Source organism: Arthrobacter sp. alpha11c (assembly GCF_054149985.1).
Genome location: NZ_CP196747.1, coordinates 1,087,598 through 1,144,972, shown reverse-complemented (window position 1 = coordinate 1,144,972; position 57,375 = coordinate 1,087,598). Strand labels below are relative to the sequence as shown.

Sequence of the window (57,375 nt, the reverse complement as noted above, 5' to 3'; positions counted from 1 at the left end):
AAGGGTTGCGCGCATCGCCCCGGGATCAATAATGTCCGTGTCGGGCAACCAGCCAAGGGCCATCAGCATTGACGGATGGTCTTTGCGCAGCAGGTAAGGCGGAGTCGCCAAGGCAGCGTACGTTCCGTCGGGCATCAACCGGGGCTGATGCATGCGGCGAGCGATAAGGTCCCAGTCCTCGCGCACCGGTAGGTTCAGCCGTCGCCGCCATTCATTCGCAACGTTCAGCGCCCACGACCAGTAGGCGAGCTCGAAGGTTGGATCTGTGTTTGTAGCCCGGTCAACCAGGTAGCTTTCCTGGGCAGGGATCAGCGGCGGTGGCAGGATAAAGGCTCCGTCATGCTCTTCAACGAAGTCGGCCATGAAGTCCGCTGTCGCTTCAACAAGCCTGTAATGCTCCTCGAGGAATCCTTGTTCGCGGCCCTCGCTGTAGAGAAGTTCGAGCAGGTGGATCAAATGTGGCTGCTGCCATATAAGGAACACGCCAATATGACTGGGCGATTCCCGCGCTGACGGGTCTGTTTGCTTCGGCCAACGGGCACCCTTGTATCCTTGGCGGCTGGCTGTTTCCTGGGCAGCCGGGAGGGCGGTGTGGTACCAGCCGAGGCTACGTTCAAGGAGTGCGCCGCGCCCCCACAACGGGAAGTGGGCACCATGCCACCAATGCATTTCGAGGTGGAACTTCCCGCACCAGGTGTTGTAAGTCAACCCTGTTTCTGCAGGCGGCGTCCCTCCGGCGCTATTCACCGCGAGGAGGTATTGGGACAACACAACCCGGCGTTCAAGCTCCGTGGCGCCTGCGTCTATGCTTCCGTCGAAGCTTACGGCGGCACCGCTCAGCCAGTAGTCCTCCCATGCAGAAGCGGCGGCGGTACTGACTGCCTCAAAAGTGTGCGGAGAGTCAGTCGGTTGAGGCCCCGGAACGGGCTGTAGGGTAACGACGACTTCGAGTTCGTCTTCCGTGGTAACTGCCATCACGCGGGTCCCGCCGTCGAGCAGGCATAGCGTACCTGTTGTCTCCACTCGGACTTCGTAGGTTGTGGATTCCACAACTCTGCGGGCCAGCCATCCCCCGGGTGATGTCTCTTCCCAATGCACGCTCTCAGCCAGCGGGAGTTCGAACGGGGCCAAGTCATCGCGCTGGGGGTCGAAAATCCAGGACACTGCCAGTCCGCTTCGCAGCAGTCCTGATCTGATTCTCGTGGCGAAACATTGGGCGGAGGGATGCGCCGTGGTGGTTACTTCGACAGGTATGCCTTGGAGCTGATAACCGGCACGCACTGTGCCGGACCACAAGTCGAGTTCAGTTTGTGCGCCCTCCAGTTCGTTCGGATGGCCTATCCGGGGACCTGCCTCGGTTGCATCCAGCGCGAGGCGGCCCAGATGCATCCTTCTGGGGTTGAAGGCGAACCAGGCACTTGCCCTCAATTCGTCAGGAATCGGATCGGCGCCGCGTTGCAGCCCCATTCGGTCCAGGTAGGGTACCGGACCCCTGGCGGTTTGGTGCGTGGTGGCGGCATCTTCCAGGGAAAATTCCTGTTCGGTTCGAGTGCTGTACCAGCCCCAGCTCGATTGAGTGCGAAGGGGGATTTGGAAGTCGTCCACGTTAAAGGGCCGTACCTGCTGTTCAGGCAAACCCCTACTGCCGTCGTCGGCAATCCGCAGTGGATCGGGACGGAGTTCGTGAAACGCCGGAAAAGTCTGCAGCCCGGAAATGTCCACAGTCATCGCAACGTCGCCGTTGCCCACGCTCAGCGTGTTGGTAGCGTGCGCCTGTGTGAGGACGGGATTATGACGGCAGACAGTGCTGCGCCGGTTGATTTTCATGCGCGTACCCCACGCAGGCCGTCACACGACATCTGGCTAGGGCCTGTCACTTTAAGCGGTTGGCGGTGTTTGGGCATCTTTGCCTCCTCGACGCTTTGACCCGAATTCTGAGTCAACTATAATTTCTGTTTAGAGGATAGCGTTAAGCTTTGAAACGAATCAACAGTTTTTTGAAAGGACTTGAAATGGCGGAAAAGCGGGGGGAGTACGCAAAGTCGAACAAGCGCCGTGAAGCGCTCAGTGCGGCGGCACTCAGTCTGGTGCAGGCCAAAGGGCACCGGAACGTTACGGTTTCGGAGGTCGCAAATATGGCCGGGGCGAGCGAGCCGACGGTCTTCTATCATTTCCCCACCAAGGAAAGTCTGTGGATCTCTGCCTTGAAGCAGTTTGACGACGAGAACATCCGCAGCGTTGGTCATGAGGCCGGAGCTATCGCTGATATGGGCCATCGCGCGGAAGTAGGCGTTCGCCGCCCCCACATACCGCTTCTTTATGCGGAAATGGCGGGCGCCGCCGTCGACCGGGAAAACCCCGCGAACCCCTATTTTCAAGAGCGAATGGCCCGATCCTTGCAGGTCATCGAGACCGACATTCAACGTCTGCAGGACATCGGAAAGGTGCCGGCTGATGTAGTTGCCCACGTTGCCGCCCGCGTTCTCCTCGCGTGCTGGGAAGGTTTGCAATTCCAGTGGCAGCACGGACCTGAGTTCGACATTCGAGCCCATTTGGAATGGAACATCCGGGCAGTCCTGGGTCCTGACGCACTGACCCCGCCATGATGGGTTCCGGTATCGGCGGGGGCAGCACGTCAATTGGCCTGATTGGTAGAACCGGGCTCAGTGCACCAGGGCATCCACCAAGCGGTCCACGGCTGTGACAGTGATCGTGGCCGTTTGGTTCGCGCCTTTCACGGTGACGGTGATTTCACCTGCTCCGGTGGGGCGCACGATTGCCAGCGCCCTTCCCTCGTAGGTGTTGCCGACGCCGGAGCGGAAGGAGTCCTGTGACTGTGGGTTCCCATTACCGACCCCCTGCAACACGCCGTCGCCCTCCACTACAACAGAGAAGGGCTCCGCTCCCTGCCTGAAGACACGGCCCGCATCGTCTTCCAGGGATATCTCGACGAACGCGAGGTCGCCGTCGGAGGCGTCGATGGTGGTCCGATCGGTTCGAACCCGGAGGGTGGGCAAGCCCTCCGGAGTCGTGAGGCTCCATCTTGCCTCCGATCCGTCGGCATTTCTGGCAATAGCCGTTACCTCGCCAGCGGCGAATTCGGTTTCGAAGATCGCCTTGAACCCGTTCGCGGGGCCTGTCGGGCGGACTCCTGCACTCTTGCCGTTGATCTGCAGTTCCACCTCAGGCGCTGCGCTGTAAACCTCGATGCGCATCGGTGTTCCCTCGGCAGCATCCCAATCCCATGTTGCAACTGCGTCGCTGAAAGACCATTGAGTGGGGCGTGCCTCCCGCGTGAAATTTTCGGGGGGATGCACAGCGATGTAGGGCTCGGCCCTGAGACCGAACACAATTTCACGGAAGTAGGAAACAGGCCGGCGATGTCCGGTAACGTCGATGTCCCCGCACCACGCGGTCCGCCAAGGGAATGGTGCACCGAAGGACTGTGGTCCTTCGTCAGCGTAGTTGACGCGTCCTAGTACCGGCCTCACCCAGGTAGTCCCATCCTGTCCAGGTGAAGTCGCCGATGAGATGTGAGTTCTGTTCAATGGCCACCCAGTTCTCACTGATCTTTGCGGGGAAAGTCTCGGTCCCCACGATGAGGCGGTTCGGGAACAGCTTACGGTCCAGCTCGTACCTGCTCTCTCCATAGTTGAGTCCGGCAACGTCGACTACCGCAAAAGACTCCTCAGTGCTGTTGGTGACCAGGTCCGACGTCGCGATGTCCTTCATCAAATCGCCCATCTGATTCATGGCTGAGTTGACGCCGCCTTCCATGTTCCTTCCCGCCTCGGCGAGGCGGTGGATGACGGAGACCATCGGATTCATGCCGTTCGTTGTGAAGCGGGTGGGATCCAACTGACGGATTTTCTCCGCGATTCGCCTGCCCCACACGGCGCCCAGGGAGTTTCCGGTCTCGGGAATTTCATTCCCGATCGAATACATGATGACGCTGGGGTGGTTGGCGTCTTTGAGCACCATCGCTTCGACGTCGCGCTCCCACCAGTCAGCGAAGCGTAATGAATAGTCAAAGGATGATTTGGACTCGGTCCAAACGTCGAAGGCCTCATCGATGACAAGTAGCCCTAGACGGTCGCAAGCGTCGAGCATTGCGGGGCTAAGAGGGTTATGGCTACTGCGGATGGCGTTGAATCCGGCCTTCTTGAGCAGCTCGACGCGGCGTTCTTCTGCCCTGCGGATGGTGGCTGCGCCGAGGGGTCCATTGTCATGGTGAATGCACGCGCCCCGCAGTTTAACGGTCCGTCCGTTCAGGCGCAGGCCGTGCGCGGTATCCAGCTGCAGAGTGCGGAAGCCAAACGCGGTGGTGGAAAGCTCAAGCTCATCGCCGCCGTCGAAGACGCGGGTCACCGCTGTGTAAAGGTTCGGATCATTGACGTCCCACAGCTGTGGGTTCTTGATGGTCAGACGCTGGCGCAGCACCGCGGGCTCAGCCGGAAGGACAGTTACGGGGGCCTCAGTTTGCGCCACCAACGCCTGTTCCTGGTCAAGGATGTCAACGCGAACCCGAACTGTTCGCGGTCGGGCCCCGGAGTTGCGCAGCGTCGTCGCTATGGCTGCGACGCCGAGGTCAGCATCAAGGTCAGGGGTCGTGATCTGGACGCCCGCGTAGTCGAGATGCACGTCGCCGGCGACAGTGAGCCAGACATCACGGTAAATGCCCACACCGCTGTACCAGCGGGAGTCCTCGTGCGCGCGTGCCTCAACCCGGATGACGTTCCGTTCCCCATGGCGAAGGTGCGGGGTCATGTCTACGCGGAAGCCGGAATAGCCGTAAGGGCGTTGGGCCACAAAGTCATCATTTACAAAAACCATCGCGTCGCGATAGACGCCTTCAAAGTCGACTGCGACGTGTTGGCCGCTCCACTCCGATGGCACATCGAACTCCTTCGAGTACGCGAAGGCACCCCCGGGGACGTAACCGGTATTCGACCCGTTATCGCTGGGAATCCGTGCCGATCCCACGAGCGCGTCGTGGGGTAGGCAGATTGATTCCGGTGGCGCCTGGCCCGGGCGCAACTCGGAGAAGAAGCCAATTTTCGGACGAACGGACCACCCACTATTGAAGGAAACGCGTGTGGGTTGCCTGTATTCCGTGAGGTCCTTCGTCATAATCTCTTCCTGTCGGTCTTGTCTGTTCCATGGACGGGCTTCCCACAGTTGCGCGTGCAACAGCCGCTGCCGAGACCGGAATACGTCAATGCCGGGCAGTGCAAAATGACCTTTGCTGGGGGAGGCGGAAGTACTGACTCTCCGCTCTGGGCATGGGCAGAGCCTGAGATCTGGCGACCCGCCCATGGTCTCGTTGCTTCAGTTGCACGTTGGTGATTTGGGCAGCAGCTACGCGAACTGGGAAGCTTGAATTGAATAGTAACCGCCATGGTAACTATTGGCAAGGCTCGACAGGCCTAAGCTGACGTCCCGTCGTCTTCGTAGTCGCTGACGCCGGCCAGGTCGCGTCCGGCGATGTATCCGAAGGTGAGCGCGGGGCCGAGATTGATGCCCCCGGCAGGGTAGTGACCGCCCATGACCGAGGCTTGGTCGTTGCCAGCCACGTAGAGCCCGTCGATGGGCCGCCCCGAGTTGTCCAGGGCACGCGCGCGTGGATCGGTGGCAAGGCCTGCGAAGGTGCCGAAGGAGCCGGGGAGAACCTTGACGGCGTAGAACGGACCCTTTTCCAGTGGCCTGAGCGACGGGTTGGGTGTGTTCTTCGGGTCGCCGCCGTATCGGTTGAATTCGGTGGTTCCCCTGCCAAAGTCGGGGTCGACCCCGTTGCGGGCGTTTTCGTTGAAGTCCGCCACGGTTTGTGCCAATGCTGTTGGATTAATGCCGCAAGCGGTGGCCAGTTCTTCGATCGTGTCGCCCTTTTTCAGGTAGCCGGATCGGAGGTAGGGGAACAGTGGGACGGGCAGGGGTTTGGCCATTCCCAGCGGGAACTTGCGGACGTAGGCGGCGTCGGCGATTTGCCAGGCTTCGACGGGTTCGCCGTCAGGTGTTGCTTTGAGCATTCCTTCGACGTAGTCGTAGTAGCCGTTTGCTTCGTTGACGAATCGTTTGCCGTTGCGGAGCACACCGATGCTGCCGGGTTTGGCCCGGTCCATGATGTGGGGGAATGTTCCTGTGCGGCCGTTGCGGTAGGGAACCAGGGAGACCGGGCACCAGGCGGTGGGTGATTCCACGTGGGTGTCGAAGCTGGCCCCGATGGCCTGGGCCATCGTTATGCCGTCTCCGGTGGTTTCCTTGGGGGCCAGGGTCCAGTGTTCATTGCCAGTGGGGGTTTTGGGGAATAGTTCAGCCCGGCGTGCCACGTCGTTGGGGAAGCCGCCCGTGGCGAGCACGACGCCGCGCGAAGCGTTGATGGTGTAGCTTCCGTCAGGTGAATGTACGACGGCGCCGCTCACCTTTCCTGCCTCGTCGGTGAGGAGGTGATTGGCCGGGGTGGAGACGCGGATGTCAACACCAAGATCGTCAGCTGACTTCAACAGCCTGGCGGTGAGGGCGGTGCCGTTGACGAGTTGCATGTTGCGACGATGGATGAGCAGATCCAGAACATGCCGTCCCACCCGCCATGTTGCATGGAGCAGGCCTTGGATGTTGCCCTGGGATGCGGAGAGGAATTTAGTGAGATCAGGTCCGGCCATGATGCCCATACCCAGGAATGAGGTTTCGTAGAGCTGGTGGCGCGCCTTTGCCCGTAGCTCCGGCTTGATGTTGCGTGCATTGAGGGGTTTGGGGCCGACAGAGCGGTTTCCGGTGCCCGCGCCAGGGGTCTGGCCATAGATGTCTTTGATCTTGGCCCCGGGGACGAATTGGAGGCTGGTCTTGTTATGGAAGAACCCGACCATGTGGGGAACTGCTTCAAGGAAGGCCTCGATTCTTTCCGCATCGTAGTTCTTGCCGATGCGGTGGCGCAGGTAGGTACGGAAGAGTTCCCGGTCCTCGTTGATTCCGGCTGCTTTGGCCAAGGGGTTACCTGGGGTCCAGGCCCAGCCGCCGGACCAGGACGTGGCACCTCCACAGACGTCCGCTTTTTCCACGACGATGACTTTCAGCCCGTGGTAGGCCGCTGTGACCGCTGCCGAAAGGCCGCCTGCGCCCGATCCGATGACGAGGACGTCGCAGTCGAACGTGGTGCCGGAGGTTGCGCTTGATTCGATGGTTTTGGTGGTCTTCACTCGGTTCTGGCCTTCAATGTTGTTTGTTGGTCTCGTGTACGGGCTGGAGGCAGGTGCGCGGCGGCACGCACCTGCCTCCTGTCTGTTGCTGGGGGATGGGTACTGTTTTGGGTTTAGCGGTGTTCTTTGTTGGCCCACTTATAGGACCAAAGGCTTGATACCAGTGCTATGAGGCATAGGCCTGCAAGGAGTGCTGCTGCCGGGACCCAGCTTCCGCTGCTTGCCATCAGGGCGGTCGCGATCAGGGGAATGAAACCACCGACGGCGCCAGCCAGTGCGTACGCAAATCCTGCGCCGCTGTAGCGGATCCGGACGTCGAACATGTCGGTGAACCACGTTTGCTGGACGCAGGTGGAGATGTTGTGTCCGAGGTTGATCAACGCGACAAAGCCAAGGATCATCGGGATCAGCTCGCCGCTTTCAAGTGCCGCGAAGAACGGGGCTGCTGCAAGTGCTGCGGCCAGTGGGCCGATGATGTAGAACCACTTCCGGCCGAACTTATCGGCGAGTCGGCCCCAGAGGGCAAGCAAGGGAATGGCCAGGACCATGGCGACCATGGAAGCGGTCAAAACGGTTGAGGACGGGGTGTCTGTGAAGTTCTTGACATAGGCAAGCGAGAACGTGAAGCCCATGTAGAAAGTGCTTTGGTCCACCATTCTCATGCCGATCACTGCCAGGATCTTTTTGGGGCTTGTCCTCAAGGCTTCGGCCAAGGGTGCCTGGGCGGCTTTGTGTTCTTCCTTGACGGCGGCAAACTCCGCTGATTCCGGCACGCCTGCCCTGATCCAGAGGCCGACGAGGGCGAAGAGGATGCTGATCACGAATGGCAGGCGCCAACCCCAGGCAAGGAACTGTTCAGGGGTGGTCATGGCGGTGACCAGGGAGAACGCCGCGGTGCCGAGCAGCAAGCCGACGAATGAGCCGATCTGGACGCCGGTGGCCAGGAAGTTCCGCTTACCTGCGGGTGCGTTTTCCACCGCCATCAGGGCGGCTCCGCCCCATTCCCCGCCGACAGCCATACCTTGGATGGCCCGCAGGGTCACCAGCAGGATGGGCGCCGCGACACCGATTGCAGCGTAACTGGGGAGCAACCCGATGGCCGTGCTGGCCAGGCCCATCATGATGACGGTGATGAAGAGCATGGTGCGGCGGCCGTACTTGTCGCCGAAGTGGCCGAAGATGGCCCCGCCCAGCGGGCGGAACAGGAATCCGACGGCGAAGGAACCCATGGATGCCAGCAGGCCGGCAACTTGGTTGTCGGACGGGAAGAACAGGGGACCGAAGACAACGGCAGCGGCTGTGCCATAGAGAAAGAAGTCGTACCAGTCAACGACTGCGCCGACTGTGCTCGCCAGTGCTGCACGGCGGCCGGCCTTGGCGCTGATCGTTACCGGGGGATGGGTGGGAGTGCTCATGGCGGCAGTGCTCCCTGTGCTGGGGGTTTGGGGACTCGTCATTGCGGTTCACCGCAACCTTTCTGTAGCTCGGCTGCACCTTTGCTGGCGAGCGGGATGAGTGCTTTAATGACTACGTAGTCATTTAGTGATTTTGATCATACGCGCATCGTTGGATCGCGGTCAAACACCCATTGAGCAGGACGGAAGTTATGAACAGAACCATTGGTCTGGCCCACTTGTCAGCGTTGCATCTGAGCCCTCCCGAACTGGTCCAGGCTGCTGCCAACGCCGGCTTCACCTCTGTCGGCATCCGCGTTTACCCGGCGACAAAGGGCGAATCGACCTACCCCATGGCGGTTGGCTCCACCATGTTTGTACAGACGCTTGATCGTCTCGCAGGGACGGGAGTGGTGGTGCGTGATGTGGAGGTATTCACGCTCAACGGGAATCGTGGACGCGCCGAATGGGAGCCCGTGCTTGAAGCGGGAGCTGCTCTGGGTGCGAGTGTTCTGAACGTGATTGGAAGTGATCCGGATGGGGGCCGCCTAAGGGACAGCCTTGCGGCGCTGGTCGAAGATGCCCGCGCGTTCGGGATCAGGCCCTCCGTTGAGCCGATCTCCTACCAGCCCCTGGCAACCGTGCCTGCGGGCGGGATTGCTTGTCCAGCAGACGGGATGCGGAATCATGCTCGATGTTCTTCACTTCGTGCGTGCCGGCGGTCGGATTGCGGAACTGGTGGATCTGCCTGCAGGGGCAGTGACTGTTATCCAGCTGTGTGACGGCCCAGCCGACACCCCGGACTTGCCGGTCCCGCGTGCCATGCCCTTGGGACAGGGCGTCAACGGATCGCCCCGGCAGATCGAATCCCGGTCAAAGAGGCTAGCGCCAGGGGAGGGTGTCTTCCCCCTTGGGGAGATTCTGGACCTTTTCCCGGACACGCCGATCAGCGTCGAAGTCCCTGACGTCCTGGCCGTCGAGGTGCATGGCACAGACGCCCACCTGCAACACATCTATGCGGCAGCCGCAGGGCTGACCCGATCCTCCCTGAAAACAGAAGCGAAGTGAACACCATGAGCGAACTCACCCACGTAAAAACAACCCGAACGGCCACCACGGAGACCTATTGGCCCGGTCGCTTTCAGGACCAGGTGATCCTGGTGACCGGCGCCGCCGGCGGACTCGGCTCGGACACTGCGGACCGCCTTGCACGCGAAGGTGCCACAGTTGTATGCACGGATGTCAATGCCGGCGGACGGGGCGATGGCAGCAGTCCATCGAACTGCATGGCCCTGAATGTCACCCAACGGCAGGACTGGGACCACACCGTGCAGGCTATTCTGCAGCGGTACGGCAGGATCGACGGGGCGCTCTTTGCCCACGGCATCCAGGGACCGGAGGTTCCCGTGACGGAGATGCCGGTCGAGGGATGGGCCAGGACCCTCAGCGTGAATCTGGACGGCTGCCTCCACGGCTTGGCCAGCGTCCTGCCGGTCCTCACCAAGCAGGCCTACGGCAGGATTGCCATCCTGTCATCTATTTCCGCGCGTGAAGGGAATCCGCACCAGGCGGCCTACTCTGCGTCCAAGGCTGGCCTTGTTGCACTGGTGAAAACGGCAGCGAAAGAGGTGGCCCCTTATGGTGTTACGGTCAATTCCATCGCTCCGTCCATGATGAAGACCCGGCTCCTTCAGGACCTGAGCCCGGAACGAAACGCCCAGCTCCTTGCCAAGGTTCCGATGGGAAGAGTCGGACTACCGGAGGAATTCTCGGCTTTGGCCTCATGGCTGCTATCCGCCGAGGCCAGCTATATGACAGGCCAGACACTGGACCTCAGCGGCGGCCGCAACACCGCCTAGGCCGGCGGGCCCGTCGTTGCCCGTACCTGCAAATGGACCGGAAACACGGACTTCATCGTTTCGCTGGGAGGCTCGCCTTCGATCCTCCCAGCAAGACGGTCCACTGCCAGATACGACATCTCCGGGATCGGCTGATGCACCGTGGTGAGGTTGATGAATGCCCACCCCGCCGGCCCGGAATCATCGAACCCCACCACCGAAAGCTGCTGCGGAACACTGATCCCCAGTTTCGCAGCCGCGTCCAACACGGCAAAAGCCAAAGCATCCGTCACGCAATAAAGCGCCGTCGGTCGGTCCTGGGTATCCAGCAACTCCAAGGCTGCCCGGACCCCATCTTCATGTGTAAGCCGCAGATGGCGCACCCAGTCCTCACGAACGTGAAGCCCACGCCGTTCCATGGCCGCCCGGAACCCGTCCCCACGGTCCCGGCCATTGGACCGGTCCCGCAGGGTGGTCAGGACACCGATGCTCTTGTGCCCCAGGCCTTCAAGATGGGCAACAACAATCTCGCCGGCGCGTCGGTCATCGGCAAGGACTGCCTCGACCTCAACAGTCGTATCGTCACGACTGAGCAACACCACGGGTGTCCCGCGCTCCAACACCCTGCGGACGGCGGCTGAAGATTCCCTCGCCGAAACAAAAATCATCCCGTCCACCGTTGCACTGTCCAGGACATCAACTGCCTCAGGATCAGGTGAAATGTCCGGATCCCGGATGAGAACCATCCGATACCCGCGCTCAAGAAGCCGGTTCTGCAACGACTCCACAATGACCGGATAAATAGGGCTGGTCAGGTCAGCAACAACCACACCGACGGCGTGTGTCCGCCGCGTCACCATCATCCGGGCAGCGGCATCGGGCACGTACCCAAGCTCCCTCGCCACCGAAAGAATCCGCGCTTTCGTAGCTGGGGCAACGGATGGATGGCCCCGAAGGGCGCGGGACACTGTCGACTGCGACAATCCCAAATGACGGGCCACGTCAACGCTGGTTACCATTCCACCATCGTATTTCACCAGATCAGCTCGGGTCCCGATGCTATTGAACGTGCGTCTGGCTCTTCTGAGCGGATGGGCTGTCTTGCTGGTGCCGTGGGTCAGCGGTTTCCTGACTGAATTTCTCGCGGGTTTCGGGTGCGAGGAGTGCGGACACCACAGTGATGATGCCAATGATGCTGAAGTACAGGATCACCCATCCTGGTTCACCATTCCCGGCGTTCAGAAGGGCGACGGCGACCAGCGGCGCGACGCCACCGGCGAGCACAGAGCCGAACTGATAGCCCATGGAGGCTCCGCTGTAGCGCAATTTAGTAGAGAACAGTTCTGCAAAGAAAGCTGCCTGTGGCCCATACATGGAGTTGTGGAAAACAGCGAGGCCGATGATGATGGCGAGGGTTGCCAACAACGCACTGCCTGTGTCGGTCATGACGAAGTACAACGGGAAGAACAGGAGTCCTCCGATGGCGCCGAAAAGGTAGACGGGCTTGCGGCCGATTTTGTCGGAAAGGATGGCCCAGAGTGGGACGGCGATAATGCCAATCGCGGAGGCGATAAGCACCGACATCGTTCCTTGGTTGGCGCGGTCGGTCCCAAGGGTCTTCATGATGTAGACCACGGAGAACGTGGTGTAGAGGTAATAGGCGGAGTTTTCTGCCAAACGCATTCCGACGACGAGCCAAATGCCCTTGGCCTCCTTCTGCAGTGCCTCACCCAAGGGTTTCTGCGAGGTCTGCTTGGCCGCGACGAGTTCTTTGAAGTCGTCGGAGTCCTCGAGCTTAGAGCGGACGATCATGCCGGTAACGATCAGGAGGACACTGAGCAGGAACGGTATGCGCCACGCCCAGGCGTCGAAAACGTCGGCTGGCACTAAGGCTTTTACGGCAAGGACGCTGGAATTGGCGAGCAGCATTCCGGCGGGAACGCCCATCTGGGTGAAGCTCCCGAACAAACCACTTCGGCCCGCAGGCGCGTGCTCGATGGAAATAACTGCCGCCCCCGCCCATTCTGCTCCTGCCCCGAAACCTTGCAGCAGGCGCAACATCGTGAGCAGGACGGGAGCCCAGAATCCGATCTGAGCGTAGGTCGGTAAGAGTCCCATGGCCAGGGTCGCGACCCCCATGATCAGGAGGGAGAGAACGAGCATGGGTTTCCGGCCGATCTTATCTCCGAAGTGACCGGCGAACATGCCTCCGAAGGGACGGGCCACGAAACCCACCGCGTAGGTGACAAAGGCAAGAAGGAGACCGGTGGCTGGGTCTTGTTCAGGAAAATACAGTCTGCTGAAGACGCCGGTCGCGGCAAGGATGCCAAAAATGTAGTAGTCATACCATTCGATGGTTGTGCCGACGAAGCTGGCGAGTGGCACACGCCAAGGGGTCTTTGTGCTGATGGATGTGCTGGGAAGTGTCATGGGATCTTCTTTCAACTTGGTACAAGGGAGTTGGCGGGGGAGTTGTTCAGGCGAAGGGGTTGGACAGTCCGATGTAGACGGTCTCAAGGAATTCCTCGATCCCTTCGGCTCCGCCTTCACGGCCGAGGCCTGACTGCTTGACGCCGCCGAACGGTGCAGCGGGGTTGGAGATGATGCCCGAGTTCACACCGAGCATGCCGGTCTCGAGTTGTTCGGATAGGCGAAGGACCCGGCTGATGTCCCGGGTGAACACGTAGGAGATCAACCCGTATGGGGTCGCGTTGGCCAGGCTGATTGCCTCTTGTTCGTCGTGGAAAGGAACAACCGGGGCGACCGGTCCGAAGATCTCCTCTGACAGAGCACGCGCCTCGGGCGGCACATCGGTAAGGACGGTGGGTTCGTAAAAAGTAGCCGGGTCCTGGCAGCATCCTTCCACCGGTGAACACGCGTGCCCCCTTACTGACAGCGTCATCGACTAGGTCTGCGACTTTTTGGCGGCTGTGCTCGTCAATGAGCGGTCCGATCTGAACTCCGGCCTCCGTCCCGCGACCGAGGGTCATTCCCGACATCCGGGAGGCCAGACGCTTCGCGAACACATCGGCAAGGCTGTGGTGAACGTAGAATCGGTTGGCCGACGTGCAGGCCTGTCCGCCGTTCCGGAGCTTGGCTGCGATGGCACCTTCAATTGCAGCGTCGACGTCTGCGTCGGCGAACACCAGGAACGGTGCGTTTCCACCAAGTTCCATCGAGGTTCGAAGCACGGTCCCCGCTGCCGCTTGCAGAAGGCGGACCCCGACTTCCGTGGAACCGGTAAACGAGAGTTTCCGCAACCGGGGATCTGCGATGAGGGGACCCGTCACAGCTCCCGCCGAGGATGTGGGCACCACGTTGAGCACACCTGCTGGCAATCCTGCCTCGTGCATGACCTGCGCGAAGAGGAGCGTCGTCAGCGGTGTCAGGGCAGGTGGCTTGATCACCATGGTGCAGCCGGCGGCGATTGCAGGAGCGACTTTCCGAGTCGCCATCGCCAAGGGAAAGTTCCACGGAGTGATGAACAAGCAGGGGCCGACCGGTCGTTTCGTCACCAGGAGGCGCGAATTCCCGTCCGGCGATGGGGAATACCGGCCCGAGATGTGGGCTGCTTCTTCACTGAACCAGCGGAGGAACTCTGCGCCGTAGGCGACCTCGCCGCGGGCTTCAGTAAGGGACTTGCCCATCTCCATTGTCATCAAGAGAGCGAAGTCCTCGGCGCGGGCAGTGACGGCTTCGAAGCCGGCTCGGAGGATTTCGGCGCGGGTGCGCGCGGGGGTGCTGGCCCAGGCAGATTGCGCTGCCGCAGCCGCGTCGAGTGCTGCCAATCCGTCCACAGGGGATCCATCGGCGACGGTGGTGAGGACTTTCCCGGTGGCAGGGTCTTCAACATCGAAGCGTTGCCCGTTCGCGGCGTCGTGCCACTTTCCGGCAATGAAGACCCCGGTTGGCAAGGAGTCCAGCAGGGAGACTTCCGAAGCCGGGGTCATCGGGGATCTGCTTCCGTTGCGTCAAATGTGATGATTTGTCGCACCGCGAGGCCGTCCGCGAGGTCGTCCATGGCTTGGTTCACTTCCTGGAGGGTGATGGTTGATGAAATCAGTGCTTCGATGGGTAGCCGCCCCTCACGCCAGAGCTGCGCGAAGGCCGGGATGTCACGGGCAGGGACGGCGGATCCGAGGTAACTGCCAATGATCGTGCGGGCCTCGGCCGTGAGCCCGAGCGGCTTGATCGCCGCTTCCGCAGTTGGTGCTGGAAGGCCAACGGTAACGGTCCTGCCTCCGACGCCGGTCAGTGCCACGGCAGTTTCAAAGGCTCTGGCGTTACCGGCAGCTTCAATCACGATTGGCGCCTTGAGCCCTGCTTCGAACGCCTGACCGGGCGTGTAGACCGCGCTTGCGCCCAGAGCAGTGGCTCGTTCGAGCTTGTCGACGACCGCGTCCACTCCGATGACGTCCCCTTTTCCGAGGGATACCGCGGTGAGCAGCGCCGCCATTCCGACTCCGCCGAGACCAACCACTATGGTGGTCTCCCCCTCTTCGGGCTTGGCGGCGTTGATGACTGCGCCGCCCCCTGTGAGCACGGCGCATCCAAGGACAGCGGCGATCTCCGGCGGAATATCGTCGTCAACAGGCACCAGTGAGCGCCGATCGATGACGGCGTGGGTTGCGAACGCGGACACACCCAGATGGTGGTAGACATCCTGCCCGCCGCGATGCAGACGTGTTCCGCCCGAAAGCAAGGTTCCCGCATTGTTCGCTCCCGAGCCGGGCGTGCAGGGTAGTCGCCCGTTCGTGCGGCAATTGGCGCATTCCCCGCATCGGGGAAGGAAGGCCATCACCACCCGCTGGCCAGTGACCAGGTCCTCGACTCCAGGCCCCCAACTGACGACACGGCCGGCAGCTTCATGGCCGAGCAGCATCGGTAGCGGTCGAACCCGGTTGCCGTCCACTACGGACAGGTCCGAATGGCAGATTCCTGCGGCTTCGATTTTGATCAGGACCTCACCTGGGCCCGGCGGATCGAGTTCGAGTTCGCTGACGGTGATAGGACGGGAGGCTCCGAAAGGCCTTGGGCGGCCGATCTCTTCCAGGACTGCTCCGGTTATTTTCATGGTGTGGCTTTCATGTCGATGTTTCCCCGGGTCGGTGCCCGGTGATGGGAATGTGGGGTCGCTCCTTCGGCGATGGCCGAAGATACCGCCGTGGCGATGTCGTCACCGGCGCGCAGTGGGCGGCCTGAAAAGATGCCTTCGTGCGCGAGGATGGGGCGTCGGTCACCGGCCAGTTCCGGGTAGCGTTCTTCAAGTGCTTCACGGCGCTCGGCAACCCGGTGCCAGTGCGCGATCGTTTCGCGGTCGCCCTGTCCGACCGCGTTCCAGCTACGCGGCATCTGCTCCCGGGAGGGTCCGGCGGACGCGCGCCCCCCAATGTTTAGCCGGGAAGGGCGCTTACTGGTTTCAGCCCCACACCCTGGACAGTGCGGGTTGGCTGATGTCATTGTCGCGACGCCAGCCTCGAAGTGGTGCCCGTTCTGGCAAGCGAAATCGTAGAGGATCATGTGCTCTCTCCCAGCGCCGGCTCAGCTGTAAAACCCATCGGGTGCATATCGCAGTGACCTGGCCTGTTCCTCGTCGTGGCCGAAGATAACCTCCGCTCCCGTACGGTTGGCGATCACCCGGAGTTTTTCGACAGACTCAAGCCAGCGAACGTTGTCCCAAACGATCGCCGCACCGACGGCGGGAGGCCCCCAACTGTCCGCAAGGTATACCGCGTCCGACGTGAAAATCTTCGTCCCCTCGTTCTTGAGATCAAGCTGCAAAGACATGGTTCCCCAGGTGTGCCCCGGGGTCTCTATTACCTTGACGCCGGGCACGATCTCCACGTCGCCGCTGACCCCTTCCAGACTGAGCGACTCGTAGTCCGAGACGATGTGCGCTCCCTTCGAATAGCCTTCAATGGCACGTGCGCCAGCGATCTCGGCGCTGTTGGCGATGATCCGGGTTTTGCCGTTGTTGAACATCGAGGCGTTTGCTGCATGGTCGAAATGCAGGTGTGAGAGCACCAGGATGTCGATATCATCCGGTGTCAATTCCAGCTGAGCGAGAGAAGAGTCCAGATAGCCCGGTCCGTCCACTGGCTCACGTACCGGAAAGAAGTCCTGAAACCCTGTCGGCGCCCATCGCTGCTCCCAGTCACGGGGAACGCCCGTGTCCCACAGAATCCGCCCCTCCGGATGCTCGATGAGCACAGCATGGGTGGGGCAATCGCCCCAGACGACAGGCTCCTCTTTATGGTGCCGGTCGCGGATGGTCCGCCCACCTTTGAGCAGAAGCCAGGTCAGGTCGGTCTCCATGATCCCGGTGGACAGAATATGCACGCGCATATCAGTCACTACAACCTCCTTGTTGTTAGCGGCAACTTTTTCCGTTCCCCCACTCTGCAGGTTCGTGAAAAGCAAAACCATGGTGCCAAGGGATATATAAATAGCGAATGCATGGCCCGCGTAGACATATGGCAGTAGAATCACCGTGTGACCGAGTCCAGAATCCAGGAATTCAGGGCACCAGGGGACCCGGAAATCCTCATGGCCGCCACCGAGAGCTCGACGGACCTGGCAAGCGTGCGCGATCGTACACTCATCCTCAAGGGGATCCTGCGCCGCACTCGCACCCTTTTGGGCGCCGATATGGCATACCTCAGCCTGAATGACCTCCCTGCCGGAGAAACGTACATCCATGTCACGGACAACGTGCGAACCGAGGCATATCGGAACATCCGCATGCCGTTGGGCACCGGGGTACTGGGAGCAGTCGCGACTGGCGGCTCAACCGCCTCCACTCTTGACTACCTGGCTGACCCAAACATGAACCACATAGCCACCATCGACCAGATCGTCGCCGTCGAAGGCGTGAAGGCGATCGCCGGGGCGCCGCTCAGGGTAGGTGGTCGGATCGTCGGTGCACTTCTCGTCGCACATCGCACCCCGGCCAGCCTTCCGGCGGCCGGACAACGGGCCCTTGAGCACATGGCAGCCCAAGCCGCCCTTGCACTCGAACAGACCCGCCGGGGGAGTGAGATTACTCAGCTTCGGGCGCTGATAGGGAGTACAACTACCAGCAACGCCGGCCGGACCCGGGAACTGGAATCAATGCTTGCGCTGGATGAGCGGCTGATGGGAAGTATGGTCGCCTCCGTCAACGCGGAGGGCGTGATTGCAGTGCTCGAAGAAGCAACGGGGCGGCCTTTGGGACTGTTTGACCCGGCAGGGCGTCACCGCTTCGGATCCGTGACGCTGAGCAAGCCCGCGCTTGAGACGTGGGGGGTGCAATCGGCAATCAGCAGTTCCCTGCATGGCGCGAGTGCTGCGACCGTTCGACACAAAGGTGATGCCTACACGGTTGTCGCCATCGCGGCCGGCAATGAGCACCTGGCAACGTTGGTCATGAACGGCTCCGCAAGCAAAGAGACCGCACTACTTGAGCGGGGTTCGGTGTTTGTGAGCGCAGCGCTACTGTTCGAACGCACCCTCGTGGATGCCAACAACCGCGCCCAATCAACACTCATGGAAGATCTGCTTGCCAGCCGGACCGAGGACCAGGCTCATGCTGTGAGAGCCAAGTTCGTCGCCTACGGCATTGAATTCCGCAATAAGATCGCCGTCCTGGTAATCCTGGTTGATCCTGCGGTACGGCACGCCGCCCTTGCAATCGTGCAACAGAGACTTCGAAAAGCTCCAATGCTCGTTTCGTCCCACATGGGCCACATCTGCGTGGTGACGACGTCGAACGCGGCAGCCTTGGCCGAAGAACTGGACCAGATCCTGCACGAGGATGGGCTGTCCGCAGTAATCGGGCACGCAACAGCGACCGGCGGCACCATCAGCAGTGTCCGTGAGGCCCATGATGAGGCCTCCGAAGTCGTCACGGCCGCCAAAGAACTCGGCTGGCGACGCGGGTTTGCCGACCTCAACGATCTGGGTATTGCCGGAATCATGCTCAGCCATGACCGCGCTGCAACCGCAGGGCGGATCATCGAACGAACGCTCGGTCCTGTTCAGGACTACGACGGGGCGCACAGAACTGAACTGCTTGGCACGCTCTGGGCGTACCTCGAGACTGGGAGTCGTCTCCAAACCACGGCTGCGCAGCTGCACATCCACCAGAACACCGTCAAGCAACGGCTTGAGCGGATCGACTCCCTGCTCGGCCCGCAGTGGCGAACGCCGTCACGCCGCGTCGATGTGCACTTCGCGCTGCGGCTCTGGAAACTGACTCCGCAACGACTACACGAGCCGCACCGATAGTATTCCGATCATCGGCGGGTAATGAGCCGGGTAATGAGGAGTAGCTTTCGGGATGTTCGTGACGGCAGCGGCATGGACTTAGGATGAACCAGTCACAAGAATTGCCCTGGCATACAGGGCTGCTCCGATCAATCCAGCGTCTTGGCCAAGGGTTGCAGGGAGAATGCGGGGGCGGCGATGAAAGGTCAGCAGTTCGTAGACCGCTTTTCGTAAGGGCGCAAGCAAGGCTTCCCCCGCTTGGGAGAGTCCACCACCGATGACGAAGACCTCCGTGCCCAGGATGCTGACGCACTGGCTGATACTGAAGGCCAGTGCGTCTACTGCTTCTTCCCAGACTTGCCGGGCGATCGGGTCGCCCTCGGCGGCGAGCGAGAGTACAGCTTTCGCGCCGTCTACCGTGTTGCCGCTGATTGCCCTGTAGCGGTGGGCGATGGCTCCTGCTGAGCCGAGGGCTTCAAGTATGGTCGTACCGCCGGAAGGGGCCGGGACCAGTGCGTGGCCTATTTCCCCGGCGTAGCCTCCGGCGGTCACGGGTTTGTCGCCGGAGAACACTGCGGCGGCAATTCCCGTGCCGATGATGAGGACGGCGGCGTCGTGGTAGTCGTGTGTCTGGCGCATTTGTAGTTCGGCTGCCCCTGCGGCGGCCACGTCATGGCCGAAAGCCACGGGCATGCCGAGCCTCGACTGGGCCTGGGTGGTGAAGGGGAAGTCGCGCCATCCCAGGTTGGCTGAGTAGATGCCCGTCCCTGTGACGGCGTCGACGATGCCAGGTACCGTCAGCCCTGCTGCCTGGACCTCTGCGTGGGAGTGTTCTGCTTGTAGCTCGCGGGCGAGTTCTGCGATCCGGTCCAGTATTGTCTCTGCCGGCTGTGTTGGGTGGAGTGGTGTGGCTACGCTGCGGGAGCCCTGCACATTGCCGTTGGTATCGATCAACGCGGCTTTGATGAATGAACCGCCGACGTCGAAGGCCAGGACTGAGGCGGGTGCTGCACCAAGTGACACGGGGGATGGCATGGGTGTCCTACTCTTTGTCTTCTGAATGGTGGAACAATTTCGGGTGACGGGCTTAGACGGCGCCGTAGGACAGTCCTGAGATGAGCCGGCGCTGGAAGATGATGGCGAGGACAAGGATTGGGATTGTTCCCACTGTTGCCGCGGCGGCCATTTGTCCGAAATCCGTGCCCGCGATCGAGATGAAGAAGTTGACGGTTGTCGGGAACGTGCGGGCGTCGATGGACGTCAGGAACTGTGCGAACGCGAATTCGTTCCACGTTTGGATAACAAGCAGCAGACCTGCCGACACCATGCCGGGGCCCAGTATGGGGGTGTGGATGGTCCACAGGATCTTCCATCGGGAGGCACCGTCCAGCTGGGCGGCTTCGTCGATGTCCATGGGAATGTCCCGCATGAACCCCCGGAGCATCCAGACGGCAAGGGGGACGTTCATGGTCATGCAGGCAATGATGAGCAGGATCTGGGTGTCCAGGAGGCCGATGAACTGGGCTATCAGGAAGAACGGGATCACCACGGCGATGGCAGGGATCATTCGGAAGGACAACACGTTCAAAGCGACGGAGCGTTCCTTCCGCAGGCCGAAGCGGGTCAGGCCATACGCCGCCATGAGCGCGAGAACCAGGGACGGGATCACCGACCCGACTGTCACGATGACGCTGTTGGTGATGTATCCGCCGAAGTGCTTCCCCTGGAAGAGTTCTGCGTAATTGTTCAGCGTGGGTTGGAAGATGAACGCTGCCGGGTTCAAAACGTCGCGCTTGAGTTTGAAGGATGAGATGAGTGTGAAGGCGACGGGGAAGAGAGTGATGACGCCCCAGACGCCAACGACGGCGTAGACAAGGGCTGTTGTTGTTCTCGCCTTTCGGCGGTTGGCGCTCATGACGGCAGGTTTCGCGGGAACCGCGACTTTTTCCGTCAGGTTCGGTCCTTCTACGACGGTCATCCCTGAAGCCCTTCTGCTTTTTTGAGGTGGCGTGTGACGAATTGGGAAATGATGATGACCAGAATGAGCAGCAGGACTGCGACGGCTGACGCGCGGCCGATCCATCCTGAGGTGTAGAGGCCGTAGTGGAAAACCATCAGGCCCAAGGTTTCGGTGGCCTGTCCCGGGCCGCCTTGCGTCAGGGCGTAGGCGGTATCGAATATTTTGACTGAATCGATGAGGCGCAGGGCGATCACCAGCCCGAAGATTGGTTGGATCATGGGAAAGGTGATGTTCCGGAACAACTGCCATGCGTTTGCTCCGTCGAGCTGGGCTGCTTCTTTGGGGCGAGGGTCCAGGGAGCGCAATCCTGCGAACATGATGAGCGCTACGAAGGGTGTCCACTGCCAGGTTTCTACGATGAGAACGGAAATGAAGGCCAGCGGTGGCGAGCCGAGCCAGGCCTGGTCAAGGCCGATGGGCCGCAGGAAAGCGTTCAGGGCGCCGTTGAGGTCGTTGAAGATCAGCCGCCAGATGAGGCCGGCCATGACGGGTGCCATGACGAGCGGGATCAGCAGGAGCGTGGTGATGATGCCGCGGCCGATGAGAATGCGGTCAAGCAGGAGTGCCAGGATGGTCCCCAGCAGGACCGTGGTCAGGGTTGAGCTGAGCAAGAAGCCGATGGTGACTCCGACTGCCGGCCAGAAGTTGGTGTCCGTTCCCGAAAGCAGCCGGGTGTAGTTCTCCAGTCCGATGAACTTTGCTGCGCTCAGTGGTGTTCCCCTGTCGTAGTCGAAGAGGCTTATTCCGTAGAGGAACAGGCCCGGCAGGACTCCCACCAGGGTGACGATGATGACTGCCGGGGCAACAAACAGCCGCCCGGTGCGGTCATTGCGTAATTCAGAGGGGCTTCGCTGTGTTTTGCGGTTGGCCCTGGCCGGCGCTACCGATGCTGCGCTCACTAGATTGCTCCTTGCTGGGTCATGGTGGTGGTTGGGGGCTGTCCGCAACCACCACCATTCGTTCTTACTTGATCAGAGTGATTTGATTTCGGCGCTGGCGCGTTCGAGGGCTTCCTTGGCTGTCAGGTTTCCTACGAAGGCTTCTGAGCAGTAGTTGCCGATGATGGTCAGTTTTTCGTCGAGCTGTTCTACCTTGGGCAACCAGCTGATGCCTTCATCGCTGAGGTTCTTGGCCTTGTCCAGGGATTCAAGCATTGCAGGGTACGTGACCTTCTCCTGGTCGGTCTGGGGGTTGGCCAGGGTGCTGGTCCGGGTCGGAACTCCGCCGTTGTGGGTGTATTCCGCGGCCTTGGCTTTGGAGGTCATGTAGGTGATGAAGGCCCAGGCAGCGTCAGCGTTCTTGGCCTTCGACGCCAGGCTGAGGCCCCATCCGGCAAGGGCTCCGTACTGGCCCCGGGGTCCAGAGGGCGGCGGAACGAAAGCGACTTTGTCGGCGACAACTGACGAGTCGGGGTTCAGGATCGTCGGGGCGATGGCTGTAGCGTCAAACCACATGGCCGAATGGCCCGAGGTGAAGGCTGAGAGGGCTTCTTCGTGCGTGTAGCTTCCTACGTCCTTGGGCATGGTCTTGAGCAGGTCGAGGTAGTACTGGAGAGCCTGGACATTCTCAGGTGAGGCGATTTGATCCGCTCCGGTCTTAGGATCCCAGAAGCCAGTGCTGAACTGGTACATCAAGGTGAGCAAGCCGGACGCGAAATGGATGCCCTTCTGTGCCCGCATGGACGTCCCGTACAGCCCGTCTTCCTTGCCGTTGAAGAACTGCGCGAGTTCCAGGTATTCCTTCATGGTGGTTGGTGGTTTCTTGCCGTACTTATCAAAGAGGTCCTTGCGGTACCCGATGAAGCGGGTCTCCCCGGCGATCTGGACCCCATAGGACTTGCCGTCAACTTCCTGCAGGCCCTCACTGTAGGCCGGAAGGATGTCTTTGTAGTCGAAGAAATCCGGGGCGCTGTTCAACCGCTGGCTGACGTCTGCGACTATGCCGCGTTCAGCGAAACTGGACATCCAGAACCCGTCCACCATGACGGCGTCGTAAGCGGCGTTGCCGCTCTGGTAATCCAGTTCGATTTTCTGCTTGAGGCTGTTCTGGTCAACGATGTCCCACCGGACGTCAATGCCCGTCAATGCTGTGAAGTCGGCAGTCATTGCCTGCATTGCAGCGGTACTTGGGTGTGTTTGGGCTGCGATGGTGATGGACGTACCGTTGTACTTTTCCTTCACGCTCGTCGCCCAGTCCTGCACGCCGGGGTCCTGGCTGGCGCCCGACGTCGTGCCGCCTCCGGTAGTGCTGCAGCCGGCGAGCAGCAGAGCCGTGACGCCGACTGCGAGCAGCCGTTGCCTGTTGCGCTTCATGGTTGTTCCTTAGGTCTTGTTGGGGGTGGGTGGTGAAGAGATGCCTTGCGTGGACGGTCTGCGGTGCACCGGATTCCGGTGAACCCTCGATCGCGACAAGGACCTCGTTGGCCGGCAGGTGGCGGCGGCTCGAAGGTCCCGGGGAGTATGCGGGGGACTGGCGCTGTTCTCCTTTGCTGGGGGAGATGCGTCAGCTGACAGGGGCGGGGGCCAGGAGGTTTTCGCGGGTTGTAAGGGAAACGCTCTCACCGCTTTCCAGCGAACGGTGGACCGCTTCGATGGCGTGGGTGACGATGAGTCCCTGTGTTGCTGTGGGCACTGTGATGACCGTGCCGCGGACGAAGTCGATGAATTCGGTGACCATGTCAATGGGTACGCCGCCAATGCGGCCTGCACGCTCGGTGACGCCCCATTGAGGCCATGAAACCCGGTCCTGGGAGTAGTGGGTGATGCCTTGGTTGGAGACATCGATGTGGAAGGCATCTGTGCTGGTCTGCACTTCGTAGCGGAAATCGTAGACCGCCGGTGCGGTTTGGGGAAGGATCCACGAGGAGTGCAGGACGGCGGTGGAACCGTCGTCCATGACGAACGTTGCGCTGATGCAGTCCCATGTGTCCACGTCAAGTGCCGGCAGCACACGTTTCACCCCGACCGCATGGACTGAAACCGGCCGTGCGCCGCTGAGCCACATGGCCAGGTCCAGGGAGTGGGGCATGAGGAACCATGCCGGCGAACTCTTAGCAGCCCAGGAGAGCATCTTCGTCGGAACGAAGATGGTGTCGTTCAGGCTGATGATCTGGTTCAGGACACTGCCACTGTCCTGGGTCTTCAAAAGCTCCCGCACGGCGGAGAACCGTGGGTTCCATCGGTTTTCGAAACCGACCATGATCCTGGCGCCGCCTGCGCCTGCGGCCTTGATGATGGCCTCTGCGTCAGCCGTGGAAGTGGCCAGCGGTTTTTCGATCATCAAATCCAAGCCAGCGGCGGCGCACGCGATCGCTGCTTCTTTATGGGCGAAGTCTGGGGTGGCGATTACCGCAGCCGTGAGCTCAGGATGGGCAATGAGCATCTCTTCCACCGAAGGGTAGCCAGGGACGCCGTGTTTGGAAGCGACAGTGTCCCGTGCGTGCGGGCTTGGATCACAAACCGCGATTAGTTGCCCCAGGGGGTTCTCCTGGATGGCCCGGGCAAAGAGCCCGCCACGGATTCCTCCACCCACGATCGCGACATTCGCCGTTTTCAAACTGGTCATTAGCGTCAGATCCTTCAATAGGGAGCGGAGTCCGTATTCGATACCCAGGGTGAGTGACTTGAGTCACTAGGGTTTGTATGAGTGCCCAGCATACATACTTCATGTAAGGTGTGTCCATACATATCTTTTGGAGTTCAGCTGGCTTGAAGGAGAATCTCGTCGTGGACGTTCAAGACAAGCCCCCGTTTACCGCCTCGCCGTCCAAGGGCGGCCCGGTTGAGTCGAGGCGGCTGATTACTGCATCCCGTATCGGTGAAGCTAATCGTGCACGGGTGCTGCAGGTTCTTCACACGGATGGCCCTGCCAGCCGGGCACAGTTGGCGCGCGCGCTGAACGTGAACCGCGCAACCATTGCTTCGATTCTGCAGCCCCTGATTGATGACGGTGCGTTGGTGGAAGGCGAGCCCGTCTCTGCAGCGGTGACCGGTGGAAAGCCAGCCAGGCCACTATGGTTCAGCCATAACGGGCCACTGCTCGGCGGAGTGCGTATTTCACCGGACGGAGTGACGGTTGCGCTCATGGGAATAGACGGCAAAATCCGTGTTCAGGCTTCGCGTGCCTACGAACGGGACGCTTCCGGCGAGGTCATCATGGCGGCCATTGAAGAGTCCGCCGATGAGTGTTTTGTCGGGCGGAAAATTATCGGCATCGGTGTGGGGTCTGCAGGTATGGTGAATGCCACCACAGGCACCATCATCTCCATGCACCTCACCCCAGGACTGAACGGGCTGCAGGTCGGTACACGGCTTCAGGAGCGGTACGGAGTTCCAGTCCTGGTGGATCACCACCCGCGGGTCCAGGCCCTGGGGGACCGCTGGTTTGGCCTGGGCCGGCATCTGCAGGACTTTGCCTCCGTCTATACGGGCGAGGCATTGGGCTTCGGGATCGTCTACCAGGGAGCAATAGTCCGCGGCAGGGACGGCGCGGGTGGTGAATCCGGCCATACCACCGTGCAGCTCGACGGCGCTCCATGTCGGTGCGGGCGCCAAGGGTGCTGGGAAACCGTCGCTACCCTCGGTTGGCTCCGGGAACGGGCAGCCGAGCTCCAACTACCGCAGGCGGAATCGATGGATTCCGCTGCGCTGGTGGCATTGTCGGCTGAGGGAAATGCCGCCGCAGCGGACTTGATGGATCTCTATGCACGCAACCTTGCCGTTGGAATGGCCAACAACGAAGAAGTACTCGGCTCGGGGACCTACATCATGCACGGTGATGTGTGCGGAGGTGGAGAGCCAATGCGCGAAGCCATTCAAGCCTGGATGATCAAGCTTCCGCTCGACCGAGGGCAACCCGCCACCGTGCTCTTTGCCGACACGCAGGACCCCATGACCCTGCTCGGAGGCGGCGGCCTCATCCTTGCCTCAACGTTCTCGATAACCGTTTAGCCATCCGGTGCTCCCCGGAACTTCGTATGGGTTTAGCGATGAACAACCAAGGTCCAAAGTTTGTGAGCCGGGGTGCGCTCAGGCGAAGTCAGGGAGGTTCAACGTATGGGCAGTACGGTCGCGTTTGGCGGCAAGGTAGCGGTGGTTGGTAGAGGACAGGTGGACTCCCGTAGGCACCTGCTCCGTCACCTGGATCCCGAGGGCTCCCAATTGAGCTGTCTTGTCAGGATTGTTGGTCAGCAGTCGGATGCTGTCGGCGCCAAGGGCGGTCAGCATCTGGGCCGCTGCTGTGTAGTCGCGCTCGTCTTCACCATGGCCAAGAGCCAGGTTGGCTTCGTAGGTGTCCAGGCCGGCGTCTTGGAGGGCGTAGGCATCCAGCTTTGAGTACAGGCCTATTCCGCGGCCCTCCTGGCGAAGGTAAAGCAGGAATCCGCCTGCTGCGGCGATCTGTTCCACGCCTTCCCGCAGTTGGGGTCCGCAGTCACAGCGCTCAGATCCGAACACGTCTCCCGTCAGGCATTCGCTATGTAACCGGACGAGTGGTGCCGGGTCCGTATGGCGCAGCAGAGCCTGCTCCCACTCGCCCAGGGCAAGCAGCAGATGCTCCTTCCCATCCGCCAGTCCGTTGAAGGTCAGCACTTCGGCTGTTGCTCTAAAGCCGTCGGGGAACTGCAGGGGCACAGTGACCTGGCTTCGGACCGCCGCTCGAGAAAGGGCTGCGGCCATTCCGTGCGCTTTGATGGTCGCGGATACAACAGTCATCTCAGATCCTCAGCATTCAGTAGGATGGAATCAGATTTTTACTTCACGTATGAAGCAAACGCTAGGGCTATTTGGTTCACATTGCAAGTGAATGACGTCAAAATACAGTTCATGCTTGAAGTTTTTCTCGGGTATGCTCAGTCTCATGGAACATTCTTCGGGACCTCGGTGGCTAAATGACGAGGAGCGACAGGCCTGGCTCGCATTCGTTGGCGTGTTGATGCGGCTGCCCCCTGCCCTGGATGCTCAACTGCAGCGCGACGCAGGGCTCAGCCACTTTGAGTACACGGTTCTCGCTGGGCTCTCTGAGGCCCCTGGCAGGACCCGTCGTATGAGCGACTTGGCTGGCTTTGCGGAGGCTGGGCTCCCGCGCCTGTCCCAGGTGGTTGCCCGTCTTGAAAAGCGCGGTTGGGTGCTCCGCTCACCCGACCCCACCGACGGCCGTACTACTCTGGCAACCCTGACCGAAGAAGGGTGGGAAAAAATCGCCAGCTCAGCCCCCGGTCATGTAGAGGCTGTCCGAAGCCTCGTCTTCGATCCTCTCACTAAGACTCAGTCACGCCAGCTGAGTGAAATCTGCCAACGCATCATGCGCACCATCGACCCTGACGATCGATGCCTCCGTGACATCGACTGATTCGCGATCGCGTCCATGATCCTTAACCCTCATCCACTCACCGCGGCAACCGCCTACCCAGCCGGAGGATTATTAATGAGGCAACGTATTCCCCACCGCGGAGGTTAGTCACGAGTCAACGCGTGCTCTGGCCTGAGAGGGAAAGCAGGCGTAGCGTCGTTCGAAGAATTGGCACTGACGGCAGCAACACGACCCGCTGGATCAGGGTGGGCGATTCAGATTTGTGAGGGCCTGAGATGGCTGGCTGGAATGCGGACACGGCGGCGGGGCCTCTGGGAGCCGGGACGATTACCCTGCTCGAGGGGTCCTCGTTCTGCATCTCTTTGCAGAGCGGGGACATACAGCCGGAACATCCACACGGTCTTTTTGTCAGGGACACACGCATTTTGTCCTGCTGGCAGCTCACGATTAACGGTTACCCCCTTGAGCCGTTGGCGGCGGAGATGAAGGAGCCGTACCGAGCGCTGTTTGCAACGCGGGTTTCCCGCTCTGACGGGTATGCGGACAGCCCGCTGATTGTGGAGCGGCTGCGGGAAGTTGGAGTGGGCATACAAGAATATGTGCGCATCGGAAATTACTCACTGGACCGCGTCGATTGTGTTGTCTCACTGAGAGTTGAGGCGGATTTCGCAGATCTGTTCGAGGTGAAGGAGGCGCGGATCCAGCGGCGCTGGGATCAGACCCGCCAATCTGACGGGGACACACTAACCATCCAGGCTGTTTGGCAAGATGTCCGGAAGGGCGTTGTTGTCCAGGCTCTTGGAGCGGACATTGGTCAAGAGACGCTCACATACCGGGTCTCGGTCCCGCCGCACGGCGAGTGGAGCACTACCTTGACAGTGACTCCGATGGCCGAGGGGACCAATCCTGAAGCTATGTTTGTCCATCCTGATGAGGACGGCCTATCCCCTCGTGACCTGCGTCGGCAGGAATGGGTGGCAAAGATTCCCGTAGTGCAGATGGGAAACCTCTCTATCGAGCGAATTGGCCGCCGGAGCTACGACGACTTGGGTTCCCTTCGCATAGAGGATCCGAACCATCCTGACCGTGTCGTGGTGGCCGCGGGCGCGCCCTGGTTTATGACGCTGTTTGGCCGCGATTCACTGTGGGCATCCGAGATGTCGATGCCGGTGGATCCGTCGTTGGCATTGGGCACACTCCAAACGCTGGCAGAACGGCAAGGAACAGTGGTGGATCCTTTGAGCGAGGAGGAGCCAGGCAAGATCCTCCACGAAGTCCGGCTTGACGTTTCCAGCGGTTTGTCCCTGGGTGGAAAGTCCGTCTACTACGGGAGCGTGGACGCAACGCCCCTGTTTTTGGTGGTCTTGGGGTCCGTCGGTCGCTGGGGCTTCGCGAAAGAAACCATCGCCGATCTCCTTCCGCATGCAGATCGGGCGCTGGCTTGGATCAGGGACTACGGCGACAAGGACGGTGACGGATTCGTTGAGTACGCGCGACTCAATCCCAACGGGCTCGTCAACCAAGGATGGAAGGACTCCTGGGATGGCATCAATTTCGCTGACGGAGCCTTGGCCGTACCCCCTATCGCTCTCTGCGAGGTGCAGGCCTACGTCTACGTTGCGTATCTCTCGCGTGCATGGATGGCCTACCAAGCGGGAGACGGTCCCTTGGGAAACGAGTTGGCCATTCGTGCCAGCCAGTTGAAGGAACAGTTCAATGAGCAGTTCTGGATGCCGGATCGGGGCTACTATGCGGTGGCCTTGGACCGCGACAAGCGTCAAGTCGATGCCTGCGCTTCCAACATGGGCCACTGCCTTTGGGCCGGACTCGTGGACGAGGACAAGGCCCCACTGGTTGCTGAAAGGCTGATGTCCCCGGAAATGTTCAGCGGCTGGGGAGTGCGGACTTTGGCTAGCGACATGGGCGCTTACAATCCGGCAAGCTATCACAACGGTTCGGTGTGGCCGCATGACAATGCGATCATTGCCGCCGGCCTGCTGCGCTACGGATTCGTTGAGGAAGCGCAGCGTATCGCCACTGCCCTGCTCGAGGCGGCCGAGCTTTCCGATGGCCGATTGCCCGAGCTGTTCTGCGGCTTCAGCCGAGAACGCTACGCGCGGCCCGTGCCCTATCCCACGGCCTGTACCCCGCAGGCTTGGGCAGCGACCACACCCATCTTCCTGGTGACCAGCCTGCTGGGATTTGATGCCGATGCGTCCCAGGGCGGTTTCTGGATGGATCCTGTGCTCCCGAAGTCCTATGGTGACCTGCATGTCAGGAACGCACCCATGGCCGCTGGCCGGATCAGTCTCGACATCGAGGATTCAATACCCTCAGTCCACGAAATGCCTGAAGGTATGGTGTTCCATCGCGGCCGCAGGCCGTGGCTGGCAGAACTCGTCCGGCAAGCTGGCCGGGAGAAATGGCCTAACACCCACAACGCTCCCGCGGAATAAGCCGCTGATGGGCAAACACTTCCCTGTGGCCCGTCAAGCGAAGGCTCAGAGGGTACTTCGAACAGCGCAAACGCGACCTTCATGACAGGTCGTCATAGTGGTGCCGGGCTATCGTGAACGTTTCGTATTGGATGATTCACGTATTAGAGTCATCGTATGGCGATTAGAAGCGAGCAGAGTCAAAGAGCGATCCTCGATGCGACCATGGCGTTGCTTGATGACAGAAAACCTGGTGCCCTGACCGTCCAAAAGCTATCGATTGAGCGTGTCGCCCGGGAAGCGGGCGTAAGCAAGACAACGATTTACCGGTGGTGGCCCAGCAAGGCTGCGGTTGTGATTGACACCTTCCTCGACAATCACATTGCGCGTACTCCCATACGGGAGGATGTCCCGGCGATCGAGGCACTCAAAGAGCACCTTGGCTCGCTGGCCGAGATTTATGGCGGCCGGGAGGGCCACCTCGTCGCCCAGCTAATTGCGGAGTGCCAGTACGATCCGGCGGCCATGGCGGAATTCAAGGACCGATTCTGGAATCACCGCTTGGAAGCCGCGCTTGCCCTTATTGAGCGGGCGGTCCAGGAGGGGGCGATCACGAGTGACATACCGCCCATGGTTGTGACTGAACTTCTCTACTCGCCAATCTACTTTCGGTTGTTGCTTCAGACCGGACCGCTTGATCGCAAGATGACGGACCAGACACTAAGGGCAGTGCTGGAAGGCGTCCGCGCATAGCTGGATAAGGAACAAACACAGGAAGGGATTGACGCTGTCAGCGTCAATCCCTTCCTGTTTGCCTGCCCGTGTGGGAGGCATCGATTGCTCCGGGGCTGGCAGACAGATGGCCGTCCAGGCATTGTCAATACGATACGGATCGTATATATTCGGGCTGGGGCGTCGCGCTGCATCAGCCCGGTGGGGTTTACGTCACCCATTTCCGTGAACAAAGGAGTTCCACGTGACCTATCCGAATCAACTTGCCAATCCATCGAATCAAGGTCCTGAGCCGTACCCGCCCGGCACCCAGGTTCGTGTGGGCGCGACGCTTACGGCAGCCTTTGCCGCACCGTTCGTCTCTTCGATTGCGAACGTCATACCTGGATCCCTGAATGGTGTTCTGCAGCAGCACTTTCACGCCCACGCTTCGCAGCTCACGTGGATCACCGCAGCATTCCTGATTCCGGTTGTCGTCTTCGAGCTAACCTTCGGCGCCATCGGTGACATCTTTGGGCGAAAGAGGCTCATGTATCTGGGGTCACTGCTCCTTCTGGCCGGAAGCGTAGCCTCGGTGTTGGCTCCGACGGTTGAAGTGATGTGGCTTGGCGCTGCACTGAACGGCCTGGGCGCGGGCGCGTTGTATCCGACGTCGTTGGCCATGGTGGCCGCCGTCGTGCACACACCAGTCCAGCGGACCCGAGCCATCGCGGCCTGGGCAGGATTTCTCTCCCTCGGCGGTGCCATCTGTCCCATCATTGCCGGGGCGTTCGCAAACGCGGGCTGGTGGCAGGGCGGCTATGTGCTGATCGCGGTCGGCGCAGTCATCACGCTTGTTCTGGTTATCCGGGCAACGGATTCCTCAGCGCCCATGGGCCGAAAGCTGGATCTTCCCGGTCAGGTGACGTTTGCAGTGGGCCTGACCGTGGCCTTGTGGGCCACAGTGCAGGGATCCGAGGTCGGCTGGAGCCGACCGGAGATCATCATCGGCTACATCGTCGCGGCTGTCCTGCTGGCCTCTTTCATCATCATCGAATTGCGAACACCTTCGCCACTGCTGCACCTGGGCATGTTCAGGATTCGTTCATTCTCGATTGTTGGCATCGTAACTGTGATCGGTACCTTTGGATTTCTCATATATTGTTTCTCCACCAGCGTTTGGCTTGGCGTGCTGCAGCACCAGAATGCGGTCTACATCGGGGTCATTTGGCTCGTGATGCAGGGCCCGTCCTTCGTCTTCGCCCCGGTCGTTGGCAGGCTCCTGCACTCCGTCAGTCCACGGTGGCTTCTCAGTCTCGGGTTCGCGTTGATCGCCGTTGGTGGCTTTATCGCGGTCGGATTTGACCCGCACGACTTTGACTGGACGAAGTTCTTCCTTCCGGGGGCGTTCATCGGTATTGGCTGGGCCCTGACCATCGCGTCCATTTCGGAGGTATCTGTGAACACCGTGCCGAAGTCCCTTGCCGGGATGGGCAGCGCCACGACGAACCTTGTTCGCGATCTCGGTTTCGCGCTCGGCCCCGTCATAGGCAGTGCAATCGCTTTCGGGACGGCCAACAGCCAGCTGATTCCAGCTTTGGGCGCGCTGAACCTCCCGGCGGAGCAGGCAGGCCCGGTTCTGGGTATCGCCCAGGCCGGTGGAGCAATTGCCGTCAATAGTGTTCCCACCCTCCCGGCTGGTGCGCACGAGGTTGCCCTGACGGTATTGGGCAGTGGATTCCAGTTGGCCTTCCTGATCGGTGCGATCGCTGCCGCTGTTGCAGCAGTGGTCACACTCATCGGCCTCGCTGGCATGGACAACCAACCGTCGGTCGAAGAGGTTACAGCCAAGGACCTGCAGCCTCTGGCCGATCCCGTCTGACGTTACTTCCCAAGGCGTCTCATCGGTCGCCCACGGCGGGTTTGCGTTTACCGTCGCTGCCACCGCGAGCACCTACCCGGATGAGGCAGGTGTTGAATCTGACTGTCATAAAGGGTGCGGGAAGCCTGAATCCAGGTTGCTTTTTGGCTCGAGATTTGTCCGGGATATCGACTTCTCCGATGATGACGACCGCGACGACCAGCCGACGACGGCGGCGAAGTCCGCCGTCGTCGGCTGCAAGGTCCTCTGGAACCTTCTTGAGATGTGGGCGGAAAGCGGGCTACCTTGCGGGAAAGGCTGTGCGTGAACCAGAGAGTGAAGTCCGTTACGCCGAGTGCAAGTCAGCTGGTACGAGTGTGTTCCAGGATGTTGACCATTTGCCTGAAACCTTCGGCATGCGTCTGGCTGAGTTCGAGCGCGACCGGCTGTGGGCAGGAGGAGAACTTCGCGATTACTGTGTCGCTGATCGGGTCAATCCAGATGAATTGGCCGTGGATCCCGGCAGCGTAGACCGTGCCTCGCGGATCTCCGGGGACCCACCATTGGTTTCGGTATGAGCCGTTGGGGTGGACTTGCTGGTAGGCCGTTCCCCGGGCCAGTTGCGGGTCTCCGCCGCGCATCGTGTCCTTGATCCACCATGATGGGACGATTGTTTGCCCGTTGGCTTTTCCCTCGTCCAGCATTAGCTGTCCGATTTTGGCCATGTCCCGTGCGGTGCAGGCGATTCCGCCGTTCGCAAATGCGAACCCCCCGGAATCGGTGGTGATGAGTGCATCATCGCTGGTCCCAAGCCGGGACCATAGTTCGTCCGAGAGGACTTCGGCGTATCGCTTTCCGGTGACGTTTTCAATGATCCATGCCAGCACGTCTGTACTGGCCGAGCAGTACTGGAATGATCGGCCGTGTTCGCCGTCAGGCTGGAGGCGCGTGAGGAATTCGTAAGTGTCCCTTGAATCTGTGTCGAGCTTTGGACGCCAGCCGGCGATCCTGTCCTGCTGCTGGACTTCTGCGTCTGCATCCAGGTAGTTCTCGCTGTAGCGGACTGCGGCGGTCATGTCGAGCACTTGGCGGATCGTCGCGTTACCGTAAGCGCTTCCCGCTAGCGCAGGGACGTAGTGGCGGACACTCTGTTGGGTGTCTATGAGTCCTTTGCCCACCAGAATGCCTATGGTGAGCGCGCAGATGGATTTGGAAACAGACATCAGGACGTGCCGGTCGTGCGGTTGGAAGGCGCCAAAGTAGCGCTCCATGACCATGTTTCCGTGCTGGAGTACCACGATGGCGTCTGTGTGCGTGGATTCCAGGAACTGGTCAACACTGCGCCACTTCTCTGCTTGTTCCGTGGTGTCTGCAGCCATTCCCATGAAGGGCTGGGATGAGCTGCCCCGACGGATCGTTGCGGTAGTAACGAGTTCACTGATGTGAGCGAAGCCCCAGCGGTTGAATGGGCTTTCCTGCCAGTTGTCCAAGGTGACGGGCTCGTTGAAGTCCTGGCCGGTGTAGCGGTCGATCTTACCGGGACTTGTAAGGAGGAAACCGTTTGCTGTTGTCTCTAGCATGTTCTAGTCGCTGCCTTGCGTGTTAAAGGTGTGGGAGTCTGCGATGTCTGGCTGGCCGTGCCCTGGGGCAGCCTCAAGGAGTTTGCGGGTGTAGTCGTGCTGTGGGTTGGTGAAGATCCGCTCGGCTGGTCCGCTTTCCACGATCTTTCCGGTCTTCATGACCGCAACGTCATCGCTAAGGTAGCGGACGACGTCGAGATCGTGAGAGATCAGCAGATACGTCAGCCCCTTTTGTTGCTGCAGCTCCTGGAGCAGGTTCAAAATCTGGGCCTGGACGGAAACATCAAGAGCGCTGGTGGGTTCATCCAGGATCAGGAGACGGGGCGAGGTGGCCAGAGCGCGTGCTATGCCGACGCGTTGGCATTGTCCTCCGGAGAGTTGGTGTGGGAGCCTGTGTGCGTGTTCGGCTCCCAGCCCGACCTCGTCAAGCAGATTGTTTACTCTTGCTTGGAGGGTCTGCGCCTTCAGGGAAGTGTGGGTCCGTAGTGGCTCTGCCACTGAAGCCCCGATGGTCATGCGTGGGTTCAAGGCCGCCACGGGATTCTGCAGTACTATCCCCATTCGCGAACGGACAGTGCGCAGTGCCTTGGGTCCTAGCATGCCGAGGTCTTGTCCTTCAAAGATGGCCCGCCCGGATGTGGTCCGCATTAGCTGCATGGCGCAGCGGGCCAGGGTACTTTTGCCAGAGCCGGATTCTCCGACCAGGCCGTAGACGGTACCTTCCTGGATGTTGAGGGAGACGTCGTCGACTGCCGTGAAGACTCTTCTATGGTGCGGGAACGTTTTGACGATGTTTTCGAGGGTGAGAACGTTGGTCATAGTTCGGCTTCCTGGAGGCAGGCGACTGCCTGGTGTGGTCCTGTCTCGGTGAGGAGCGGGTCGGTGAGGGAGCAGTCGGTGACTGCATACAAGCAACGGTTTCTGAAGGCGCACCCGGTGAGGGAGAGGAGGTTTCCCGGCACTGTTCCAGGGATGGCGTTCAGTCGCTGGCCGTTGGTTCGCCCTGCTGGGAGGGCGCCCAGGAGGCCGCGGGTGTATGGGTGGCGTGGGTTGTTCATGACGGCTTCCACAGTTCCGGTTTCGATCACCCTGCCTGCGTAGAGGACCGCCACCCGGTCACATACATCGCGAATGATGCCAAGGTTATGGCTGATGAGCAGCACACCGAACCCAAACTTGTGTCGGAGTTCGTCAATGAGGACCAAAATTTGCCGGGCGACTGTGACGTCCAGAGCCGTGGTCGGCTCATCCAGTATCAATAGCCGGGGCTGGCGTAGCAAAGCCATGGCAATCATGGCCCGCTGCAGCATCCCGCCGGACAATTGATGCGGATAACTGCGGTAGACACGTTCGGGGTCGGGAAGGCCGACCAAGGTCAGGTGTCGTATGATTTCAGCTTTGCCTTCGGACCTTGAGATCTGTCGGTGTCGGGTCAGGACATCGCTGAGTTGGCGGCCAAGGGTGAAGACGGGGTTGAAGGCAGTTCCGGGGTTTTGGAATACGATGGCCACTGAACCGCCTGGTTCTGATGCGGCCCCTAAGGGATCATTGCTGATGGTCACTTGCCCGGTACGCCGTGCACCCCGTGGAAGGATCCCCAAGGCTGCGAGTCCAGTCAGTGACTTGCCGCAGCCGGTTTCCCCTACCAGGCCGAGAATTTCTCCGGCGGAAACATCAAGGTCGATCCCGCGGACGGGGCGGTTGGTAACCTTCCCCCGGTCAGTGAATTCGACGTTTAGATCGCGGATGCTAAGTACATGCGTCATCGCTTTACCTGCCTGGGGTCAAGGAGGTCGCGCAGCGAATCTCCGAGGAGGTTGAATCCCAGGACGGCCACAAAAATGGCCAGCCCCGGAAAGGTGGCTATCCACCAGGAGCTGAATATAAGTCCTCGTCCTTCGGCGACCATCAGGCCCCAGTCGGGCAAGGGCGGCTGAGTTCCAAGACCGATGAATGCCAGGGATCCGGCGGCCAGGATCACAGTACCGATGTCAACGGTTGCTTGGACGAGGATGGGCGTCATGCAGTTGCGAAGTATATGGCGGCTGATGATGAGCAGTTGCGGAATGCCCATGGCGCGGGCTGCTTCGACGTAGGAGCGTTCCCGAAGGGATTTTGCTTCCGCTCGCACAAGGCGCGCATACCAGGGCCACCAGCTGATGGCCAAGGCGATCCCGGCGTTGGTCAGGCTGGGCCCAAGAATCGCAACGGTCACCATAGCCAGGAGCAGAGGCGGGAAGGCCTGGAAGATCTCGGTCACACGCATCAAGGCTTCGTCAAGCCAGCCACCGCAATACCCGGCGACAGCGCCGAGGGGAATGCCGATGAGGGCAGCGGCCGCGACAACGACGGAAGATATGGTGAGCGCCGGGTTCGCGCCCATGATGATGCGGCTGAGAACGTCACGACCGAGTTGATCGGTGCCTAGCCAGTTTAAGGGGTTGGGGGCGAGGTTTCGGGCGGAGGCATTGGTCGCACCCATTCCCTGATCAGGGAAAGGTGCCAGCCATTGCCCGAAAACAGCCAGGATTACGAGAAGGATAATGATCATGGCGCCGACGGCGGCCAAACGGTCACGGCCCAGCGACTGTTTGAGTAGCTTGATCGGTGTGAGAGTTTGCTGTTCTCCGGTCGTCCCGGAAAGGCTAGGGGCGGCGATTTGGGTGGTGGGGCTCATGACATGCTCACTCTGGGATCGATTCGGGATTGCAGGATGTCCACCAGAAGGTTGGCCAGCAGGTAGGCTGTGGCGCCCATGAGTGTAATTGCCATGATGGCCGGGTAGTCCACTGCAAGCATGGAGGATGTAGCGAACTGCCCAATCCCTGGCCAGTTGAAGACAGCTTCGACGAAGAAGGTTCCGGTCAGGGCGTAGGCTGCAGCCATTCCGGCGATAGACAGGACGGGTGGCAGAGCATTTTTCAGGGCGAGGCGCCACCGGATGGCGGACTCCCTCAGACCGTAGGCCCGGGCGGTGAAGATGTAATCCTGGTTCATGACATCGAGCATGGCGGCCCTGGTCATTCGTGCAACGAGTCCGAGAGGGTATGCGGCCAGGGTGAGGGCCGGCAGGATCATGTGCTGCAACCCGTCGGTGAAGGCCACGCCGTTGCCGGTGATCATGCTGTCCAACAGGGGAAGACCGGTCACATGAGTGATGGGGTTGGAGTATTTGATGGAGTTGCTGAATTGCCCAGTGGCTGGAAGTATTCCCATCCCTCCAACGAACAACAGTTGAAGGAGCAGCCCGAGCCAGAAGGCGGGCACGGAAATCCCACCGATAGAGAGGAAACGGATTGCTCCGTCGAAGAATCCGCCCGGGCGGCGGGAGGCCACTACGCCCAAGATGATCCCTGCTATAACAGCCAGAGCTATCGCAAACCCGATGAGTTCCAGTGTGGCTGGGAGGCGCGTGAACAGCTCCTCCAACACGGGGCGTTTTGTGGCAAGGGAATGACCCCAGTCGCCTGTAATCAGATTCCTCAAGTACTCGAAGTACTGAACAAACAAGGGACGATCAAAACCCAGTTCTTGGCGGACCCGGTCAAGCTCGGCAGGCGGGGCCTTCGGACCGGCATAAATGACGGCTGGGTCGCTGGGAACGATACGGGATAGTACGAAGACGATCGCTGTGAGCACGGCGAGAACCAGCACCGATGTGATGAGCCGTCTGAGGACGAACCGCAACATGGTTCTCCTTATCTTGGATGATGGAATGAAGGTTGGAGCGGGGAGAAGCGGCCCGGCTCAAGAAGCCCGGGCCGCGTCTCAGAAGGGATGGCTAGGCAGCGGGTTTGATAGATGCAAAGAACACCGTGAAGGGATAATTTTCGTTGAACTGGGAAATGTTCAGTCCAGCCGGAACGACGGAGACGGCGCGGGCGTCGTACAGGAACGCAGCAGGTGCCTCCTTATAAAGGAGCTGCATGGCTTCCTCATAGAGGTCCGCGGCTGCAGACCTGTCCGTTCCTGTCAGTGTTGCCGCCTTATCCACCAAGGCGTCGTACTCGGGGGATTTCCAGTAGCTCAAGTTGAAGGATGGCTTTTCGCTGGAATGGAACAGTGTGGTGAGGTTGTCACTGCCGGCGTCGCTGTAGGTCGGCCAGTAATACAGCACAAAAATGTCCTGAGCTGTTGCGGGATCGGCCTTGGCGGCATCCCACTGCTGATTGAACAACTGGGCCTTGACGTCCACTTCCACACCGATCTTGGCGAACGCATCCTTGATCAGTGGCACAAAGCGGGCTTCCGCAGGGTTTTCGGAGGCATAGCTAAGAGTGAGCTTCAGGCCGTCGGCATGACCAGCTGCGGCCAACAGTTGCTTGGCCTTTTCCAAGTCTTGGGAGTACTGCGGGACATCTTCGCTGTAGGGGAATATGCCCTTGGGAGCAGGGCCGTGGGACTGCGTACCGTAGCCCTGCCCTCCGATGTCGATGATCTCCTGGTACGGAATTGCGTAGCTGAGCGCGCGGCGGACCTCAGGGTCATTCAACGGTGCGCGGCTGGTGTTAAACATGGCCAGGAAGTTGAAGGGTGAGTTGAAGTCTTTCACCGTGAATTTCGGATCGTTAGCCAGCGTCTTGGCATTTTCCACGGGGATGCTGGTCGCATAATCGACCTCTCCTGCGGTCAACATTTGCTGGGCCGTTACCGCATCCGGAGTGATCGAGATGTCCACAACGTCGAAATGGGGGGCCTCTTCTTTGTTCCAGTGGGCATCGAACTTTTTCAGGACGACCTCAGAGCCGGGTTTGTAAGAGTCGATGGTGTATGGTCCGGAGCCGGCGTCAATTCCGGCATCAAAGTACTTCTCGTCCTTGGCCGATGCCGCCAGGGCCTTGGGAGAAACGATCCAGGCGCCATAGGTGGAGGAAGCTACGAGGTCCATTGGGGCAGCGTATTTAAGATTGATAGCGACAGTTGAGTCGTCAGGAGTTTCAATGCTCTCCACCGGGGCCCAGATGAAGGATGCTGCTGCCCGCTCCCTTGCGGCGTCAATGCTGGCCTTGACAGCTGCAGCATTGACGGGCTCGCCGTCGTGGAAGGTTGCGCCCGAACGGATCTTAAAGGTCCATGCCTTTCCGTCCTCACTGGCGCTCCAGGACTCCGCGATGGCCGGCTTGAATTCTTCGGCGGAGCCTTCAGGGTTCTTCCATAGCAGGGGCTCATAGACGTTTCCCATGTACAGCGCCTCGGTTGAAAAGGAACGCACGGGATCCCATGTGGTTATGGCAGCAGACGCGGCGACAGTGAACACATCCGGCTTTGAAGGTGCATCCGGGGAGGGAGTGCAGCCTGCTGAGCCTAACGCAAGAACCACTGTGGCGGCCGTAGCGAAGACGGTCCGAGCCGGGGTTGGAAATGAGAGTGCCAAGAGAGACTCCTTGAAGAAGGGGGGAAGTGTGACGAGTCTAACTAAGTGAGACTATGCCTGGGAAATGCCTATGATGGGTAGAACCCATACCTTGGAGGCATAAGTGGACTTAAGACACCTGACGTATTTCCTGAGCATCGTTGATGAAGGATCCATCAATGCTGCGTCACGCTCTTTGATGGTGGCCCAACCATCTTTATCCCGGCAGCTTCGTTCGCTGGAGAAGGACCTCGGGCTCATCCTCTTCGATAGATCAGCAGCAAAGTTGTCGCTGACCGCTGCGGGCACTGCGTTTCTGCCCATCGCCAAGGACCTGGTCACTCGCGCCGCCCAGGCAAAATCATCCGCACGTGCAATGGCCGGGGGATCAGTGCAACGGCTGACGATAGCGGCAGCCTCTGCCACCATCGCCGACATCATCGCCCCTTTCATTGTTTCGCAGGGGCCAGATGGGGTCCTGACCAATGTTGTCGAGGCAACCCCTGAGTTTGTCTACGATGCCTTGCAGGAAGGTAAGGCTGACTTTGCGCTGGGAACAAAGCCGCCCCCAGCCGAGCTTGAATCGGTTGTGGTTGGGAGGGCGTTCCTTTGGGCGCAGTGCAACGCCGAACACCCTCTTGCCGGGCAGGAGAAAATCAGCCTCCAGGAACTCGTGCAATGGCCTCTCATAACCATGACAACTGATTTCGGCGTCCGCACAATGTTCGATGATGCTGTTAGCACCGAAAGTCTCACGTATACCGCCGAATTTGAAGTACGCTCGGCCCGGATCGGCCAAGCGTTGGCGGCCGCCGGAAAAGGCATCTGCGTACTCTCGGATGATCCGACTTTTGGGGTGCACGCCATGCCCATCACTCATCGCGGAAAGGACCTGGTGTTCACGCTCTTCGGCGTGTGGAATCCGCTGCATTTCGCTGCACCTGCGATAGGGGAGTGCCTGCGCAACCTTTCACGTTTCACATCGGAGCTGTATCCGACTGCGCGAATCTAGAACGAAATCAATCCCTTGTCTTGGTTTTCACCATGTTCGACGCGTAGCTGATCAGGAATTTGTACTCGTCTTCCGGTGTCAGGTCGCCGAGAAGGACGTCCATTACGAGGCCGTCCTCGAGGGCTACGAAACTCCGGGCCAGGAACCCGGCGGGCGCTGACAGGGTGAAAGCATCCTCCTGCGCGCCTCGTTCCAGGATCCCCTTGTAGAGATTCGTTTGCCGTTGCACGAACGCCATCTGCTGCCGGGCGGCCGCCTCGTTGCGAAGATAAACAGGGATGAGTTCCACGAGGATCCGGGAAGCAGTTTCGCTTTCCCCAGGCCACGGTACGCCGGAATGAATGCAGGCTCTGAGCTGCGCTTCGGGGCCAATCTCAGCCTGGATGCGAGCCTCCCTGCGGTCACAGTACTCCGTAACGCCTTGATGGAAGACTTCGCTGAAGAGTTCGTCAACGTCGCGGTAGTAGTACAGCACCGCAGCTGGGGTGACACCGGCTTCGTTTGCAATGTCGGAAAGGCGGGCCGCTGATGACCCTCTGTCCAGGAGGACTCGTCCTGCTGCTGCTACGAGTTGATCCCTGCGTTCTGTTTGGTTCCGTGGTCTTGCCATGATCTCAATGCTTTCACACCGCGCTCAAGGTGAGCCTTGACACGCTCAAGTTCCTTAATTAATCTTTAATTAATCTTTATTTAAGAAACTCGCTTACGCAAGGAAACTCCCTGTCATGACCCGACTTCTCCCTCTGGCTCTTGTGCAATCACCTGCCGAGACGTTGACTGATTTTGCTGCTGGTCTCGAGCGGAAGGTCAAAGCACATGCGGTCGCCGACCTTTTCGTTTACCCGGAGCTGCACTTGAACACGGCAGATGCTCCGGGCCCTGCGGACCGGCAGGCCTATATGGAAGCCTCCGCCGAACCTCTCGATGGCCCGCGCGGGCGTACTCTTTCTGAGCTTGCCGGAGACCTTGGAATCTGGCTCTTGCCGGGCAGCGTGCTCGAACGTGGCACGGACGGGCAAATCTACAACACCGCCGTCGTCTACTCCCCGCAAGGAAAAACTGTAGCCGCGTACCGGAAGATCTTTCCCTGGAAACCCTACGAGACCGTTTGTTCCGGTAAGGACTTCGTCGTCTTCGATATGACCGGCTACGGCCGCGTCGGTTTGTCCATTTGCTATGACGCCTGGTTCCCCGAACACAGCAGGCATCTGGCGTGGATGGGCGCAGAGCTCGTCCTCAACATTGTCCAAACCCCGACCAACGATCGCGGGCAGGAAGTTGTTATCGGCCAAGCCAACGCAATCGTCAACCAGAACTTCGTTGCCAGTGTGAACGCAGCGGGCCCGCACGGGGTCGGGCGCAGTTTGCTGGTTGACCCCGAAGGCCGCGTGCGGATCTCTGCGACCGGGCCCGAAGACGCGACCTTGGTGGATGTGATCGACTTGGACCAAGTAGGAAATGTACGTCAGTATGGCACTGCGGGCGTCACCCGCCCCTGGGACCAGTTCGCTGAAAACGATGACAGCATTCCGTTGCCGCTCTACGCGGGTCAGCTGGATCCCCGCCTCTGGCGGCAAACCACCTCCCCGTCGAACCTGACCAACCTCAGCACTGCCCCAGCCCAAGGAACTTCCCATGTCCGCTGAGAACATCAAACTCACCCCCAAACTATCCCTGCTATCGGTAGTCGTGTTCGGCTTGGCCTATATGGCGCCGGGCATCGTCATGACGATCTTCGGTGTGATCTCCTCCACCAGCGACGGAACAGCCCCGACAGCATTCGCCCTCGCCACTGCTGCCATGCTGCTGACGGCCCTTAGCTACGCAAAAATGGCGAAAATTTTTCCGAACTCAGGTTCGGCCTACGTGTATGCGCGCCGGCTTCTCGATTCCCGCGTCGGCTTCCTCGTCGGGTGGGCAATCCTCCTGGACTACCTCTTCCTTCCCACCGTGGCCTGGCTCTTCCAATCGTTCTACCTCGCAGCACAGTTTCCCGCCGTCCCCGTTTGGGCCTGGCTCGCTCTAAACGCAGGACTGACAACGATCATCAACGTCACGGGCATCGTGCTCACCGACCGTGTCAACAAGGCGCTGACCCTCCTGGTGGTTACCCTCATCGGGATCTTCATTGCTTACTGCCTGGCCTACCTCGGGGGAAACGCACCCTCCTCGTTCACCGACCCCTTCTGGAATAGTGCGACGACGGTAGGCGGCGTCGCTGCGGCTGCGGCTATCGCTGCTTACGCCTTCCTGGGATTCGACGCCGTCAGCACACTCAGCGAAGAAACCAAAGACGCCGAGCGCAATATACCGCGGGCTATCCTCCTGACAGTCCTGGTCGGAGGAGTACTTTTTGCCGTCGTCTCCTACATCATGCAGCTCGTTCACCCCGGCGGGGACTTTGAAGAAGCAGCCACCGCCGCATACGCGATGCAGGTTCTCGTCGGCGGACAGTTCTACGCCAACATCACCAACATGCTCTTCATCGTCGGCGGGTTCGCGTCGGGGCTCGCCATCCAGGCCAGCACCAGCCGGCTCCTCTACGTCATGGGCCGCGACGATGTCCTGCCCCGCCGGCTCTTCGGGCGCCTCCACCCCCGAACCAGGACGCCTATCTTCAATCTGGTCCTCGTCGGTGCCGTGGCCATGCTGGCACTGAACATCTCGTTGGAGGTCGCAACCTCCTTTATCAACTTCGGCGCCTTCCTGGCATTCACCACCGTCAACCTCTGCGTCGTCGCCTACTTCATCCGAAGCCGTCGGCAAGGAAAAGACCTTTCGATCATTGGCTTCATCGTCCTCCCGATCCTGGGCGCCGCCGTCGACTTTTACCTTCTAACCCAGCTCAGCCCCATCGCGATCACCATCGGCCTCTGCTGGGTCGGGCTGGGTGTGCTCTACCTCGTCTTCCTCACCAAGGGATTCCGCAAAGAACCACCAGAGATGCGTCTCCACGATCGCGAGGGTCAGCCGGACGAACCACTTAAGGTCCAGCATCCAAAGGCGGCCGACACACAGTCAGCCAAACAAAATGCCACCCAGGCAAGGCCCTCCGAAATCTAAACTCCCCGACAAATACTAAGGACGGGCCTGGGCGCGAATGCCCAGGCCCGTCCTTGCGTGGCGTGCCCAACGACTACCAATCAAAGTCGACACAAAGAGAACAAAGCAGGAGTCCAATGATCATTACGATTGAGGCCGGCCGCTACTTCCACATCACGGGCCAATCGACAACGGAAATCTCAGACAGTATCAACATGGCTGTAGAGATGGCCCGCGACCACTCGATGGCAGAAGGATGGCAGGGCATTATTGTCACCCGCCACGGGCCTGACATGTACACAGTGAACCTGAGCTCTGATGTTCCCTACGGAGTAACGGTGGAACGGGATCTCACCAGCGGCAACCAGCCCTAAAGACTGGGGACACCAGGCGCCCATCTGGAAACGCGCCGACGACGGCAGGCCAGTCCCGCCGTCGTCGGCTGCAAGGTCCTCTGGAACTTTCTCGAGGTGCGGACGGAAGGCGCCGCTACCTGGCCGCAGTTGCCGGAGCCTCCTGGAAGGCCGGTACAACATGCTCGATGAAGAGTTCGAGTGAGCGCTTCTTTTCCTCGTGGGAAAGGCTGTTGTCGGACCAGATGCTGAACTCCGTTACGCCCAGTGCCTCATAGTGGCGGAGCCGTTCGATGACTTCTTCAGGGGTCCCGATCATTGCCGTTTGGTGGAGGGACTCCGGAGCGAATTCCGGACGGTCGGCGAACTTCTCCTCTGGGCTGGGCTCGAGGAAGCCGTTCGTCGGAGTGTTCTTGTTTCCGAACCAGGCGTCGAATGTCCTGTAGAACTTGTTGATGGCCTCGGCCGGGCGGCGCCAACCCTCAGGTTCTTCCGGAGAGTGGACATGCGTGTGGCGGAGCACCATGAGATCCGGCCGGGGGACACCCGGGTTGTTTTCGACGGCGGTACCAAACTTGCGCGCGAGGTCTTCGACTTCCTCGTCGCCCTTCATCAGAGGGGTCACCATGACGTTGCAGCCGTTCGCCACCGCGAATTCGTGTGAGGAGATGTCGCGCGCGGCGATCCACATGGGTGGAGTCGGCTTCTGTATGGGCTTGGGGACGCTGGTGGATGTGGGGAACTGCCAGATCTCGCCGTCGTGTGCATAGTCACCTTCCCAGAGCGCGCGCACGGCGGGAACGATTTCGCGAAGGTGCTTACCGCCGTCCACCGCGGACATGCCGCCCATGAGGCGGTCGAACTCGAACTGGTAAGCGCCGCGGGCGAGTCCTACTTCCATTCTGCCGTTGCTGATGACATCCAGAAGTGCCGTCTCTCCCGCCACGCGGAGTGGATTCCAGAAGGGCGCAATGATGGTCCCGGCGCCCAGCCGGATGCGTGACGTGCGCGCTGCCAGGTAGGCGAGCTGGGGCATGGGGCTGGGGGAGATGGTGTACTCCATGGAGTGGTGTTCACCGATCCAGACGGTGCTGAAACCTCCAGCTTCCGCGAGAAGGGCCAGCTCCGTCAGGTTCTCGAAGCATTCGCGGTGAGAGACGGATTCGTCCCAGCGCTCCATGTGGACGAAGAGGGAAAACCGCATTAGTGACTCCTTCGTTCTGCGGCGGCGTGTGCCGGCGAATCGGTGTTTGGGGCAGCTTCCTGGGCTGCTGCATTGCGTTCGGCAATGGTCTGGTTGCCGCGGGACCAGTGTTCATGCTGGATTTCGCGGATGATGACCGTGGTATTTTCGGGCAGCGCGCCCACAGAGATCTCGGCGGCGCGGTGAAGCTCGTCAATCAGTGATCGGAGCTGCTCGGGGGTCCGGCCCCGGGCGATTGAGACTTCGATTAGAGGCAAGGTTGTCAGCTCCTCATGATGAAGGGGTCTGCGATGGGGGATTCGTCGGTGTTGATCCAGATGCTCTTGACCCTGGTATATTCACGGATGCTTTCAATGCCGTGTTCCACGCCCACGCCGCTGGTCTTGAAGCCTTCGCGTGGCGATTGGGGAGACATGGTGCGGTAGGTGTTGACCCAAATTGTTCCTGCCTCCAGACGGCTGGCCATCCGGTGTGCCCTGGCCAGGTTGGTGGTCCAGACACCGGCGGCGAGTCCGTACGTGGTGTCGTTGGCCAGGCGAAGCACTTCGTCTTCGGTTTCAAAGGGCATGATCGCTGCGACGGGGCCAAAAATTTCCTCCCGGACCACACGCATGGAGTTGTTCACGTCGGTAAGGACGGTGGGCTCGAAGAAGTAGCCCCCGAGGCCGGTGTTGGGTCGGCCTCCGCCGGTCAGGACGGTCGCCCCTTCCGACACGCCGAGATCTACATAGCTGGCCACCTTGTCGCGTTGGTCCTGGAACGCCAGCGGTCCCAGTTCGGTGGCGTCAAGGAGGGGATCGCCAATGACGATGCTGCGGGCGCGGTTGGCAACGCGCTCGAGCAATTCGTCGTAGATGGATTTGTGGGCGAACACGCGACTTCCTGCAATGCAGGTCTGGCCGGCGGCAGCGAATATGCCAGCCACTACGCCCATGGAGGCGTTGGCAATGTCGGCATCGCCGAAAACAATGTTCGGGGATTTGCCGCCCAGCTCCAGCGTTGAACCGATGAATCGGGATGCGGTTGAGGAAGCAATGCGGGCGCCCGTGGCGGTGCTGCCTGTGAAGGAGATCTTTGCCAGGCGGCGATCCTCCACCAGCGCAGCTCCCGCCTCTGCGCCGAATCCTGTGACGACGTTGATGACGCCGGGCGGGAAACCGGCCTCATCGGCCAGCGCCGCGAGGCGCAGGACGGTGGCTGAGGTGTACTCAGAGGGCTTGATGACAATGGTGTTGCCGGTCGCCAGGGCGGGGGCGAGCTTGCTCGTGGTCAGGGTCAGCGGCGAGTTCCACGGTGTAATGGCGCCCACGACGCCGAGGGGTTCGCGCAGCGTGTAGTTCAGCATGGCGCGGCTTGAGCCAGGTATGGTGTCGCCTTGGATCTTGTCGGCGAGGCCTGCGTAATAGTAGTAGTACTCGGGCATAGCGGCGAGCTGGGCGCGCATTTCGCGCAGGAGCTTACCGTTGTCGAGGGATTCCATGCGGGCGAGTTCGTCACCGTGCTCGCCGATCAAGTCACCGAGCCGGCGGAGGAGGTGTCCGCGTTTGGTCTGGCTCAGGTCCCGCCAGGCCGGGTTCTCGAAAGCCGCGGATGCTGCTGAAACGGCCTTGGAGACATCGGCTTCGTTGCCGCGTGCTGCGCGGTAGAGGACGTCGAGGGTTGCTGGGTTGCTGCTGTCGAAGTAGTCCCCATTGGATGGCGCAACCCACTCGCCGTTAATGAAGTGTTCGTAGCGGCGTTCAGTGGACATTCGAATGCTCCTTGATGAAGGCTGTCAGTTCGTTGGCGAGCTCTTGGGGACGCTCAACGGGCATCATGTGGCGGGCCCCGCTGATGATGGAGTAGGTGCTGCCGGGGATGGCCGCGGCGAGCCGTGCACTCATCTCGGGCGTTGATCCCGGGTCCAGCTCGCCCGTCACGGCATGGGACGGAACGGTGATCCGGGGAAGCTCGGGGGCAATTTCTGCATCCGCAGTTGCGAATACCCGGTAGCAGGCCAGGAAGGATTGGGGATCGTTGCGAAGCAGGACCTTCCTGGTTGCCTCCACCAATTCGGGCGTCACGGAGGACCCTTCCGGATACCAGCGAAGGATGGATGCCTCCACGGTGGCGGGAAAGTCGGCAGCGGCGGAGGCCAACCGCGTCATCACTGCGGCGTGCTCCTGCGGTGTCCGGTTGCATACTGATCCGACCGAAACCAGGGAGGCCACGAGATCGGGCCGGTAACGGGCCAGGTGCTGCGCGACGAGGGCACCCAGCGAGAAACCCACGAGGTGAGTGCCGGGTTCGAGGTATCCCGCGACGTCCGCGGCGAGTTCGGCGAGCGTTACTCCTTCCGGTGCGGCCTGGCCCCGGCTTCCGTGGCCGGGGAGTTCAATGATTTGAATGTCGAACTCAGGTTCGAGGAATTCACGGAGCGGCCCCCACATTGACCCGTCGAGGCCGACTCCGTGAATGAGTGCGATGCGGGCGCGGCTCACTGGGCAGCCTCCTTAGTTGGCTTCAGTGCTGAAGGCGGCGAGGCGCTGCTGGGGCCGGCCCTGGGCTGCTGCCGCGAGGGCAATCACGATCTCATCGGCGTGCGGGGCGTCGTTAATCCGGACTTCGATGCTTTGGTGGTGGGACCGGATGGTCGCGTCCGTGATGTGCTTGAGGGGAATATCGAAGACAACACCAGCAGGGCCACGCTTTTCCACGGCCGGCAAGAGGGTGGTGGCGTTGGCAGCGTCACGGAAGTGGTTTCCGAACGCGAGGGTGTGGATGAGGCCGGAACCGTGCTCGATTTCCCCGTTCAGTCCCACGATCGCAGCTTTGCCATATGCTTCGGCGGGGGAGCCGAGTGCTTCGAGCACGCGGGGAGCGAGCAGGGCTCCGATATCTGATGCACTGCCATCAATACCCGCGGAAAGGTCCTCGACAAAGCCTTGGCCGGCCCACGGGTTCTTGATGATGGCTGCGACAACCGCGACCCTTGCGGTCGGGCTGACTTCCCGGCCTCCTTCAATGAGGACGTCTTCGGTCAGGGTGACAATTTTGCGAATGCTCATGAAACAAGTTCTCCTAGGGTGTCTGCTTTGACGATGGGATCAGTGCGGCGGTCCCCAATGCGGGAATGCGGCCGGGGTCCGGTTGAGGCGCCGAGGACGACGACGATCTCGCCTGGGCGCGGGGCGTCACCGATGCGTGTGGTGATGCTCTGGTAATGGGTGCGGGTTGCGGCGGCGTTCTTATGCCAGAGGGGTACGACGAGCGAGGTCCCTGCCTCTGCACGGTCGTCTGCGAAGCAAATGATGGATTCGCCCTCGAAGCTTTCGCGGACCAGGTTGCCAAAGAACGGCGTGTGGATAAGGGCGGCGCCGTGCTCAATTTCGCCGTCGATGCCGACCAGCGCGGCCTTACCGAACGCCTCGATGGCGTCCACGCCGCCGAGGTTGGCAGCGAGGACGTCGGTCAGTTTTCGTGCAAGCACCGGAGCAAGCTGTACTACTTCCTTGCTGAGGTCATCGCTCGCGTCTCCGCCCAGCCATGGGTTTGTGACCACGGCAGCAGCTGTTGCGCGAACCGCTGGAATGGCAGGAGAGGCATCGTTTTCGAGCAGGATTTCCTCGCTGTAGTAGACAATCTTGCGGATGCCGAGTCTTTGGTCGTTCATTATCGGCTCTTTCCAGTCATGGTGAAGCGCATGGCTTCCTTTCGTTGTGGTTGCTTCAGCTCCGGCGGCCCGGAACCGGTTCGGTGAGGGCCTCCCTGGATGAGGCGTGAACATGGTTCCTCATGGCGGATTCGGCCCCGAAGGGGTCCTTGTGCTCGATCATGTCCAACACAGCCCGATGTTCACGCGTGGAGGCTTCGAGCCTCCCCGGGTGTTCAACCGTTCGCAGAACAAGGCGTTGGTACGCGAGCTGGTTCATGAGCCGTTCGTAGTGCTCAATAAGCTTTCGGTTGTCCGAGCCGCGCACGATCGTCCAGTGAAACTCATGGACCAGCCGGGCATAGGTGTCGGTGTCGTGGGTGAGGGAAGTCATTTCGGACTCTTCCAGGTTGCGCCGCAGTATTGCGAGCTCCTTGACCTCCCCGCGTCCGGCGAGCAGGGATGCCGCGAGTCCCTCCAGGGACTCCTTGAGCTGGAAGAGCTCGATGATCTCCCTGCGCGTGGGCTCACGCACGAAAGTGCCCACCTTAGGCCGGATCTCAACCAGACCTTCATGCTGCAGCTGCTTTAGTGCTTCGCGGATAGGGGTCCGGCTCACGTCGAACTCCTGGGCCAGGAATGCTTCGGGAAGAACTGCGCCCGGAGGAAAATCCCCTCCCAGTACCAGTCTGCGGATCCGATCAAGGAGGGCGTCGCGGTCGGCCAGCGCATTCACTACTTCCAGGTTCTCTTGCATACATGAAAGACTATGTTGCATGCATCAGCGGAGTCAACAGCGCAGCGCAAACTTTTGCTAAAGCCCGCTATTACAGGGAATTTGCCAATTTTGCGTAGCCCTATTGACGTCGGCATGTGACCTGTCTTACGGTCATTGGTATGCAACAGACGCTCGAACCGCTTATCACGTCAGCTTGGCTCGCCGCTTGGGACAAGGGAGACCTTGATGCTTTGGACAGCCTCGTATCTCCCGGTTATACCCGCACCAGTAAGGCGACAGGCGCAACTGTCGACCTCGCCGGCCTGAAGTCGGAGATCGCCGCCGTCCGGGAAGCCTTCCCGGACCTGCGCACTACTGTCGATGACGTCGTCGAAGGGGCCGGAACAGTCGCCGTTTTCTGGACTTCCACCGGCACCCACACCCATGAATACCTGGGCGTACCCGCCACTGGTCTCACCGTCCAGACCCGTGGCTCAAACATCCTGATCCTTCAGGACGGCAAAATACTCAAGGAAACCGTGACATGGGACGGCAGTGAACTGCTCGCCGGCCTTGGCATTCGGCCACTGCGCGGTATTGCTGCTCCGATTGTTCCGGATGGCGACGAGTTTGCTGAACTGGACCCATCCCTGATGAAGGCTTTCAACCGCCAGTTCATTACCGGAGTTACGGTCGTGACCACGAAGGAAGGTGATACGCCAAAGGGGCTGGCAGCCAACTCCTACTGCTCGGTCTCCCTGGAACCACCGCTGGTGCTTGTCTGTGTACAAAAGACGTCCAGCACCTACCCCGCGCTTTTCTCTTCAAGCCACTTGGGCATCAACATTCTGGGCACGGAGCAGTTGGGCACTGTGAAGACTTTCGCCTCGAAGGCTCCGGACAAGTTCGCCGAGCTCGACTGGCACGAAGGGCCCAAGGGAAGTCCCCTGTTGGACGGTTCGGCCGCTTCCCTTGAAGCTGAAATCCAGGAACGTTTCCAAGCCAAGACCCACACGGTCTTCATCTGCAGGGTCCGCCACGCGGAAATCAGCGAAACTGCGCCAATGGTCTACAAGGCCGGGCACTTTTTCGACGGCGCTCAACTCGCCGAACTTTAGACGGCCGGCGCGGCCAACAATCCCCGACAGGAAACCAACCGCGCCGACCGAACTGCTCGTAAGCAGCGCACCGAGGTGCGCATCCAACATTAGGACAAAAATGAGCCCGGATACCATTCGCGCTGCAGAAAGCAGCATTGCCGAAGATCGCGGTTACCGCGACAGCCTCACCAAAATCGAGCCTTACGGCATCGAGCACATTCCCGACGTCGAGCGCCATGGCAAGCCCCGTTCCCAGTTCTTCCTTTGGTTCGCCGCCGGAATGAACTTCCCCATCGTCGTCCTGGGGTTCAGTGCCACATATTTCGGCCTGCCGTTCTGGGCTGCGGCCCTGGCGATCATCCTTGCCGGCGTGACCTCCTCTGCAGGAATGGGTTACTTGTCCGCGATGGGTGTTCGGCTGGGCGTCCCACAGCAGATGCAGGGGCGCGGACCTCTTGGTTTCATCGGCAACCTCTTCCCGGTGGCCTACGTGAACGTCTTCGCTGGAATCGGCTGGGCCGCCGTTACGGTCATCCTTGGCGGCAAGGCGATCGCCCTGCTCACCGATATCCCCTTTTGGCTCTCGTCACTGATCCTCATGGGTATCCAGCTTGGAGTGGCCGTTATTGGCTACAACCTGATCCACTTCCTGCAGCGGATCCTGTCCTTTGTCCTGGTGATCGGCTTCGTCTTCATCACCATCGTGGCGGCCGCCAACGGACGCGTCGAGACCGACTTCAACCCCACAGCCCTGGGCTTTAACGGCGTCGGAGGGTGGATCGTCTTCTTCGGCTGGTTCTTCTCCTTCATCGTCGCGTGGATGCCCTTTGCCTCGGACTACTCCCGTTACCTTCCCAATACAGCGGGGAACAGGCGCGGCGCCGGCTGGGCCACCATGTTGGGCAACTTCGTGACCCTTGTCTGGATGGGGATCCTCGGAACCCTCCTGGGAACCACCACCACGGCGTCCGATAGCATCGGTGCGCTGAAGGAACTCATGGGCCCCTGGGCCGCCGTCGGCCTCGGCGTCGTCGCTTTGTCCTCGTTCACCCAGAACTTCCTCAATGTCTACGGCGGCGCCATTTCCATCCAGACCATGGGCGTTCCGGTCAAGCGACACACAGCCGTAGTCTTCATCTGTGCCGCATCCTATCTCGTGGCGCAGTGGGGCCAGACCGGATTCAACGAAGGCTTTACCGCATTCCTTAACCTCACTGCCTACTGCATCGCCCCGTACGTGGCGGTCCTGGTCTGCGATTACCTGTTCGGAGGCCGACGCACCGATCGTGGGCTGCGTGAACTCTTCGATAAGAGCAGGAAGTTCGAATGGGGGTTCGTGGCCTGGGCGGCAGGCGTCCTGCTTTCCTCGCCGTTCTGGATGTCCTCGATCTATACCGGACCCATAGCCGCCGCTTTCCCGCAAATGGGTGACCTCTCTTACTACATTGGTGGGGCCATCGCTGCCGGTACCTACTTCGCCACCCATCGGCGCAGGCGTCTTTCAGGACTGGAAATGCTCGACCGCAGCCCCGGCGCGCAAACCCTCTAACCATCAACAAGGTAAAGGTCGGGGAGGACTCCATCCAGGATCCTCCCCGGCCTTTCCACAACAACCTTCAAGCCCAGGGCAACCGACCGTATCAGGAGCACCCGATGAGTACCGCAACACTGCAAGGGACGAGCGCGGAAGTAGACTTCACCGCAGTTCGCCCGCCCCGGGCGGTGGTGGCTGTGGTGGTTCAATGGCGCGGACGAATTGCCCTCTTCAAGCGCAGCCAGTCCGTCGGTCATGAACGCGGGCTCTGGCACTGCATCACCGGATACCTCGAACCAACCGTTTCCCCGCTCCAGCAGGCACTGGCTGAACTCGAGGAAGAAGCAGGTCTCGTCCTCGGGGATCTCGCCAGCTTCCGGCCCGGTGAGCAACTTCAAATTTCTGACCACGAAGGCAATCCGTGGCTGGTCCATACCTATACAGCCGTCAGCAAGAGGCGGCGGTTAACGATCAATGACGAGCACGACGCGTATCGCTGGGCTGCTCCCGGGAAGATCCGGCGGTTCTCAAATCGGGTTCCGTGGCTGGACACCGTCCTGGGGAGCCTGATGCCGGGTGCCGAAACCAACGCAGGACGATGAACGCAGCGTCGGGGTCCTGCGACACAAAATGAGCTACGCAATAGTAAGGAACCCTCTGTGGCCGAAAACTCTACTTTGACGATTGACCGGGAAACGAGCCTCCTCGCGTCCGTGCCCACCCGCTTGTTGATTGGCGGTGAGTGGCGGGATGCGTCCGACGGCGGGACGTTCGATGTGCACGATCCCGCCACCGGGGAGGTACTCGCCACCCTCGCCTCCGCGACCAGCGCCGACGCGATCGCCGCGCTGGACGCCGCCGACGCCGCCCAGGCGTCCTGGGCACGGACCGCGCCCCGGACCCGGGCCGAGATCCTCCGCCGCGCCTTCGATTTGGTGACCGAACGGGCCGAGGACTTCGCCTTGCTGATGACCTTGGAAATGGGCAAACCCCTGGCCGAAGCACGCGGCGAAGTGACGTACGGGGCGGAGTTCCTGCGGTGGTTTTCCGAAGAAACCGTCCGCGACTACGGCCGGTACCTCACTACCCCCGAGGGCAAGAACAAGATCCTGGTCCAGCACAAACCCGTCGGACCCTGTTTGCTGATTACCCCGTGGAACTTCCCCCTGGCGATGGCCACCCGCAAGGTCGCCCCGGCCGTCGCGGCCGGTTGCACGATGGTCCTCAAACCCGCCAAGCTCACGCCGTTGACGGCCCAGTATTTCGCGAAGACCATGCTCGACGCCGGCCTGCCCGCGGGAGTCCTGAACGTCGTCGCCTCCTCCAGCGCGTCCGGCATCTCCGGGCCGCTGCTGAAGGACTCACGGCTGCGGAAGATCTCCTTCACCGGCTCCACCCCCGTCGGCAAAAGGCTCATGGCCGACGCCGCGCAGAACGTCCTGCGCACCTCCATGGAACTGGGCGGGAACGCCCCCTTCATCGTGTTCGAAGACGCCGACCTCGACAAAGCCGTCGAAGGCGCGATGGCAGCGAAGATGCGGAACATGGGCGAAGCCTGCACCGCCGCCAACCGCTTCCTCGTCCATTCCTCAGTCGCTGCGGAGTTCACCGCCAAGTTCGCCGCCGCCATGGGCGCTTTGGTCACCGGCCGCGGCACCGAACCAGCCACGCAGGTCGGGCCGCTGATCGACGCCGGCGCCCGGGACGACGTCCACGCCTTGGTGAGTGCCGCCGTCGACGCCGGAGCTACCGCTGTCACCGGTGGTGCCCCCGTGGACGGACCCGGCTACTTCTACCAGCCCACCGTCCTGGCCAACGTCCCGAACGACGCGGCGATCCTTGGCCAGGAAATCTTCGGACCCGTCGCCCCCGTCACCACCTTCGACACCGAAGAGGACGCCATCCGCCTGGCCAACGCCTCCGAGTACGGGCTCGCGTCCTACCTCTACAGCAAAGATTTCAACCGGCTCCTGCGCGTTGCGGAGCAGATCGAGTTCGGCATGGTCGGCTTCAACGCCGGCGTCATCTCCAACGCCGCAGCACCCTTCGGCGGGGTCAAGCAATCCGGCCTCGGACGCGAAGGCGGCACCGAAGGCATCAACGAATACACCACCACCCAGTACATCGGCATCGCCGACCCCTACGCGGACTAAGAAGGTAGAGAAACCGTGAATAGCCCCACGCGAGGAGCTTCAACCAGCGAATCGAAAGGCCAGTTGGTCATTATCGACATGCAGCGCGCCTTCCGTGAAGTGGGGGACTGGCACATCCCGCGCTACGACGAAGCGGCCCAGACCATCGCACGGCTAATAAGCGCAGGATTTCAACCAATAACCACCCGGTTCGTCCCCGACCCGACAGAACCGGGTTCGTGGTCGCCCTATTACGACCGCTGGGCAAGCATGCGCCGGGAACCCGAGGATCAGATTTGGGATCTCGCGCTTCCAAGTGTGGACGCCCCAAGCTCCATTGATCTTCCAACGTTCACCAAGTGGGGCGAAGCCATGGCGGATCTAATCCCCGTTGGCGGAGAGCTCATCCTGACGGGTGTGGCAACCGACTGCTGCGTCCTCGCCACCGCTCTTGGTGCCGCTGACGCAGGCCGGTTTGTCACTGTTGTTCAGGACGCGTGCGCGGGACAGAACGACGACGCGCATGATCAGGCGCTCAACCTCATGCAGCTGCTGTCGCCGATGATCAACGTGGTCAAGAGCGAAACCCTGCTCCAGCCGTAGCGTCATGACTTTTAATCTGGGTCGTTTATTGGCCAAGGAATGCGTTATCGGGGTAGCCGGAGCGATATAGAGTTCATACGATTGTCGTCATCCAATCAATATACGGCGGTGAAAAATCGCTGCTATTACAGGAGAAGTTATGACAACATTCGTTCTCGTTCACGGCTCATGGCACGACGGAGCTTCTTGGGATTCCGTCATTGAGCATCTGGAATCCCTTGGACACAGGGCCTACGGTCCCAGTCTCGCCGGCCACGGCATCGGCGTCAATAAGGAAGTGAATCACGACGATTGTGTGCAGTCTGTAGTTCAGTTCATTACGGACAATGATCTGACGGACGTGGTTCTTTTAGGCCACAGTTTCGGCGGCACAGTAATTGCGCGAGTCGCGGAAGAGATTCCAGAGCGGCTGCGCCGGCTCATTTTCTGGAACGCATTCGTTCCGCAGCCGGGGAATTCGCTGCTTGACGAAGTTCCCCCACACTACCGTGAACTTTTCAGCTCGCTGGCTGCTGGTTCTGACGACAATACTGTAGCGCTGCCGTTTTCAATCTGGCGTGATGCATTCATTCAGGACGCGGACTTGAAACTCGCGGAATCTACTTTCGAATTGTTGTCTCCAGAACCCTTCCAGCCCTTCGCTGACCAGTTGGACCTCACCGCTTTCTACCAGTCAGCAATTCCCAAGAGCTACCTCAACGGGACCGAAGACACTGCGTTGCCTCCTGGAGAATGGGGCTGGCATCCCCGGATGTCCAGCCGGCTTGGGCTTCACCGACTAGTCCAAATGCCGGGGAGTCACGAAGTCGTCTTTACCAACCCAGAGTTGCTGGCCGCCAAAATTGTGGATGCCGGGCAGGACTGATTCCACATCGTGGTTCCAACAACATGAAAGCGGTAACCGTGAGTAATTCACCTGTAGTTACAACGTCGTACGGCGATGTGGTGGGCGTTTTCGAAGAAGACCTGAGTGTCTTCCGCGGAATTCCTTACGCCGCACCCCCAATCGGCGGTCTGCGGTGGCAATCTGCACGCCCTCACGAGGGGTGGGCGGGGATAAGGAGCGCTGAAAATTATGGACCGTCGGCGCTCCAGCCATTTGTCCCCGGCGGATCGCCTATTTTGGGGGAGCACGGGTCCCCACCCTTCGATGAAGATTGCCTCAGTCTAAATATTTGGACGCCCTCTGCCGATGACAAGCGGAGGCCGGTCCTGGTCTGGATTCACGGTGGCGGACTGCTCATCGGTTCTGGGAATATTCCCTACTACGCTGGCGATACTTTTGCGAAAAACGGGGACTTGGTGGTTGTTACGATCAACTACCGGCTCGGCGCCTTGGGGTACCTCTCCGGGATGGGTGACCGCGAGAACCTATGGCTCGATGACCAAGCCGTTGCCCTGCGCTGGATTGTAGATAACATCGAAGCATTCGGTGGCGACCCCAACGCCATCACTCTCCTCGGTCAATCAGGTGGTGCCCTCTCAATAGGAGGACTTGTACAGCACCCCACTTCCCGTGGCCTTTTTCATCGGGCGATACTGCAAAGCATCCCCCTGGGCATCGAGTTTCAAACTCCTTCGGCGGCATTCGAGCGCACCCGGAAACTCGCCACCCTCCTCGGCCACGACGACGTCGAAGCGTTAAGGAATGAGCCAGGGGAGCGTCTCGTTGAGGGCTCCCTGGGAGTACTGATTGACAACGCGGCGTTTGGAAATTGGCCGCTGGCATTCCTGCCGGTTATCGACGAGGACAGTATCCCGGTTCATCCACTGCAGGCGCTGGCGGAATCTGACGTTGAGCTGCTGGTCGGCTGGACCGAAAATGAGGCTAGTTTCGCGTTCGCGTTGGACCCCCAGTATGCAGATACAAGCCAGTCCCAGGTGTTGGATTGGTTGGGCAGTGAGGGCGAGGAGGCCCTCGGCATCTATGGGGCCTACACCAGCTCGGGCCGAAGCACCCCAAAGGAGGTGCTTTCCGGTGTTGTCAGCGACAACCTATTCAGGCGCAGCGCGCTGGACTTGGTGGAAAAGCGGGCTGCAGTCGCTCCGGTGTACGCGTATGAGTTCCGATTCGATTCCCCAGCATTTGACGGCAGGCTGGGCGCGACTCATTGCCTGGACCTGCCATTTACGTTCAACAATGTCGATAAATGGTCGGGGGCAGGATTTATTCAGGGCATTGAGGAAGTTGTCTTTGAGAGGATCGGGACGTCAATGCATAAGGCTTTTATTTCCTTTGTTGTTACGGGAGACCCAACGCATGAGGGTTTTGCCTGGCCGAAATATACCTCTGAGCAGGGCGAACTGCTTCTGATCGACCAAAACATCCGGGTGGGCACCGAGGTTGGAAGACCCTGGCAGAGCCTTGATGGGTCACGTCCCTCGTAGGGTCCCTCCTTCATAAGGATCTGAGCGGCGAGTGCTGGAATGACGAGGGCGCTGCCCTTGTCATTCCAGCACTCGCCAATTGTCATAGGCGAGATGTCAGCGCCGCAGCGTAGCGGATGGCGGGAATCCGTAGCGTTCCCGATACTGCGCGGCGAACCTGCCCAAGTTTGAGAACCCCCAACGGTCTGCCACTTCTGCAACTGTCCTGCCCCGGCCCGACAGGAGGTCGTCGTGGGCCCTGCGAAGCCGCACGTCTCTAATGAATCCGATGGGAGTTGTCCCCAGCTGGTTCCGGAACGCCTCCTGAAGCGCCCTGACACCCAACCCTGAACTTTTTGCGAGGTCGGCGACTTGATATTGATACTCCGGCCGGGCCTCAACTATCGCCATGACCCGACGGACAGCGGCTGAGTCAGCTTGCAAGCCAACCTCCTCCCCGGCGTCGATCGCCAGCGGGTGGGTGTCTGCGAGGGCGGCGACGGCGGTCCGGATCAGCTGGTCTTGCAATAAGGGATAGCCGGCGCCGAAAGTGTTCGCATTGGACTCCCGAACCAGCAGTGACGATACTGCATTCCACGTGGCAGCGGCCCGCAAAGACTTGGGCCCTTGCAAACCAAACCGTACCCGGGACGTTGTCTTGTCGCCGCGCAAATCATGCAGGGCCTGTTCCACGTATGCACGGTCAAACCGGAAAGTGAGGAGCTGGGAGTTCATCCCAAA

51 protein-coding genes and 1 pseudogene (2 of these 52 only partly in view) are annotated in these 57,375 nt (G+C 60.5%); 20 read left to right on the top strand and 32 right to left on the bottom strand.

Annotated features, from left to right (window positions below; all coding sequences use genetic code 11):
* Positions 1-1,827 carry the beginning of a beta-galactosidase gene (locus ACTAQJ_RS05255; protein WP_498701223.1) on the bottom strand. 2,496 nt of this gene lie to the left of the window's left edge, so the window shows 1,827 of its 4,323 coding nt (coding positions 1-1,827); its start codon is at positions 1,825-1,827; the stop codon falls past the left edge of the window.
* Positions 1,828-2,012: 185 nt separating this feature from the next.
* Here ACTAQJ_RS05255 and ACTAQJ_RS05250 point away from each other — a divergent pair, with 185 nt between their 5' ends.
* Positions 2,013-2,606, top strand: coding sequence for a TetR/AcrR family transcriptional regulator (locus ACTAQJ_RS05250; RefSeq protein WP_498701221.1), 594 nt, complete (start codon positions 2,013-2,015; stop codon positions 2,604-2,606).
* A gap of 57 nt (positions 2,607-2,663) precedes the next feature.
* Here the strand turns inward: ACTAQJ_RS05250 and ACTAQJ_RS05245 are convergent, their stop codons facing one another.
* From ACTAQJ_RS05245 to ACTAQJ_RS05230, 4 genes are all read right to left on the bottom strand, one after another.
* A complete protein-coding gene (locus ACTAQJ_RS05245; RefSeq protein ID WP_498701220.1) occupies positions 2,664-3,491 on the bottom strand; it encodes a DUF4982 domain-containing protein in 828 nt (275 codons plus the stop codon).
* On the bottom strand, positions 3,457-5,130 hold the full coding sequence (locus ACTAQJ_RS05240) for a glycoside hydrolase family 2 TIM barrel-domain containing protein (protein ID WP_498701218.1): 1,674 nt from the start codon (positions 5,128-5,130) through the stop codon (positions 3,457-3,459). Before ACTAQJ_RS05240 ends, ACTAQJ_RS05245 begins: the two co-directional genes overlap by 35 nt.
* A 296-nt stretch (positions 5,131-5,426) precedes the next feature.
* Positions 5,427-7,193, bottom strand: a complete 1,767-nt coding sequence (locus ACTAQJ_RS05235; protein ID WP_498701215.1) for an FAD-dependent oxidoreductase — start codon at positions 7,191-7,193, stop codon at positions 5,427-5,429.
* Positions 7,194-7,306: 113 nt separating this feature from the next.
* On the bottom strand, positions 7,307-8,608 hold the full coding sequence (locus ACTAQJ_RS05230; protein WP_498701213.1) for an MFS transporter: 1,302 nt from the start codon (positions 8,606-8,608) through the stop codon (positions 7,307-7,309).
* A gap of 666 nt (positions 8,609-9,274) precedes the next feature.
* Here ACTAQJ_RS05230 and ACTAQJ_RS05225 point away from each other — a divergent pair.
* Complete coding sequence (locus tag ACTAQJ_RS05225) at positions 9,275-9,655, top strand: hypothetical protein (RefSeq protein ID WP_498701211.1); 381 nt, start codon at positions 9,275-9,277, stop codon at positions 9,653-9,655.
* A 5-nt stretch (positions 9,656-9,660) separates the two neighbouring features.
* Entirely contained in the window at positions 9,661-10,446 is a 786-nt protein-coding gene (locus ACTAQJ_RS05220) for an SDR family NAD(P)-dependent oxidoreductase (protein WP_498701209.1), read from the top strand.
* Here ACTAQJ_RS05220 and ACTAQJ_RS05215 read toward each other — a convergent pair.
* The 6 genes and pseudogenes from ACTAQJ_RS05215 to ACTAQJ_RS05190 all read right to left on the bottom strand — a co-directional run bounded on the left by ACTAQJ_RS05215 (position 10,443) and on the right by ACTAQJ_RS05190 (position 16,770).
* Positions 10,443-11,444: a LacI family DNA-binding transcriptional regulator gene (locus ACTAQJ_RS05215; protein ID WP_498701207.1), complete on the bottom strand. Its 1,002-nt coding sequence runs from the start codon at positions 11,442-11,444 to the stop codon at positions 10,443-10,445. The two genes, ACTAQJ_RS05220 and ACTAQJ_RS05215, sit on opposite strands and share 4 nt — an antisense overlap.
* Positions 11,445-11,484: 40 nt before the next feature.
* The gene (locus tag ACTAQJ_RS05210) at positions 11,485-12,855 is read right to left on the bottom strand and encodes an MFS transporter (protein WP_498701205.1); all 1,371 of its coding nucleotides are present in this window, start codon (positions 12,853-12,855) and stop codon (positions 11,485-11,487) included.
* Between the two features lie 46 nt (positions 12,856-12,901).
* Positions 12,902-14,375: pseudogene (locus ACTAQJ_RS05205) on the bottom strand (NAD-dependent succinate-semialdehyde dehydrogenase).
* Entirely contained in the window at positions 14,372-15,499 is a 1,128-nt protein-coding gene (locus ACTAQJ_RS05200; RefSeq protein ID WP_431114950.1) for an alcohol dehydrogenase catalytic domain-containing protein, read from the bottom strand. Before ACTAQJ_RS05200 ends, ACTAQJ_RS05205 begins: the two are co-directional and overlap by 4 nt.
* Positions 15,496-15,777, bottom strand: coding sequence for a hypothetical protein (locus tag ACTAQJ_RS05195; RefSeq protein WP_498701204.1), 282 nt, complete (start codon positions 15,775-15,777; stop codon positions 15,496-15,498). The genes ACTAQJ_RS05200 and ACTAQJ_RS05195 overlap by 4 nt, the downstream gene beginning before the upstream one ends.
* Positions 15,778-15,966: 189 nt before the next feature.
* A complete protein-coding gene (locus ACTAQJ_RS05190) occupies positions 15,967-16,770 on the bottom strand; it encodes an N-acyl homoserine lactonase family protein (RefSeq protein ID WP_431120213.1) in 804 nt (267 codons plus the stop codon).
* Between the two features lie 147 nt (positions 16,771-16,917).
* Between ACTAQJ_RS05190 and ACTAQJ_RS05185 the strand changes: the two genes are divergently transcribed.
* The gene (locus ACTAQJ_RS05185; RefSeq protein WP_498701202.1) at positions 16,918-18,690 is read left to right on the top strand and encodes a helix-turn-helix domain-containing protein; all 1,773 of its coding nucleotides are present in this window, start codon (positions 16,918-16,920) and stop codon (positions 18,688-18,690) included.
* Positions 18,691-18,768: 78 nt separating this feature from the next.
* On the opposite strand, the gene ACTAQJ_RS05180 is transcribed toward ACTAQJ_RS05185, so the two are convergent.
* From ACTAQJ_RS05180 to ACTAQJ_RS05160, 5 genes are all read right to left on the bottom strand, one after another.
* Positions 18,769-19,704 (bottom strand): ROK family protein, encoded by a 936-nt coding sequence (locus tag ACTAQJ_RS05180; protein ID WP_431114953.1) that lies wholly within the window; start codon positions 19,702-19,704, stop codon positions 18,769-18,771.
* Between the two features lie 52 nt (positions 19,705-19,756).
* Positions 19,757-20,647 (bottom strand): carbohydrate ABC transporter permease, encoded by an 891-nt coding sequence (locus ACTAQJ_RS05175; RefSeq protein WP_498701201.1) that lies wholly within the window; start codon positions 20,645-20,647, stop codon positions 19,757-19,759.
* Positions 20,644-21,588, bottom strand: coding sequence for a carbohydrate ABC transporter permease (locus tag ACTAQJ_RS05170; RefSeq protein WP_431114955.1), 945 nt, complete (start codon positions 21,586-21,588; stop codon positions 20,644-20,646). The genes ACTAQJ_RS05175 and ACTAQJ_RS05170 overlap by 4 nt, the downstream gene beginning before the upstream one ends.
* Before the next feature lie 72 nt (positions 21,589-21,660).
* Positions 21,661-23,001, bottom strand: coding sequence for an ABC transporter substrate-binding protein (locus ACTAQJ_RS05165; RefSeq protein WP_431114956.1), 1,341 nt, complete (start codon positions 22,999-23,001; stop codon positions 21,661-21,663).
* Positions 23,002-23,191: 190 nt separating this feature from the next.
* Positions 23,192-24,253: a Gfo/Idh/MocA family protein gene (locus ACTAQJ_RS05160; protein ID WP_431114957.1), complete on the bottom strand. Its 1,062-nt coding sequence runs from the start codon at positions 24,251-24,253 to the stop codon at positions 23,192-23,194.
* Between the two features lie 161 nt (positions 24,254-24,414).
* On the opposite strand from ACTAQJ_RS05160, the gene ACTAQJ_RS05155 reads away from it, so the two are divergent.
* Entirely contained in the window at positions 24,415-25,638 is a 1,224-nt protein-coding gene (locus ACTAQJ_RS05155) for an ROK family protein (RefSeq protein WP_431114958.1), read from the top strand.
* A 78-nt stretch (positions 25,639-25,716) separates the two neighbouring features.
* On the opposite strand, the gene ACTAQJ_RS05150 is transcribed toward ACTAQJ_RS05155, so the two are convergent.
* On the bottom strand, positions 25,717-26,364 hold the full coding sequence (locus tag ACTAQJ_RS05150; protein ID WP_498702152.1) for a GTP cyclohydrolase II: 648 nt from the start codon (positions 26,362-26,364) through the stop codon (positions 25,717-25,719).
* A 181-nt stretch (positions 26,365-26,545) separates the two neighbouring features.
* On the opposite strand from ACTAQJ_RS05150, the gene ACTAQJ_RS05145 reads away from it, so the two are divergent.
* From ACTAQJ_RS05145 to ACTAQJ_RS05130, 4 genes are all read left to right on the top strand, one after another.
* The gene (locus tag ACTAQJ_RS05145) at positions 26,546-27,037 is read left to right on the top strand and encodes a MarR family winged helix-turn-helix transcriptional regulator (protein ID WP_431114959.1); all 492 of its coding nucleotides are present in this window, start codon (positions 26,546-26,548) and stop codon (positions 27,035-27,037) included.
* Positions 27,038-27,273: 236 nt separating this feature from the next.
* Positions 27,274-29,454, top strand: coding sequence for an amylo-alpha-1,6-glucosidase (locus ACTAQJ_RS05140; RefSeq protein WP_498701198.1), 2,181 nt, complete (start codon positions 27,274-27,276; stop codon positions 29,452-29,454).
* 156 nt (positions 29,455-29,610) lie between these two features.
* Positions 29,611-30,186 carry a TetR/AcrR family transcriptional regulator gene (locus ACTAQJ_RS05135; RefSeq protein ID WP_498701197.1) on the top strand — a complete coding sequence of 192 codons (576 nt, stop codon included), beginning with the start codon at positions 29,611-29,613 and terminating at the stop codon, positions 30,184-30,186.
* Between the two features lie 223 nt (positions 30,187-30,409).
* The gene (locus tag ACTAQJ_RS05130) at positions 30,410-32,026 is read left to right on the top strand and encodes an MFS transporter (protein ID WP_498701195.1); all 1,617 of its coding nucleotides are present in this window, start codon (positions 30,410-30,412) and stop codon (positions 32,024-32,026) included.
* A 341-nt stretch (positions 32,027-32,367) separates the two neighbouring features.
* Here ACTAQJ_RS05130 and ACTAQJ_RS05125 read toward each other — a convergent pair whose 3' ends face one another.
* From ACTAQJ_RS05125 to ACTAQJ_RS05100, 6 genes are all read right to left on the bottom strand, one after another.
* Positions 32,368-33,585: a serine hydrolase domain-containing protein gene (locus ACTAQJ_RS05125; RefSeq protein WP_498701193.1), complete on the bottom strand. Its 1,218-nt coding sequence runs from the start codon at positions 33,583-33,585 to the stop codon at positions 32,368-32,370.
* Positions 33,586-33,588: 3 nt separating this feature from the next.
* Positions 33,589-34,404, bottom strand: a complete 816-nt coding sequence (locus ACTAQJ_RS05120) for an ABC transporter ATP-binding protein (RefSeq protein WP_498701192.1) — start codon at positions 34,402-34,404, stop codon at positions 33,589-33,591.
* Entirely contained in the window at positions 34,401-35,351 is a 951-nt protein-coding gene (locus ACTAQJ_RS05115) for an ABC transporter ATP-binding protein (protein WP_498701191.1), read from the bottom strand. The genes ACTAQJ_RS05120 and ACTAQJ_RS05115 overlap by 4 nt, the downstream gene beginning before the upstream one ends.
* Positions 35,348-36,262, bottom strand: a complete 915-nt coding sequence (locus ACTAQJ_RS05110; protein WP_431114966.1) for an ABC transporter permease — start codon at positions 36,260-36,262, stop codon at positions 35,348-35,350. The genes ACTAQJ_RS05115 and ACTAQJ_RS05110 overlap by 4 nt, the downstream gene beginning before the upstream one ends.
* On the bottom strand, positions 36,259-37,275 hold the full coding sequence (locus tag ACTAQJ_RS05105) for an ABC transporter permease (RefSeq protein WP_498701188.1): 1,017 nt from the start codon (positions 37,273-37,275) through the stop codon (positions 36,259-36,261). Before ACTAQJ_RS05105 ends, ACTAQJ_RS05110 begins: the two co-directional genes overlap by 4 nt.
* Positions 37,276-37,366: 91 nt before the next feature.
* Positions 37,367-38,959 (bottom strand): ABC transporter substrate-binding protein, encoded by a 1,593-nt coding sequence (locus ACTAQJ_RS05100; protein WP_431114968.1) that lies wholly within the window; start codon positions 38,957-38,959, stop codon positions 37,367-37,369.
* Positions 38,960-39,062: 103 nt separating this feature from the next.
* On the opposite strand from ACTAQJ_RS05100, the gene ACTAQJ_RS05095 reads away from it, so the two are divergent.
* Entirely contained in the window at positions 39,063-39,950 is an 888-nt protein-coding gene (locus ACTAQJ_RS05095; protein WP_498701186.1) for a LysR family transcriptional regulator, read from the top strand.
* Positions 39,951-39,957: 7 nt separating this feature from the next.
* On the opposite strand, the gene ACTAQJ_RS05090 is transcribed toward ACTAQJ_RS05095, so the two are convergent.
* Entirely contained in the window at positions 39,958-40,560 is a 603-nt protein-coding gene (locus tag ACTAQJ_RS05090) for a TetR/AcrR family transcriptional regulator (protein WP_498701184.1), read from the bottom strand.
* Between the two features lie 115 nt (positions 40,561-40,675).
* On the opposite strand from ACTAQJ_RS05090, the gene ACTAQJ_RS05085 reads away from it, so the two are divergent.
* From ACTAQJ_RS05085 to ACTAQJ_RS05075, 3 genes are all read left to right on the top strand, one after another.
* Complete coding sequence (locus ACTAQJ_RS05085) at positions 40,676-41,596, top strand: carbon-nitrogen hydrolase family protein (protein ID WP_498701182.1); 921 nt, start codon at positions 40,676-40,678, stop codon at positions 41,594-41,596.
* Positions 41,586-43,013, top strand: a complete 1,428-nt coding sequence (locus ACTAQJ_RS05080; protein WP_498701181.1) for an APC family permease — start codon at positions 41,586-41,588, stop codon at positions 43,011-43,013. Before ACTAQJ_RS05085 ends, ACTAQJ_RS05080 begins: the two co-directional genes overlap by 11 nt.
* A gap of 116 nt (positions 43,014-43,129) precedes the next feature.
* Complete coding sequence (locus ACTAQJ_RS05075) at positions 43,130-43,366, top strand: hypothetical protein (protein WP_498701179.1); 237 nt, start codon at positions 43,130-43,132, stop codon at positions 43,364-43,366.
* A gap of 115 nt (positions 43,367-43,481) precedes the next feature.
* On the opposite strand, the gene ACTAQJ_RS05070 is transcribed toward ACTAQJ_RS05075, so the two are convergent.
* The 7 genes from ACTAQJ_RS05070 to ACTAQJ_RS05040 are packed head-to-tail and all read right to left on the bottom strand — an operon-like array spanning position 43,482 to position 48,937.
* On the bottom strand, positions 43,482-44,549 hold the full coding sequence (locus ACTAQJ_RS05070; RefSeq protein ID WP_498701177.1) for an LLM class flavin-dependent oxidoreductase: 1,068 nt from the start codon (positions 44,547-44,549) through the stop codon (positions 43,482-43,484).
* Positions 44,549-44,806, bottom strand: a complete 258-nt coding sequence (locus ACTAQJ_RS05065) for a tautomerase family protein (RefSeq protein WP_431114984.1) — start codon at positions 44,804-44,806, stop codon at positions 44,549-44,551. The genes ACTAQJ_RS05070 and ACTAQJ_RS05065 overlap by 1 nt, the downstream gene beginning before the upstream one ends.
* Before the next feature lie 5 nt (positions 44,807-44,811).
* Complete coding sequence (locus tag ACTAQJ_RS05060; protein WP_431114985.1) at positions 44,812-46,299, bottom strand: aldehyde dehydrogenase; 1,488 nt, start codon at positions 46,297-46,299, stop codon at positions 44,812-44,814.
* The gene (locus tag ACTAQJ_RS05055; RefSeq protein WP_431114986.1) at positions 46,289-47,029 is read right to left on the bottom strand and encodes an alpha/beta fold hydrolase; all 741 of its coding nucleotides are present in this window, start codon (positions 47,027-47,029) and stop codon (positions 46,289-46,291) included. The genes ACTAQJ_RS05060 and ACTAQJ_RS05055 overlap by 11 nt, the downstream gene beginning before the upstream one ends.
* 12 nt (positions 47,030-47,041) lie before the next feature.
* The gene (locus ACTAQJ_RS05050; RefSeq protein ID WP_498701171.1) at positions 47,042-47,596 is read right to left on the bottom strand and encodes an amino acid synthesis family protein; all 555 of its coding nucleotides are present in this window, start codon (positions 47,594-47,596) and stop codon (positions 47,042-47,044) included.
* Positions 47,593-48,201: an amino acid synthesis family protein gene (locus ACTAQJ_RS05045; RefSeq protein ID WP_498701170.1), complete on the bottom strand. Its 609-nt coding sequence runs from the start codon at positions 48,199-48,201 to the stop codon at positions 47,593-47,595. Before ACTAQJ_RS05045 ends, ACTAQJ_RS05050 begins: the two co-directional genes overlap by 4 nt.
* Positions 48,202-48,256: 55 nt before the next feature.
* The gene (locus tag ACTAQJ_RS05040; RefSeq protein ID WP_498701168.1) at positions 48,257-48,937 is read right to left on the bottom strand and encodes a GntR family transcriptional regulator; all 681 of its coding nucleotides are present in this window, start codon (positions 48,935-48,937) and stop codon (positions 48,257-48,259) included.
* A 140-nt stretch (positions 48,938-49,077) separates the two neighbouring features.
* Here ACTAQJ_RS05040 and ACTAQJ_RS05035 point away from each other — a divergent pair, with 140 nt between their 5' ends.
* From ACTAQJ_RS05035 to ACTAQJ_RS05005, 7 genes are all read left to right on the top strand, one after another.
* A complete protein-coding gene (locus tag ACTAQJ_RS05035; RefSeq protein ID WP_498701166.1) occupies positions 49,078-50,016 on the top strand; it encodes a flavin reductase in 939 nt (312 codons plus the stop codon).
* A gap of 100 nt (positions 50,017-50,116) precedes the next feature.
* On the top strand, positions 50,117-51,547 hold the full coding sequence (locus tag ACTAQJ_RS05030) for a purine-cytosine permease family protein (RefSeq protein ID WP_477521283.1): 1,431 nt from the start codon (positions 50,117-50,119) through the stop codon (positions 51,545-51,547).
* 104 nt (positions 51,548-51,651) lie between these two features.
* Positions 51,652-52,134, top strand: coding sequence for an NUDIX domain-containing protein (locus ACTAQJ_RS05025; protein ID WP_431114992.1), 483 nt, complete (start codon positions 51,652-51,654; stop codon positions 52,132-52,134).
* A 57-nt stretch (positions 52,135-52,191) separates the two neighbouring features.
* Positions 52,192-53,685 (top strand): NAD-dependent succinate-semialdehyde dehydrogenase, encoded by a 1,494-nt coding sequence (locus ACTAQJ_RS05020; RefSeq protein WP_498701163.1) that lies wholly within the window; start codon positions 52,192-52,194, stop codon positions 53,683-53,685.
* Positions 53,686-53,700: 15 nt separating this feature from the next.
* Entirely contained in the window at positions 53,701-54,267 is a 567-nt protein-coding gene (locus tag ACTAQJ_RS05015) for a cysteine hydrolase family protein (protein ID WP_498701161.1), read from the top strand.
* A 139-nt stretch (positions 54,268-54,406) separates the two neighbouring features.
* Positions 54,407-55,132 (top strand): alpha/beta fold hydrolase, encoded by a 726-nt coding sequence (locus ACTAQJ_RS05010; RefSeq protein WP_498701159.1) that lies wholly within the window; start codon positions 54,407-54,409, stop codon positions 55,130-55,132.
* A gap of 38 nt (positions 55,133-55,170) precedes the next feature.
* Positions 55,171-56,655, top strand: coding sequence for a carboxylesterase/lipase family protein (locus tag ACTAQJ_RS05005; RefSeq protein ID WP_498701158.1), 1,485 nt, complete (start codon positions 55,171-55,173; stop codon positions 56,653-56,655).
* A gap of 96 nt (positions 56,656-56,751) precedes the next feature.
* Here ACTAQJ_RS05005 and ACTAQJ_RS05000 read toward each other — a convergent pair whose 3' ends face one another.
* On the bottom strand, positions 56,752-57,375 hold the 3' portion of the coding sequence (locus ACTAQJ_RS05000) for an AraC family transcriptional regulator (protein ID WP_498701156.1). Its footprint extends 348 nt past the window's final position; 624 of the gene's 972 nt are visible here — the last part of the coding sequence; the start codon falls outside the window, past its right edge; its stop codon occupies positions 56,752-56,754.

Bases quoted from the DNA above. Each gene is read 5' to 3' on its own strand.
- ACTAQJ_RS05250 (WP_498701221.1), top strand. From the start codon at position 2,013: ATGGCGGAAAAGCGGGGGGAGTACGCAAAGTCGAACAAGCGCCGTGAA.
- ACTAQJ_RS05240 (WP_498701218.1), bottom strand. From the start codon at position 5,130: ATGACGAAGGACCTCACGGAATACAGGCAACCCACACGCGTTTCCTTC.
- ACTAQJ_RS05230 (WP_498701213.1), bottom strand. From the start codon at position 8,608: ATGAGCACTCCCACCCATCCCCCGGTAACGATCAGCGCCAAGGCCGGC.
- ACTAQJ_RS05225 (WP_498701211.1), top strand. From the start codon at position 9,275: ATGCTCGATGTTCTTCACTTCGTGCGTGCCGGCGGTCGGATTGCGGAA.
- ACTAQJ_RS05220 (WP_498701209.1), top strand. From the start codon at position 9,661: ATGAGCGAACTCACCCACGTAAAAACAACCCGAACGGCCACCACGGAG.
- ACTAQJ_RS05215 (WP_498701207.1), bottom strand. From the start codon at position 11,444: ATGGTAACCAGCGTTGACGTGGCCCGTCATTTGGGATTGTCGCAGTCG.
- ACTAQJ_RS05210 (WP_498701205.1), bottom strand. From the start codon at position 12,855: ATGACACTTCCCAGCACATCCATCAGCACAAAGACCCCTTGGCGTGTG.
- ACTAQJ_RS05200 (WP_431114950.1), bottom strand. From the start codon at position 15,499: ATGAAAATAACCGGAGCAGTCCTGGAAGAGATCGGCCGCCCAAGGCCT.
- ACTAQJ_RS05195 (WP_498701204.1), bottom strand. From the start codon at position 15,777: ATGCCGCGTAGCTGGAACGCGGTCGGACAGGGCGACCGCGAAACGATC.
- ACTAQJ_RS05190 (WP_431120213.1), bottom strand. From the start codon at position 16,770: ATGCGCGTGCATATTCTGTCCACCGGGATCATGGAGACCGACCTGACC.
- ACTAQJ_RS05180 (WP_431114953.1), bottom strand. From the start codon at position 19,704: ATGCCATCCCCCGTGTCACTTGGTGCAGCACCCGCCTCAGTCCTGGCC.
- ACTAQJ_RS05175 (WP_498701201.1), bottom strand. From the start codon at position 20,647: ATGACCGTCGTAGAAGGACCGAACCTGACGGAAAAAGTCGCGGTTCCC.
- ACTAQJ_RS05165 (WP_431114956.1), bottom strand. From the start codon at position 23,001: ATGAAGCGCAACAGGCAACGGCTGCTCGCAGTCGGCGTCACGGCTCTG.
- ACTAQJ_RS05160 (WP_431114957.1), bottom strand. From the start codon at position 24,253: ATGACCAGTTTGAAAACGGCGAATGTCGCGATCGTGGGTGGAGGAATC.
- ACTAQJ_RS05150 (WP_498702152.1), bottom strand. From the start codon at position 26,364: ATGGCCGCAGCCCTTTCTCGAGCGGCGGTCCGAAGCCAGGTCACTGTG.
- ACTAQJ_RS05145 (WP_431114959.1), top strand. From the start codon at position 26,546: ATGGAACATTCTTCGGGACCTCGGTGGCTAAATGACGAGGAGCGACAG.
- ACTAQJ_RS05140 (WP_498701198.1), top strand. From the start codon at position 27,274: ATGGCTGGCTGGAATGCGGACACGGCGGCGGGGCCTCTGGGAGCCGGG.
- ACTAQJ_RS05135 (WP_498701197.1), top strand. From the start codon at position 29,611: ATGGCGATTAGAAGCGAGCAGAGTCAAAGAGCGATCCTCGATGCGACC.
- ACTAQJ_RS05125 (WP_498701193.1), bottom strand. From the start codon at position 33,585: ATGCTAGAGACAACAGCAAACGGTTTCCTCCTTACAAGTCCCGGTAAG.
- ACTAQJ_RS05120 (WP_498701192.1), bottom strand. From the start codon at position 34,404: ATGACCAACGTTCTCACCCTCGAAAACATCGTCAAAACGTTCCCGCAC.
- ACTAQJ_RS05115 (WP_498701191.1), bottom strand. From the start codon at position 35,351: ATGACGCATGTACTTAGCATCCGCGATCTAAACGTCGAATTCACTGAC.
- ACTAQJ_RS05110 (WP_431114966.1), bottom strand. From the start codon at position 36,262: ATGAGCCCCACCACCCAAATCGCCGCCCCTAGCCTTTCCGGGACGACC.
- ACTAQJ_RS05105 (WP_498701188.1), bottom strand. From the start codon at position 37,275: ATGTTGCGGTTCGTCCTCAGACGGCTCATCACATCGGTGCTGGTTCTC.
- ACTAQJ_RS05090 (WP_498701184.1), bottom strand. From the start codon at position 40,560: ATGGCAAGACCACGGAACCAAACAGAACGCAGGGATCAACTCGTAGCA.
- ACTAQJ_RS05085 (WP_498701182.1), top strand. From the start codon at position 40,676: ATGACCCGACTTCTCCCTCTGGCTCTTGTGCAATCACCTGCCGAGACG.
- ACTAQJ_RS05080 (WP_498701181.1), top strand. From the start codon at position 41,586: ATGTCCGCTGAGAACATCAAACTCACCCCCAAACTATCCCTGCTATCG.
- ACTAQJ_RS05075 (WP_498701179.1), top strand. From the start codon at position 43,130: ATGATCATTACGATTGAGGCCGGCCGCTACTTCCACATCACGGGCCAA.
- ACTAQJ_RS05070 (WP_498701177.1), bottom strand. From the start codon at position 44,549: ATGCGGTTTTCCCTCTTCGTCCACATGGAGCGCTGGGACGAATCCGTC.
- ACTAQJ_RS05060 (WP_431114985.1), bottom strand. From the start codon at position 46,299: ATGTCCACTGAACGCCGCTACGAACACTTCATTAACGGCGAGTGGGTT.
- ACTAQJ_RS05050 (WP_498701171.1), bottom strand. From the start codon at position 47,596: ATGAGCATTCGCAAAATTGTCACCCTGACCGAAGACGTCCTCATTGAA.
- ACTAQJ_RS05045 (WP_498701170.1), bottom strand. From the start codon at position 48,201: ATGAACGACCAAAGACTCGGCATCCGCAAGATTGTCTACTACAGCGAG.
- ACTAQJ_RS05040 (WP_498701168.1), bottom strand. From the start codon at position 48,937: ATGCAAGAGAACCTGGAAGTAGTGAATGCGCTGGCCGACCGCGACGCC.
- ACTAQJ_RS05035 (WP_498701166.1), top strand. From the start codon at position 49,078: ATGCAACAGACGCTCGAACCGCTTATCACGTCAGCTTGGCTCGCCGCT.
- ACTAQJ_RS05030 (WP_477521283.1), top strand. From the start codon at position 50,117: ATGAGCCCGGATACCATTCGCGCTGCAGAAAGCAGCATTGCCGAAGAT.
- ACTAQJ_RS05025 (WP_431114992.1), top strand. From the start codon at position 51,652: ATGAGTACCGCAACACTGCAAGGGACGAGCGCGGAAGTAGACTTCACC.
- ACTAQJ_RS05010 (WP_498701159.1), top strand. From the start codon at position 54,407: ATGACAACATTCGTTCTCGTTCACGGCTCATGGCACGACGGAGCTTCT.